The 57671-nt window shown below is 60.2% G+C and carries 46 protein-coding genes and 3 pseudogenes (2 of these 49 running past the window's edge); 35 read left to right on the top strand and 14 right to left on the bottom strand.

The genetic code is table 11. The annotated features are described in order from the left end of the window. The 7 genes from G3N95_RS01590 to G3N95_RS40460 all read left to right on the top strand — a co-directional run. Positions 1 to 2792 carry the 3' portion of an ImcF-related family protein gene (locus G3N95_RS01590; RefSeq protein WP_205968198.1) on the top strand. Its footprint begins 796 nt before the window's first position, so only the last 2792 of its 3588 coding nucleotides appear in the window; its start codon lies off the left edge, out of view; the stop codon is at positions 2790 to 2792. 2 nt (positions 2793 to 2794) lie between these two features. Continuing rightward, entirely contained in the window at positions 2795 to 4384 is a 1590-nt protein-coding gene (tssA, locus tag G3N95_RS01595) for a type VI secretion system protein TssA (RefSeq protein WP_205968724.1), read from the top strand. A 22-nt stretch (positions 4385 to 4406) separates the two neighbouring features. Then, positions 4407 to 6185, top strand: a complete 1779-nt coding sequence (gene tssF / locus G3N95_RS01600; protein WP_205968199.1) for a type VI secretion system baseplate subunit TssF — start codon at positions 4407 to 4409, stop codon at positions 6183 to 6185. Beyond that, positions 6182 to 7264 (top strand): type VI secretion system baseplate subunit TssG, encoded by a 1083-nt coding sequence (gene tssG / locus G3N95_RS01605; RefSeq protein ID WP_205968200.1) that lies wholly within the window; start codon positions 6182 to 6184, stop codon positions 7262 to 7264. Before tssF ends, tssG begins: the two co-directional genes overlap by 4 nt. Before the next feature lie 32 nt (positions 7265 to 7296). Beyond that, a complete protein-coding gene (gene tssJ, locus G3N95_RS01610; RefSeq protein ID WP_241018162.1) occupies positions 7297 to 7812 on the top strand; it encodes a type VI secretion system lipoprotein TssJ in 516 nt (171 codons plus the stop codon). A 194-nt stretch (positions 7813 to 8006) separates the two neighbouring features. Then, entirely contained in the window at positions 8007 to 8405 is a 399-nt protein-coding gene (locus tag G3N95_RS01615; protein WP_241018206.1) for a transposase DNA-binding-containing protein, read from the top strand. A gap of 70 nt (positions 8406 to 8475) precedes the next feature. Beyond that, positions 8476 to 8922, top strand: a complete 447-nt coding sequence (locus G3N95_RS40460; RefSeq protein WP_241018163.1) for a hypothetical protein — start codon at positions 8476 to 8478, stop codon at positions 8920 to 8922. Positions 8923 to 9080: 158 nt separating this feature from the next. On the opposite strand, the gene G3N95_RS01630 is transcribed toward G3N95_RS40460, so the two are convergent. Beyond that, complete coding sequence (locus tag G3N95_RS01630) at positions 9081 to 9488, bottom strand: YggL family protein (protein WP_205968204.1); 408 nt, start codon at positions 9486 to 9488, stop codon at positions 9081 to 9083. After that, complete coding sequence (locus G3N95_RS01635) at positions 9463 to 9810, bottom strand: hypothetical protein (protein ID WP_205968205.1); 348 nt, start codon at positions 9808 to 9810, stop codon at positions 9463 to 9465. The genes G3N95_RS01630 and G3N95_RS01635 overlap by 26 nt, the downstream gene beginning before the upstream one ends. A 322-nt stretch (positions 9811 to 10132) precedes the next feature. On the opposite strand from G3N95_RS01635, the gene G3N95_RS01640 reads away from it, so the two are divergent. From G3N95_RS01640 to G3N95_RS01650, 3 genes are all read left to right on the top strand, one after another. After that, on the top strand, positions 10133 to 11407 hold the full coding sequence (locus G3N95_RS01640; RefSeq protein ID WP_205968206.1) for a hypothetical protein: 1275 nt from the start codon (positions 10133 to 10135) through the stop codon (positions 11405 to 11407). A gap of 288 nt (positions 11408 to 11695) precedes the next feature. Continuing rightward, positions 11696 to 11992, top strand: a complete 297-nt coding sequence (locus G3N95_RS01645) for a TrfB-related DNA-binding protein (RefSeq protein WP_205968207.1) — start codon at positions 11696 to 11698, stop codon at positions 11990 to 11992. A 907-nt stretch (positions 11993 to 12899) separates the two neighbouring features. Further along, positions 12900 to 13778, top strand: a complete 879-nt coding sequence (locus tag G3N95_RS01650; protein ID WP_205968208.1) for a lysophospholipid acyltransferase family protein — start codon at positions 12900 to 12902, stop codon at positions 13776 to 13778. 41 nt (positions 13779 to 13819) lie between these two features. Here the strand turns inward: G3N95_RS01650 and G3N95_RS01655 are convergent, their stop codons facing one another. Further along, positions 13820 to 15214: a cytochrome P450 gene (locus tag G3N95_RS01655; RefSeq protein ID WP_205968209.1), complete on the bottom strand. Its 1395-nt coding sequence runs from the start codon at positions 15212 to 15214 to the stop codon at positions 13820 to 13822. Positions 15215 to 15232: 18 nt separating this feature from the next. Further along, entirely contained in the window at positions 15233 to 16357 is a 1125-nt protein-coding gene (locus tag G3N95_RS01660) for a sterol desaturase family protein (RefSeq protein ID WP_205968210.1), read from the bottom strand. 952 nt (positions 16358 to 17309) lie between these two features. On the opposite strand from G3N95_RS01660, the gene G3N95_RS01665 reads away from it, so the two are divergent. The 8 genes from G3N95_RS01665 to G3N95_RS01700 are packed head-to-tail and all read left to right on the top strand — an operon-like array spanning position 17310 to position 24920. Then, on the top strand, positions 17310 to 18203 hold the full coding sequence (locus G3N95_RS01665) for a fatty acid desaturase (protein ID WP_241018207.1): 894 nt from the start codon (positions 17310 to 17312) through the stop codon (positions 18201 to 18203). Then, complete coding sequence (locus tag G3N95_RS01670; RefSeq protein WP_205968212.1) at positions 18196 to 19197, top strand: 3-oxoacyl-[acyl-carrier-protein] synthase III C-terminal domain-containing protein; 1002 nt, start codon at positions 18196 to 18198, stop codon at positions 19195 to 19197. The genes G3N95_RS01665 and G3N95_RS01670 overlap by 8 nt, the downstream gene beginning before the upstream one ends. Continuing rightward, positions 19194 to 20207 (top strand): NAD(P)-dependent oxidoreductase, encoded by a 1014-nt coding sequence (locus tag G3N95_RS01675; RefSeq protein ID WP_205968213.1) that lies wholly within the window; start codon positions 19194 to 19196, stop codon positions 20205 to 20207. Before G3N95_RS01670 ends, G3N95_RS01675 begins: the two co-directional genes overlap by 4 nt. Further along, positions 20185 to 20991 (top strand): MBL fold metallo-hydrolase, encoded by an 807-nt coding sequence (locus G3N95_RS01680; RefSeq protein ID WP_205968214.1) that lies wholly within the window; start codon positions 20185 to 20187, stop codon positions 20989 to 20991. The genes G3N95_RS01675 and G3N95_RS01680 overlap by 23 nt, the downstream gene beginning before the upstream one ends. Beyond that, complete coding sequence (locus tag G3N95_RS01685) at positions 20988 to 22277, top strand: F390 synthetase-related protein (protein ID WP_346778338.1); 1290 nt, start codon at positions 20988 to 20990, stop codon at positions 22275 to 22277. Before G3N95_RS01680 ends, G3N95_RS01685 begins: the two co-directional genes overlap by 4 nt. Further along, a complete protein-coding gene (locus tag G3N95_RS01690) occupies positions 22274 to 22927 on the top strand; it encodes a phosphatase PAP2 family protein (RefSeq protein WP_241018164.1) in 654 nt (217 codons plus the stop codon). Before G3N95_RS01685 ends, G3N95_RS01690 begins: the two co-directional genes overlap by 4 nt. Positions 22928 to 22932: 5 nt before the next feature. Next, positions 22933 to 24060, top strand: coding sequence for a sterol desaturase family protein (locus G3N95_RS01695; RefSeq protein WP_241018209.1), 1128 nt, complete (start codon positions 22933 to 22935; stop codon positions 24058 to 24060). Further along, positions 24060 to 24920 carry a metal-dependent hydrolase gene (locus G3N95_RS01700; RefSeq protein WP_241018210.1) on the top strand — a complete coding sequence of 287 codons (861 nt, stop codon included), beginning with the start codon at positions 24060 to 24062 and terminating at the stop codon, positions 24918 to 24920. Before G3N95_RS01695 ends, G3N95_RS01700 begins: the two co-directional genes overlap by 1 nt. 637 nt (positions 24921 to 25557) lie before the next feature. On the opposite strand, the pseudogene G3N95_RS01705 reads toward G3N95_RS01700, so the two are convergent. Continuing rightward, positions 25558 to 26044 (bottom strand): annotated as a pseudogene (locus G3N95_RS01705) (DDE-type integrase/transposase/recombinase); the annotation flags it as partial. 310 nt (positions 26045 to 26354) lie between these two features. On the opposite strand from G3N95_RS01705, the gene G3N95_RS01710 reads away from it, so the two are divergent. From G3N95_RS01710 to G3N95_RS01750, 10 genes and pseudogenes are all read left to right on the top strand, one after another. Continuing rightward, positions 26355 to 26546, top strand: a complete 192-nt coding sequence (locus G3N95_RS01710) for a hypothetical protein (protein WP_205968217.1) — start codon at positions 26355 to 26357, stop codon at positions 26544 to 26546. Positions 26547 to 26682: 136 nt separating this feature from the next. Continuing rightward, a pseudogene (locus tag G3N95_RS40465) lies at positions 26683 to 26868 on the top strand (hypothetical protein); the annotation flags it as partial. 330 nt (positions 26869 to 27198) lie between these two features. After that, a complete protein-coding gene (locus tag G3N95_RS01715; protein WP_205968218.1) occupies positions 27199 to 28239 on the top strand; it encodes a lipopolysaccharide biosynthesis protein in 1041 nt (346 codons plus the stop codon). Positions 28240 to 28364: 125 nt separating this feature from the next. Next, positions 28365 to 29366, top strand: coding sequence for a polysaccharide biosynthesis/export family protein (locus G3N95_RS01720; protein ID WP_346778339.1), 1002 nt, complete (start codon positions 28365 to 28367; stop codon positions 29364 to 29366). 1 nt (position 29367) lies between these two features. Beyond that, positions 29368 to 31689 (top strand): glucans biosynthesis glucosyltransferase MdoH, encoded by a 2322-nt coding sequence (gene mdoH / locus G3N95_RS01725; RefSeq protein WP_205968220.1) that lies wholly within the window; start codon positions 29368 to 29370, stop codon positions 31687 to 31689. Continuing rightward, positions 31686 to 32945, top strand: a complete 1260-nt coding sequence (gene hpnI / locus G3N95_RS01730) for a bacteriohopanetetrol glucosamine biosynthesis glycosyltransferase HpnI (RefSeq protein WP_346778340.1) — start codon at positions 31686 to 31688, stop codon at positions 32943 to 32945. The genes mdoH and hpnI overlap by 4 nt, the downstream gene beginning before the upstream one ends. An 810-nt stretch (positions 32946 to 33755) precedes the next feature. Further along, entirely contained in the window at positions 33756 to 36578 is a 2823-nt protein-coding gene (locus G3N95_RS01735) for a molybdopterin cofactor-binding domain-containing protein (protein WP_205968221.1), read from the top strand. Then, on the top strand, positions 36575 to 37216 hold the full coding sequence (locus G3N95_RS01740; RefSeq protein ID WP_205968222.1) for a (2Fe-2S)-binding protein: 642 nt from the start codon (positions 36575 to 36577) through the stop codon (positions 37214 to 37216). The genes G3N95_RS01735 and G3N95_RS01740 overlap by 4 nt, the downstream gene beginning before the upstream one ends. A gap of 158 nt (positions 37217 to 37374) precedes the next feature. Continuing rightward, positions 37375 to 38496, top strand: coding sequence for a c-type cytochrome (locus tag G3N95_RS01745; RefSeq protein ID WP_241018165.1), 1122 nt, complete (start codon positions 37375 to 37377; stop codon positions 38494 to 38496). Between the two features lie 63 nt (positions 38497 to 38559). Continuing rightward, positions 38560 to 38898 (top strand): annotated as a pseudogene (locus G3N95_RS01750) (XdhC family protein); the annotation flags it as partial. Between the two features lie 234 nt (positions 38899 to 39132). Here the strand turns inward: G3N95_RS01750 and G3N95_RS01755 are convergent. From G3N95_RS01755 to G3N95_RS01765, 3 genes are all read right to left on the bottom strand, one after another. Continuing rightward, complete coding sequence (locus tag G3N95_RS01755; protein WP_205968224.1) at positions 39133 to 39282, bottom strand: hypothetical protein; 150 nt, start codon at positions 39280 to 39282, stop codon at positions 39133 to 39135. Positions 39283 to 39412: 130 nt separating this feature from the next. Next, positions 39413 to 40240, bottom strand: coding sequence for an FkbM family methyltransferase (locus tag G3N95_RS01760; protein ID WP_205968225.1), 828 nt, complete (start codon positions 40238 to 40240; stop codon positions 39413 to 39415). Positions 40241 to 40358: 118 nt separating this feature from the next. Next, on the bottom strand, positions 40359 to 40634 hold the full coding sequence (locus tag G3N95_RS01765) for a hypothetical protein (protein ID WP_205968226.1): 276 nt from the start codon (positions 40632 to 40634) through the stop codon (positions 40359 to 40361). A 636-nt stretch (positions 40635 to 41270) separates the two neighbouring features. Here G3N95_RS01765 and G3N95_RS01770 point away from each other — a divergent pair. Both G3N95_RS01770 and G3N95_RS01775 read left to right on the top strand, forming a co-directional pair. Continuing rightward, a complete protein-coding gene (locus tag G3N95_RS01770) occupies positions 41271 to 42089 on the top strand; it encodes a prohibitin family protein (protein ID WP_205968227.1) in 819 nt (272 codons plus the stop codon). Positions 42090 to 42389: 300 nt separating this feature from the next. Then, positions 42390 to 43211: an AraC family transcriptional regulator gene (locus tag G3N95_RS01775; RefSeq protein ID WP_205968228.1), complete on the top strand. Its 822-nt coding sequence runs from the start codon at positions 42390 to 42392 to the stop codon at positions 43209 to 43211. Positions 43212 to 43571: 360 nt separating this feature from the next. On the opposite strand, the gene G3N95_RS01780 is transcribed toward G3N95_RS01775, so the two are convergent. The 4 genes from G3N95_RS01780 to G3N95_RS01795 all read right to left on the bottom strand — a co-directional run bounded on the left by G3N95_RS01780 (position 43572) and on the right by G3N95_RS01795 (position 49646). Next, the gene (locus G3N95_RS01780; protein WP_205968229.1) at positions 43572 to 44483 is read right to left on the bottom strand and encodes a hypothetical protein; all 912 of its coding nucleotides are present in this window, start codon (positions 44481 to 44483) and stop codon (positions 43572 to 43574) included. 161 nt (positions 44484 to 44644) lie between these two features. Continuing rightward, a complete protein-coding gene (locus G3N95_RS01785) occupies positions 44645 to 46099 on the bottom strand; it encodes a TolC family protein (protein ID WP_346778341.1) in 1455 nt (484 codons plus the stop codon). Beyond that, a complete protein-coding gene (locus G3N95_RS01790) occupies positions 46089 to 47510 on the bottom strand; it encodes an HlyD family type I secretion periplasmic adaptor subunit (protein WP_205968230.1) in 1422 nt (473 codons plus the stop codon). The genes G3N95_RS01785 and G3N95_RS01790 overlap by 11 nt, the downstream gene beginning before the upstream one ends. A 3-nt stretch (positions 47511 to 47513) precedes the next feature. After that, entirely contained in the window at positions 47514 to 49646 is a 2133-nt protein-coding gene (locus tag G3N95_RS01795; protein ID WP_205968231.1) for a type I secretion system permease/ATPase, read from the bottom strand. Positions 49647 to 50303: 657 nt separating this feature from the next. Between G3N95_RS01795 and G3N95_RS40470 the strand changes: the two genes are divergently transcribed. The 5 genes from G3N95_RS40470 (at position 50304) to G3N95_RS01815 (ending at position 54986) form a co-directional block, all read left to right on the top strand. Then, on the top strand, positions 50304 to 50525 hold the full coding sequence (locus tag G3N95_RS40470; RefSeq protein WP_241018211.1) for a hypothetical protein: 222 nt from the start codon (positions 50304 to 50306) through the stop codon (positions 50523 to 50525). Positions 50526 to 50944: 419 nt separating this feature from the next. Further along, the gene (locus G3N95_RS01800; protein WP_205968232.1) at positions 50945 to 51631 is read left to right on the top strand and encodes a YdcF family protein; all 687 of its coding nucleotides are present in this window, start codon (positions 50945 to 50947) and stop codon (positions 51629 to 51631) included. 23 nt (positions 51632 to 51654) lie between these two features. After that, positions 51655 to 53043: a saccharopine dehydrogenase C-terminal domain-containing protein gene (locus G3N95_RS01805; protein ID WP_205968233.1), complete on the top strand. Its 1389-nt coding sequence runs from the start codon at positions 51655 to 51657 to the stop codon at positions 53041 to 53043. Between the two features lie 21 nt (positions 53044 to 53064). After that, entirely contained in the window at positions 53065 to 54249 is a 1185-nt protein-coding gene (locus G3N95_RS01810) for a glutathionylspermidine synthase family protein (RefSeq protein ID WP_205968234.1), read from the top strand. A gap of 17 nt (positions 54250 to 54266) precedes the next feature. Next, positions 54267 to 54986, top strand: coding sequence for a hypothetical protein (locus G3N95_RS01815; RefSeq protein ID WP_205968235.1), 720 nt, complete (start codon positions 54267 to 54269; stop codon positions 54984 to 54986). Positions 54987 to 55061: 75 nt separating this feature from the next. On the opposite strand, the gene G3N95_RS01820 is transcribed toward G3N95_RS01815, so the two are convergent. Further along, positions 55062 to 56291, bottom strand: coding sequence for an Nramp family divalent metal transporter (locus G3N95_RS01820; protein ID WP_205968236.1), 1230 nt, complete (start codon positions 56289 to 56291; stop codon positions 55062 to 55064). 255 nt (positions 56292 to 56546) lie between these two features. After that, on the bottom strand, positions 56547 to 57671 hold the final stretch of the coding sequence (locus G3N95_RS01825) for an FdhF/YdeP family oxidoreductase (RefSeq protein WP_241018166.1). It continues 1167 nt past the right edge of the window; the window shows 1125 of its 2292 coding nt (coding positions 1168-2292); the start codon falls outside the window, past its right edge; its stop codon occupies positions 56547 to 56549.

Genomic DNA, 57671 nt, shown 5'->3' on the forward strand with positions numbered 1-57671 from the left:
CCAAAGCCCTGGGCGAGAACAAGCGAAACAAGTATTTCGCAGAGCTTTCCAGGAATCTGGAGACATGGTCTGCGCCGCTCGCGCGGTTCGTCTTGGGTCTCGCGTCGACGCATCGACTGCCACTCGAAGTCAGAGGCACGTGGTTTGTACCGGCGGATCCTGCGCGTAAAGCTGCACAGTCCTACGATAATGTCCCATCTGCATTGTGGCAACACGTCGGTGCATCCAGTCGACGAGCTACAGGCCGTCGGGTCGGCTTTCACCCTGGTACCGTCGGCGCGTCGATAGTCATCGCGTGCGCGTGCATCTGGATTGCGGGCATGTTCGTTTCTGGCGGATCCAACACGCGTGAACTCGTCTATGCAAACCAGTTGGCTCGACAGCAGACGTCGGCGGCCGACAGTCGCTCAGGCCTGCATGCACTACTTGATCTCCAGCACGATATCGAGCGTTTCGAATATCGTGCGTCGGCAGGCGCGCCCTGGTATTCACGCTTCGGCCTGAACCGTGACAAGGCGATTCTTGCGGGGCTTTGGCAGGCCTACACGCCCGCCAGTCGACGTCTGCTCGTCTCACCGACGCAGCAGGGACTCGAATCGTCGTTGACCCATGTAGCCGCGATGCGTACGGATGTTTCGGACGAGGCAACGAGCAAGCAGGCGCTCGCTGGGCACAAGACCCTACTCACTTACCTGATGCTGGCAGAACCGAAGCGCGCCGATGCGAAGGTGATGGTCCCTGAGCTCACGTGGAACTGGATCACGAACGCCAGCCTGACCGTCGGCGAGCGGCAGGACCTCGCTCACCAGTTTTTCCCGTTCTTTGCGCAACATCTCGCGGCTCACCCGGAATGGGCGATCCAGCCCAGAACTGATCTCGTGAACAACACGCGACAGGTGCTGCTCGCGCTGATTGGCACCAGCAATTCGACGGATACGATCTATCACTCGATCCTGGACGCAGCGACCGGAAAGTATGGAGATCAGTCACTGGCCACGCTCCTGGCCGAGACCGACGCCCGGGGCCTGTTCCGCACGGGCGCAAGAGTGCCGGGCATCTACACACGACAGGCGTGGGATGGTCAGATCTCGCAGGCAATCGATGACGCAGCCAAACGCCAGAACGTGACGACCGACTGGGTGTTGAACGTTTCCGCGTCTGCCCAACCCACGCAATCAGTCGATGCGCTTCGCAAGGCGTTGCGCGACATGTACTTCGACGAATACGCTCGCCAGTGGCAGGCGTTCGCCAACTCGATCGGGTGGGTGAGTGCGCCGACGTTGCCCGTGATCGCTGAGCAGCTTCGTCTCTTTGCCGACTCACGCCAGTCGCCCATACTCGCGCTGATGAAGGCGCTCGAGTATCAGGGCCGCGCCGGGGAAAACATCGCTTCGCTTTCCGATAACCTCGTCGCCAAGGCGCAGAGCCTGATCGGCAACCACGCGAACGCCGGCGTCGTCGAAGGTGCGGCACAGGGCGTCATTCCGCCGGCGCCACTGGATGCATCCTTCGGACCGGTACTGCGGCTCGTGAGCGCTGCCCAGCCGCAAGGCAAAGTTGCTGACTCGAACATCAGCCTGCAGCGCTATCTCGATGCCATTACGTCGCTACGCCTGAAGATCGAGGCGATGACCAACAGCGGCGGTATGGATGACCAGGCCCGGCAGGTCGCGCAGGCGCAGTTTCAGGGCAAGCGCTCCGAGTTGTCCGATACGCGCACGTACGCAAGCCTCGTCGCCGCGAGCCTTGGTGAGCAGTGGTCCGGACTCGGGGAATCCCTCTTCCTGCGTCCCGTCGATCAGGCCATGCAGGCAGTGATGCAACCGGCGCAGGCAAGCCTGAACGATGCATGGCGGCAGACCATCGTCGAGCCATGGACGCGTGCGTTCCAGGGCCGTTATCCGTTCGCATCAAGCGACGACGACGCCTCCTTCCCGGAGCTTGTGCGTTTCCTGCGCGATCAAACCGGCCTCGTTCCGGCGTTTATCAACCAGCAGCTCGCCGGCGCGCTCGAACTGCATGGCGATCGCTGGGTGCCTGGTAGTGCTGGCGCGGGGCTGCGCTTCGATCCGTCCTTCCTGAAGGCGATCGATGTGCTGCAGGGCATCGCGTCACACATGCTCGCTTCGGGCGCTGCGCAGTACCGCTTCGACCTGATGCCGCAACCGAGTGCTGATGTGACGGAATCACAGTTGACTGTCGACGGACAGACGCTGAAATACCTGAACACGGCCGATCGCTGGCAGCCGTTCGTCTGGCCGGGCAATGACCTCCTCGTCACCGGCACCCGCCTGGAGTGGCAGACCGTGCAGTCGGGACTGAACAAGGGCTTCGAGCGGCACGGACGCTGGGCTTTTGTGCGCATGCTGGCGTCGGCCAACGTCGAACCGCTCTCGGATACGCGATACAAGCTGACGTGGATCGCCACACCGGGCCCTCTGCCAACTGCTCCGGCGGCCGCCGCCGTTACGTCCACGCCGGCCTCGGCTGCGGCATCCACAATGGCGAGCGACCCGACGACGCTGACAGCGAAAACGCCTGAGACGGCGGTGCCGAAGAACGTGACACATCCGCTCACCTGGGTGATGCGCACCGACGCGGGCAGGGGCCCGCTGGAACTGCTCGCCCTGCGTGGTTTTGTGATGCCGACGAGAATATTCGCGCCGGCGGCAGCACCGGGTGCAGGCGGGACGCAGAACGCGGGCCCGCCGCCTCTGCCAGCATCGGCAGTCGCCGCAGCCCGCCATGCCGCAATTTCACTTCCCCATGGCGCTCTGCGGGATACCGAATGAACATGTTTGCCAATTTCATCAAGCAACGCTTCGGCACGCGCAACCCGGATGATCTCGCACGCGAGCGGTTCAGTGCATGGGAAGACTGGCTCAAGCCCCTGTCGTCTGCGGAGGGTAAGGGCGTGGGCCGCGACCCCGCATACGACGACGCCTTCATCACGGTCAAGGAGGAGATCGGCAAGCTCTCCGGTATTGACGACGCCCTGATCGTCCAGTCCTGCAAGCAGATCCTCTGCGAAGTCGGCAAGGATTTGCGCCTCGCGGGTTATTACGCGTTCGCGCGGGTTCGTCAAGATGGTGCGGCAGGTCTTGCCGACGGTCTCGAACTTCTTGCTGCGCTCGTCGATCGTTTTGGACATGCGCTGCTGCCTGGCCGCGACGAAGCAAAGCGCTCGGCGATCGAATGGGTGGCCACGGCACGCGTACTGGAACAGCTTGATCGCCACGGCGAGTTTGCGCCTACGGAGCTCGAGCGGGCCATGGCGGCATTGAACCTGCTGATCGGTAAAACCGCAGACTGGCCGGAGGCGGCCCACCCGAACCTCCAGGCGCTGGTTTCCCGTTTCGAAGGCGGCGAAGACGTCGTGCGACCGGTAACGGAAAGCTCAACGGCAATGCCGGGCGGATCGGCCTTGCTCTCCACTGGCGTCACGACAATCGCCTCGACCCGTGACGCGCTCGAGTACACCCGCGTGCTGGCGAAATATCTGCGCGATGAGGAGCATGGCTATCTGCCCGCTGCGCGTCTTGTGCGCTGCATGCGCTGGGATACCGTTCATGAGGTGCCACCGGCCGATCCGAAGGGGTACACGCGTCTCGCGCCACCGCGCACCGAGCTGCGCCAGCAGTTCAAACGGCTCGTGCTGCAGAAGCAGTGGCCAGAACTGCTCGAGCGCGTCGAAGGCGCATACATGGAAGGTGTCAACCACCTGTGGCTCGACCTGCAGTACTACCAGCACGTCGCGCTCGATCACGCCGGCTCGCCATACACGGAATGGCGGGACATCCTGAAGACCGATTTCGCACTCTTCCTCGACCGCATGCCAGGCATCCAGCGGCTCGCCTTCCATGACGGCACCCCGTTCGCTGACGATGCGACGCTCGAATGGATCGCAAGCAATGCGGTCGTGCGCAATCTTGACCAGGGCGAAGCGCTCGCAGCGTTGCCGGTATCCACCGACGATGAAGATGGCGCCGTCGCAAACTGGCAGGAAATGGAAGCACAGGCGCGCGAGCTTGCACAGTCACAGGGCATCGAAGCGGCCTTTGCGTGGATTGACGGGCTGCCCGGAATCCGCACGGATCGCCAGCGCTACCTGCAGCGTTGGGTCATGGCGCGCGTGGCAGACAATGCCGGCCGACCGGACATCTGCCTTCGCCTGCTGGCCGAGCTGGACGCCGGCGGCCCGCAGTTCCGCCTCGCCGGATGGGAGCCATCGCTGACGTTCGAGGTCAAGCACCACCTGCTCAAGACGCTCAAGGCATCCATGAACCGCAAGGATGCCGACAGACCGGCCATCACCCGCCAGATCGAAAAGCTCGGCCATGAAATGACCGTCCTCGATCCTGCCCGGGCCGTCGCCGTTCTGTAAAAAGATACCCAGGAATAATTGCATGGACGACGATCCAACGCTGCGCTATTACGAATCCGAGATGCGCTATCTGACCGAAGCCGGTCGGGAGTTCGCGAAAGCCAATCCGGATCGTGCACGGATGCTCAATCTCGATCGCGTGGGCGAACGCGACCCTTACGTCGAACGGCTGTTCGAAGGCTTCGCATTTTTGATCGGGCGCCTGCGCCAGAAACTCGATGACGAACTGCCGGAGATCACCGAGGCACTGGTGAGCCTGCTCTGGCCACACTATCTGCGCACGCTCCCGTCGCTCTCGATCCTTGAGCTCGTCCCCGACTTTGGCACGCTGCAGAAGCGCGAGACGATTCCGGCAGACATCGAGGTGCGTTCCGATCCGATCGGCCCGGAAGGCACCCGGTGCACCTACCGCACGACGTGGCCAGTGGACCTGCTGCCGCTGCACCTGAAGTCGGCCAGTGCCGGCATGCGGGAAGACGGGCGCTCGACCATTCGCCTGACGTTCCAGATCGAAGCCCAGTCGCGCCAGAACACGCTCAGTGTTCCTCACCTGAGACTCTATCTGAATGCCGACCGGCCGGTGGCCACGGCCCTGCATCTCGCGCTGACCCGTCATGTCGACGACATCCTGTTGCGCCTGCCTTCCGTGCGTGATGGCGAACCGCGTTCGCTGCCTGACGCGCACTTCGCGACGGCCGGATTCGCGGCTGACGAGCGCCTGTGGCCCAAGGCGGATAATTCCTTTGGCGGCTATCAGCTGCTTCTCGAATATTTCAGCTTTCCCGAGAAGTTCCTTTTCATTGACCTCCACGGCATTGATCTCGCTGCGCTTGCGCCGAGCGTGACCGAGTTCGAAGTCGAAGTGGTGCTGAACCAGACCTATCCGTCCGATCTGCGTTTCTCGGAAAAGAACATCCGGTTGTTCTGCACGCCGATCATCAACCTGTTCCGCATGGACGCCGAGCCGATCCGCGTCGACCATCACGCGACGTCCTATGTCGTGCGGCCACGGCTGCGTCACGGCGAACACGTGGAAACGTACTCGGTCGATGCGGTGGATGCGCACGATCACGCAACGGGTGACCGCGTCGAATACGTGCCGTTCTCCAGCTTCAAGCACCGCGGCGGCATGCTCCGGCACGAAGCGCCTGAGCGCTATTACCATACGCGTGTCCTGCAGGGCGTGAAAGGGCTCTACGAAACGTGGCTGGTGCTGGGCGGCCAGGCTTGGGAAAACGCCGAGACGCTGCCGCGCGAAACGCTGTCGCTGCGCGTCACCGGCACGAACGGCATGCTGCCTCGAAAGGGCCTGCGTGAAGCCGGCATCAACGAGATGGGCAAGGGGATCTCGAACGTCGCACGCGTTCGCAATCTCGTTTCGCCCACGCTGCCACTGCATCCGCCAAAGGGCGATCGCTATCAATGGCGCATTCTTTCCCATCTCGCCCCGAACTACCTGTCGCAGCTCGACGCGGAAATCCTGCGCGGCACACTCGCGCTGTATGACTGGACGAACGGCGAGATGAACCGTCGGCGCCTCGACGGCATTCAGAAGGTCACCCGCAAGGGCCTTCGCAAGGTCATGCAGGGCGCCGTGGAGCGGGGCACGTTGATCGAGGTGACGCTCGACAGCCATGCGTTTGCCGGTGAGGGTGACATGATGCTCTTCGGCGAAATGCTGCACCGCTTTTTCGAACTCTATGCCGACGTGAATCACTTCACGCAACTCGTGATCGTCAGCCTCCCCACCCAGGAGCGCATTGAGTGGCCGGCGAGCAAGTCACAGAGGTCGCCGCTATGAGTGAGATGGATGCCATGCGGATCCGTCGGCCAGGACTCGCGCCGTTTGTCCGCGCGCTGCTGTCCGCGGCACCGCAGATGAATGTGTTCCAGCTGCTGCGCCTGCTAGAACTGCGCACGCCCGATAAGCCCGGCTTCGGTACTCAGGACACACCGGAGCATGAGCCGGTGCGCTTCCAGCCGCGCGCGAGGGTAGGGTTCCCAGGGTCCGAAGTCGCCGGCGTAGCGTTCGATGAGGAGGATGAGGACGCACCTCCGTCGGTGCAGACCACTTTTCTTGGCCTCTATGGCGTGGATGCGGCGATGCCACCGCACCTGATCGACGACATCGTGCTGCGCAAGGAAGGGCACGAGAAGGTGACGGCCTTTCTCGACATCTTCAACCATCGGATCGTCACTCTGCTCTACCGCGCGTGGCTCAAGTATCACTATCCGGTCAACTTCCGCCCGGGCGGTACCGACGAAATCTCGAAGTACCTCCTGTCTCTCGCGGGTCTGGGTATTGGGGATCCCGCCGGCAAATCCAGCCTGGCACCATCACGGCTTCTGGCGCTGGTGGGGCTCTTCATGCAGCGCACGCGCCCAGCAGAGGGCGTGAAGGGCGTCGTCACTCATCTTCTTGATGGGGCAGGCGTCACGGTGCGAGAGTTCTACGCGCAGTGGACGCCTGTCGGGCACCAGCAGGGACTGGTCGCGAGGCCGCGGGCCCGTGGGACTAGCGGGCCCGCCTTGAGCGGTCTGGGTGATGGCCATGTAGTGGGCTCCCGCGTGCTCGACCGCTCGCAGGCGATCCTCGTGACCATCCGGCCGCTCGATACCGCGCAAGCGCACGCGCTGCTACCGGGCGAGGTGCTCCATGAGGATCTGATTCGTCTGGTGGGCCTCTATCTCGGCAACAAGGCCGACGCGGTGTTGCGCATGGAGATTCCCGCATCCGCAGCGCCCACGCTTTCCCTGACGTCGGGTGCCGCGCCGAAGGGCGCGCACCGGCCACGCCTTGCCTGGACCACACTGCTCACGCCTGCGGCCAACCAGACAGTCACGATCAATCTGGGTCGCTACGACTCATCGAATGCATGAATCACGGAGGAACCGTGCGAATATTTTCTGTAATGGCCACAGCAGGCTTGTGTCTCGCGCTGTCGGCATGTGGTGCGTGGCAATCCGTGTCGGACGGCACCGCGAGCGCGTACAACGCGGTGTTCCACAAGACGGTCAAAACGCTCAATGTGGACCTGAGCGCACACTCATCCCTGAACAGTACCTCCGGTACCCAACCGTTCTCGGTTGCGGTGCGGATCTACCAGCTCAGGGACTATAAGGGCCTGGATGCAGCGTCCTACTACGATCTGCTGGACAACGATCGTACGGTGCTCGGCGCAGACCTGCAGGATATGGCCAGCGTCATTGTTTCCCCAGGCGGGGCGATAAATGTCACGCAGCCGATGAAGGCCGACACGCAGTACGTCGCTATAGTGGCGTTTTTCCGGGATCCGACGGGCGGTACGACCTGGCGCCGTGTGTTTCCGAAAAAGGCGCTGTCGGCCGACGATCCACTGAAGCTTGAGCTTGTGGGGAATGACCTCGTTACTGCCGGCGACACGCAGAAAACGCGGCCCGCTCCGTAAGCGTCACGCGGCTCTTGCAATTACCCACATCTCCAGCGCGAAACCTGGTAACCGTGCATACGTCACGTTCCATACGCACGCGGGATGGCCGGTAAGCGACACGCGGATGATCGTTCGTGGCTTGATCTGGAAGTCCAGGAAGCGAATTCCAGGACACCAGGCTGCGTCGCCGCTTCGCAAGCCTGCTCGAGAAGCTGTGGGACGGCATGGGGCAGACGATCCCGTTCGCCTGTCAGGACTGGGCTTCGACCAAGGCTGCGTACCGGTTTCTGTCCAATCACCGCGTCAGCGAACACGATATCCTGAGCGGACATTTCCAGGCGAGCGCCGAGCGTGTGAGGGCCACCGATGGGCCAGTGCTTATGCTGCAGGACACGACCGCATTCTCGTACCAGCGCGAGCGTCCTGACCTCATCGGCTACACGGGCAAGACGACCCTGCGCACGGGGAAGAACGGCATGAGACCGCGACGACCGCTCACGCAATGCGGCATCCTGATGCATTCGAGTCTTGCTGTTACTGCCGATGGATTGCCACTTGGCCTCGCTGCTGTGAAATTCTGGATAAGAAAGCGGTTCAAGGGGGGCTTCTGAACTCAAGCGTCATATCAATCCCACGCGCGTACCGATTGAGGAAAAGGAAAGCTGGCACTGGCTGGAAAATATGCGCCAGTCGACTGAGCTTCTCGACGATCCTGTGCGTTGCATTCACATCGGTGACTGGGAAAGCGACATCTACGCGCTGTTTTGCACCGCATATGATCTTTCCACCTACTTCCTCGTGCGTACCTGTGTCGACAGGCTCGCGGGAGAGGGTCAGCACACGATCTCCAAAGCCATGTGGCAGGTTCAAGTAAAGGGACTCCATCGCGTCGAGCTTCGCGATGCGAAGGGCCGTCCGATGACCGCGACGCTCGAACTGCGCTATGCGCCAATGACTGTTCTGCCGCCCATCGGCAAGCAGAGCCGCTACCCCGCGGATTGTTGTGAGCCTGAATCGTCACCATGCGTCCAGACGCGAACGCTTCGTACGCTACGCACTCGATCCGGCCGTTTGGCTTGTGCTCCGACGGCCGTCATGTTGCTTCACCATGCCGTTCCCGACATATAAGCTGTGATGCGTATACGCCAAACGATGCGCCATCAAATAGTCGCCCTGGACCATGCTTTTCCCGCTTGATTATCAGGTCAGGGAAAGTAAGCAATCGCGGTAATTTGCAAGTGGGCTTCGCAGTTCGAGCGCGCATGCGATGACAGGCACAATGCGCTTCAGGTGATCGCTCGCGGATACCACGCGTCGGTCAGCGGGGCAACGTCGACCACAGAAAACTCAGACCGTCCGTCGAGCCATAAACGCACCGTCTCGCGCTGCTCGTCTGTCGCTGATCCACGCTTCTGCATCGACACGGCAAAGCCGCTCAAGTCATCGTTCAATCCACCACCAAAGCCCAGGTCGCTCGGCTCGATACACTGCTCGATAAACAGATCGAGCAACTTGTCGCGTTCTTCGCTCGACAGAGGTGACGCGAGCCGCGCGACGACTTCGAAGCCGAATTCCTGAAACTCTCCGATGTGCAGCTTTTTGCGCAGCCGCCTGGTGCGATTTCTTGCCATTGTTCTCTTCTTAAATGTAAGAGTTATGCCCGTGAAGTCAGCCGGACCGATCGGCCGACCCATCCGGGGCGGCCGGAATCTCTGAACGCTGAGTCCACAGCCGGGATCGCTCAGTTTCCATGATGATGCGAAGCTTTTCCAGCGCAACGAGCTGCCCGCGCGCTTCTTCACGCCAGCACTGTTCAACCACGACCCGGTATGCCTCGATCTCCACGAACAAGCGGCGTATCCGCTCTATCCCAAGCATCAGCCGGCGCAGCGCAGGATCCGGGTGTTGGCGCCAAAGACGCGGCAGCTCGGCGGTCGTCGGCGTCTCGAATTCTGGAAAGGATTTGTGCCCCATGATCTGATAAATACTGTGTGCATATGCAGTATCCCGGTTCATTGGGTGCAGGCAAGCCTTCTATCGTGCGGACACCCGTTGCCGGCGCTCGCCGACGTTCAAGTTTCAGCATTGACATCGCGGGTGCTCTGACAAAACTGACGAAAGGAAGCGGCTCAGGCGGAATGAAATCCGCCGTCGGCGAGAAACTCGTCGCCAGGCATCAATATTTCGCGCCTCGATGGCCCCTTTCCGTTGCAGTCCCTGCTGGGTGCTGCCGCCTCGAATCGTGCGGTACGCCACATTCGAGCGTCGCAGATGCTAGAAGAACGAATTCGCGCTGTCTATCGTGTTTCGAAGCGCTCGACTACCCGCCGTCATCGCCATGTGGACGATTCTTCATTATGCGATTCTGCTTGCTGTCGGAGTGATCCTGGCCGTTCCAGCTATGGTAATAGTCATTCCGCTTGGCAAGCTGCTGTCCTTTGCCATGAACACGTTGGCTGACAGGCTTGGCGTTGTTCTCTCGCTTCTGCTGACACCCCTGTTCCATGTTCCATCCTTGATCCGTGGCGCTGGCGTTTTCATCTTGGTGCCTTGGATTCTCTGGCGCTATCCACTTTCTATCTTCGCCTATGTATACGGCGGATCGATATTAGTTACCTGTTTTATGTTCTATGCGCACCTTGCGCACCGCTATCATTCGATGCAGGGATGGGCTCTGTTGATACTCGGCTCGACTTTCCTGGCGGACCTTTTCTTCGAATTATCGGGGCGCCTCACGGGTGTCATATTTTTTCGGGTCATCATTACCTTGATGATTGCTCCCGTGCCCACCTACCTGCTGACGTCCATGTATCGGGCGTTCGTCACAAAGACACACCAGCAGGCTCAGTCGCGCAGACACGCGTACGCTCGCAAGATTTATCGCCTCATCTACCAAGGCAAGGGGGCACCATCGTATTGCCTGTACTTAAGAGCATTCGTCCTGGATCGCGAGTTCGGCCCTCCATTGGCGAATTGGGACGTTAATGGATGGGGATTGGGTCCAAGTCTTGACGTTAGGTGGGGGGCGAATTACGACTCGCGGGAGGGACGACGCAAGGGAGGTGATATCTCTCTCAATTTTCTGGAGGACGTACTGATCCGATCGATTCGAAGAAAGTTGGGCGCACTCGTCGCGGTCGGGCAACCGGACAAATCATTTGGAGCCGGAAGAGTAGAGGCTACCGATGAAAATTGGAGGACCGTGGTAGCCGATCTGATGGAGCATGCAAACATCATCTTCGTTGCCCCTGCGGACAGACGCGGCACGATCTGGGAGATCGTGCACCTGGTAAGAAGTGGCTACCTGAATAAGACCGTCTTCATTTTTGACACTGATGCCGGCTCTGGTGTTTCCCATCGCTCATGGGAATCCGCTCGACAAATACTCAACGGAATAATCGAACTCCCTGAAGCACAAGACAAGGCAGGCTTCTTTATGCAAAAGCCAACGGGAGAGTTCGCGTTCGCAGAAGCATGCTGGACGGATGGTGGAGTACTCGCTTCGGTATTCACGCGCAAAAGCCTGCTCGGCTTATTCGAGACTTGCCACACTCCTATTGATAGGAGGCTTCGCCCGTTGGACGGCGAAGAGGTATCGCGCATTGAGGCGTGAGCCAAACTCAAACCGACAGAACTCGTGCGCTACGCCTTTGGACCGGCTCGTATGCCACGGGAAAACGTACGGAACACAAAACTAAACGATGAACAACAGTTGAGAGATACTCTATTGATTTTCCGCGTTGACATGTAAGGAAGAGACGCACGGTGGACAATCGGCGCGTCTGCACAATGCTGATCCGTCACGACCAGTCGTTGATCCTTGATGAACCCACAGAGATAATGGACCACCCGTCCGAGACGAAGCGATCCCGACATGCCACGAAGACCAGCAGGAAAGTTAATGAGCGCGAGAGAGTTCAAGACGCTGTCTCCACGCCTGAAGCGGATGACGCTGGGCAACGTGGAGATTGCGCGCCGGGTCCTGGTGGATGGGGTAGCGCAGAACGAGGCCGCACTCGAGTGCGGCCTGACAGCACAGCGCGTGAACTTTATCGTGAAGACCGTACTGGCCACCGCACGGGATATCCCGCAGGGTTGGCAGCAGGTCGAGGTCTGGTTACCGCCGGAGTTGGCTGCGCGGGTGCGTGAAATGGAACGCAAGGCGCGCGCGAAGGCTGATCGGGAGAATAACGTGTGACACCGAAGTACGCGCAAAGCATGCCCGCGATGGGAATACCGAAGATCATGCGGCAGACCCGGCCTCATTCACTTGTCGCAGCCTTTGCTCTCGGCGCGCTTGTGAGCAAGTTGATCGGATCCCGTCTATATGCTCGTTCAGATTTGCGGGGATGTGCCACCTTGCAGTATTTTTGCAGGTGAGGTGAAGGCGTTCCCGGTGCGGGCGGAACATACGACCGAATCCGAAGAGGCACCGTGCTTCGTCGGCCGTGAGATCAGCTGGCTCGACGAGGAGCGTTTCACGTACGGCATGGGCCGAAATTGCCCCTCTAGGCGCCGCACGAACTTCCGGGCTGGAGTCGGATTACAAAACCGGCTCTCCTTGCCTAAGACAAGGCAGAACCTACGTCGCCGCCGCCGCCGTGCCGCATATACTCGGCTAGTCGAGCCACACATGCCCGTTCGACAATGGGCCGTCAATACGCGAACGGAAACGGTTCAACATAGCAGACGACCATCCTGCAGCGATTACCGAGAAGTACGAGCGCGACAGCTTTCGAATAATTTTCCATATTAAAAATAGAATCGCATTCCGAACTATGCTAATAAGCCAACTGGTCAGTCGTTAGCTAACCCGCAGGAACACTGATCTTGGTTTGGTTACGACCCGAAGGCATGAGGTTCCGCCTGGCGTGACCGCGCCAGTGCGCACGGAAATGTGATCCTCGGCGGGAGAGTGACTCCGCGTTCGACGACAGCGGCCGCGAGACCGGGTGACCCTTGAGGCGCGCTAGCGCGAAACGAGCCGCAGACAGCGCCCGCTTACCTATGATCGTCCGAACAAACGTGCCGAACCTGTTACGGAAAGAAAAGGTTGCGGCGTTACGATATTTAGCTGGGGTTCATTTTTAAGGATTCGCCAAAACTTGGGCACTCTGGACACATTTGACGAACGTGCCTACGATCCACAGCACGTTCAGTTCTCTTATGCGGGGCAAGTCACCACGCCGTTCAGGCGCTTCGTGATCGGAACCGTCGAGCGTTTGACTGCCCGATCGAAGCTCGAACAGCTGTACGGGCAAAATCGTATGCATCCGGTCGCAGGCGAGAGTTTCTGGTCCGCCGCCGTTCGTTTGCTCGAACTGGATATCCGGTTCGATGCCGCCGCGCTCGCGAACGCACCTGCGCAAGGTCCACTTGTGGTGGTCGCCAACCACCCGTATGGCGTGCTGGATGGCGTCACACTTTGCTGGCTCGTTGAGCGTTTGCGCTCCGATTTCCGGTTGTTGGCGAGTTCGGTGCTCACACAGGCGCCTGAGTTGCAGCCCTGGCTGCTTCCGGTCGACCTTTCGACTCGCGAGTCTGCACGCGACATGAACGTCGCCACACGGCGCAAGGCGCTCGATCACGTGCGCGAAGGCGGAGCGCTAATTGTCTTTCCCGCCGGGCTGATCTCCGTCTCGCCCGATCGCGCCGGACGGCGGCGCGCGATCGATCCCCCGTGGGGTACCTTTGCCGCCCAGATTGCGCGCCGTACGGACGCTACGGTATTGCCTGTCTATTTCCATGGACAGAATAGCCGGCTCTTTCAGATCGCCAGTCACATCGACAGAACGCTCAAACTCGCACTCATTTTTCGTGAGGTGGGCGCGCGCATCGGTTCGTCCGTCACTGCAAGCATCGGTGCACCTGTGCCTTTCGAGCACCTTGCCAATGGTCGGGGCGATCGCGCACTGACCGACGACTTGCGTGAGCGCACTTACTCGCTGCGCGAAGACGGTGCAAAAAAAAGCGCGTGCACCTGATGGCGAGTGCGAGAGAACTGGAACGAACGTAGGTTTTGCCCCTACGGATGGCCTGCCTCGCGTTGGCTGACGCGCATCATCATGCCGTACTGCGGACGGATGGCCACGCGGACCTGGGGCACGACGCGATGACCTGGAACCAGATCGAAGCGAAACCGGCCGAGCAGGCAGCGCAGGACCATCAGCATCTCGGTCATCGCAAAGCTCATGCCGATGCATACGCGCGCGCCCGCGCCAAACGGAATATACGCATGGCGTTCGATCCTTTCGCGCGCGGCGCCCAGGAATCGCTCGGGGTCGAAGGCATGTGGGTCGCTCCAGAGCGTCTGATGCCGATGCAGCACATACGGTGCCACGGTGACAATCGTGCCTGCCGTAATCGCAACGCCAGACAACACGTCGTCGTTGCGCGCGACCCGGCTCATCATGGGAATGGGCGGATACAGGCGCAGGGTCTCCTCGATCACTGCACGCGTCACGGGCAGATCGGTGAACTCCGGGCCCTCGTGAGCGTGTGCGTCGATTTCGGTCTCCACGCGCCTGCGCCAGGCGGGTGATCGTGCGAGCAGATAGAGTATCCATGTCAGCGCATTGGCACTCGTTTCGTGGCCAGCGCCGATGAACGTGACGATATTGTCGTGCAGTTCGCGCTCGCTCAGCGCTTGCCCCTCCGTGTCGCGTGCCGTTAGCAGTAGTGTGATCAGATCCTGGGGCGCGGGTGTGGCATGCTCGAGCAGCGCACGACGCTGCCTGATCATCTCGGTGACGACGCACGCCGCATGCTGCAGGGATTTGCGTCCCGTGAGGCGATTGAAGCGTGGCAGCCAGTCCGGCAAGCCGACAAGGTCGAAGTAGTCGAGCCGACCGAACGTTTCGAGGTAATGTGCGATGGCATGCTGGAACGCCGAGGGCTCGCATGCGAGTCCCTGGCCGAACAGTGTGTGTTCGAGAATTTCGAGCGTGAGGCGGCCCATCTCCTTCGCGACGTCGAGCGTGTGACCGCTAATGTTGCGAGCGACATGATCGATGCGTTCCGCGCATTGCTGCGCCGCCGCGGCCTGTGGGACTGCGAACGCCTTGACCCGCTGCGGCGTAAAGAGCGGAGCTATCATCTGGCGCTGTCTGCGCCACGCCGTGCCGTTCGACGTAACAATGCCAACACCTAGTGCCGGGCGCAGCAGACGCAGCTGCAACTCGTTTTTCTCGTAGTTGCGCGCGTTGTCAACGAAGATACGGCGGACCGCGCCAGGGTCATTGACTAACGCACGTCGATCGACGATGGTCTTGCGCAACTGCATAGGCAGGCGGAAATCGTCTTCGCACCAGATCTCCAGAGGGTTGCGACGAAGCGTCAGCAGCAGCGCCAGTGGGCCGAGCGGAGATCTGTGCGGCGTGGGTGCGGGAGGGGAGAGACGAGTGGGCGAGGACAGGTTCATCTACGAAGGCGAAAGCATTCAGCGCTGAGGCAGTCGGGAGGGTGATGCCACGCTGCGCGCGAACTGGATTATGCCGAAGACACCATGAATGGCGAACAGCACAAGCACCGCGGCGGGCACCGCATCACTCACGGTGCGATCGCCGTGCAGCACCACGGGTACTGCGAACGCCAGCGAGCACCAGGTGGGCAGCGCCCAGCGCTTGCCGTCGCAATGGGCGCCGAGCGCGATCGTTCCGGCCAGCGTACAGCCCATCAGCATCCAGCGCGGGTCGGGGTGGGCGCCGTGCTGCGTGTTGAGCCAGCAAATGAGCAGGCCGTAAAGGAGGAGGGCACCGGTGGTCACGAAGGCTGCGCTCGCTCGTGCTGACGGGCAACGCTCAACGTCGGGCCACCTCACGCCCACGAGTCGCAGCAGCGGTTCGTGAGTCGCGCGCAGCGGATTGCGGCTGTTCTCAATGCCATCGACCCCGTAACGGGCATGGACGTGACCGTCGTCGGGCGGAGTGAAGGTGCGGAAGAACTTGTCCCACAGAAGAAAAGTCCCGCCGAAGTTGCGGTTGAAAAACTGCGGCTCGGCGCGATGATGCACGCGGTGATATCGCGGTGTTACCAGAAAGCGGTCCAGTACGCCAGGCGACCGCACCAGGCCACTATGGTTGAAAAACTGGACAGCATAGTGGAAAGATGAAACGGCGACGTAGATATCGAGCGGCAACCCCAGAACGGCGAGCACGCCGATGAACGGGAGGTCGGTGAGCGACGCATACCAGGAATTGCGGTTGCACAGCGAGAGATTGAAGTGCTCGCCCTGATGATGAACGATATGCACGGCCCAGAGCAGACCGAATCTGTGATGCGTGCGATGCCGCCAATAGAAGCAGAGATCCCATGCGAACAGCGCGAATATCCACTGTGCCATGCGCGGCAGACGGTCGACCCAGTGCAGGTTGAGATGCGCGAAGACGGCGGCGTAGACCGCGATTTCGACACCGCGGAACGCCCACATGAGGATATGGCCGGAATTGAGGTTAAAGACGAGTTCAGGCCAGACCGTGCGTTCGCGGCGCACCATTCTCAGAAGGAGCGCTTCCGCGAGGATCAGGCCGCCGCCCACGGCGCAGGCTATGGCGGATGGAGTCATTCTGGACAACTCTTCAGTGGTTGGAAACGTTCTGGCTTGACGAAATGCCGCAGTGATGGCGCTTGACGGGCATGGTGCGATGTATGTTTACGAGGCGTCGGGGCCTGCATTAGTGGACCGCGATCATATGCAACCAGGCTTTGGAAACGGCAGGACTTCATGATTGCCGCGCTGGAATCGCCCCCCACGACTTTGTTGCAGAAATCTGCTGCTGCGTCTGAAGTCCGGCCTCGATGGCGTAGTCCAACACTTTAGCGTAGTCCGCTCTGTTTTCGGAATATCCTTACGTATAACTAACCAGTACATGAATAAACTTCGATCGGCTGCTTGCAGAATTGTTGCAAACGACGAAGGTTGAGTTGGGCATCAGCCCCGCGGCGCCGTCAGCTGTTCGAACCGTGAAGAGTCTCCGTTGCTCCAGGCAACGGATAGCCGGAGGACCGGCTCCGGCGCCCTGGGCGACCGGAATAGTTGTTCTGTGCCGGTCGCTCTTGCCCCCGCAGTGGCGCGCCACTTCAGGCGCTTGTGTGAATGATTGTCAATCTTTGACCGGTTCGATTGTGTGGGCGGACAACATATGTTGTTATGACATCCCTCGATATTGTCCGGGTTTTACCCCATACGCTCGCCACTAATGACTTCGCGCAGACACCGCTCCGTCGCCTTGCGTTGCTCCCGGCGGCCGGGCTGTGGTGGTGAGCCGCCGCATTCGCGAAGTATCGCGAACCCTTGATCCATGAAGAATGATTTCTGCGAAATCCGTCCCGCGTTTCTGACGAGCCGGCATTCCCCGTTCGCCAGGGAACTTCGCGCGGCTGCCGAGGCGTACCTCAAAGACCACGAAGATCATCGTTACGGCAATGCTGCCACTGCGTTCAAAGTTGTGACGCTTGCCATCCTGACCTGTGCGCTTTTCGCCGCGTCTCTGAATTCGACCGGCGAGATCTCCTTCATGTGCCTGTACATAGCGTTTCTCGCTTCGGCCGTACTGCTGTCAGCAAATGTCTCCCACGATGCCTCTCACGGCGCGCTATTTCGGTCTCGCTTGCTCAACGCGATTGCGATGCGCGCCGTCACCGTGCCGCTTGGCGTCGAGCCGGTCTACTGGCAAGTGCGCCATGTGCGCTATCACCATCCCAATGCGAACATCGAGCATCACGACCTCGACACCGCCGCGAACCGGTTTCTGCGTCAGACGCCGTTCCAGCCCTGGTTCCCACAGTTCCGGTTCCAGCAGTACTACTGGCCAGTCGTCGCGGGGTTGTCGATGCCGTATATCGCGTGGATCTATGACTGGTCAGATCGGCTCGGGCTGACGCCGCTCGCGCGAGATCGACTGCTGCCGGGACCGGCGGGCTGGTTGTGCTTCGTGGGCTCGAAGCTGGCACATCTGGGTTTATGTCTGGTCGTCCCGCTCGCCGTGGTCGGCCATGGCACGGGATACGGACCGGTCATCGCCGCGTATGCATTGGGTCAGATGGTCGCGTCCTGTCTGCTGCTCACGCTGATCCTGGGCACGCATTGGGCCGATACCGAATTCTATGACGTGAGCGACGGAGCACCGTTACCGCATACGCGGGAAGAACACGCGTTTCTGACCTGTTGCGACTGGGTTCCGCGTCCGCGCCTGCTAAACGGCTTGCTGGGCGGCCTGAATCATCATCTGACGCATCACCTCTTCCCGTACTACAACCACCGGCACTATCCCGCACTTGCGTCGATCGTAGAGCAACTCGCCCTACGCCACGGCCTGCCTTATCGCTGCCTGCACTACCGGGAACTGTTGCGCGCGCAACGTCGTTTTCTCGAATCAATGGGCAAGCGGCCCAATTCTTCCGATGTCTGATACAACGAAACCTGCCATCCTGCCCGTCAGGATCCTGTCTTCTGGCAAGGCCCTGCCGGGCCGCAAGGTTACCTCCCACGAACTCGATGTCCGGCTGTCGAAACCTTCGGGCTGGGTTCAGAAGCGCTCTGGCATTGCGTATCGCTTTCATGCGCACGACTGTGAGAGCCAGTCCGACATCGCCGCGCAGGCGCTGCATGACGCGTTCGCAAATGGCGGCATCGATCCCGGTTCGATCGATTTGCTGATTTCCGCCTCGGGCGTGATGGAACAGTCGCTGCCGTCGACAGCGTCGCTGATTCTCCATCATGCGGGGTTGCGCCCTGGTACGCCGGGCTTCGACGTCAACGCAAGCTGTTTCAGCTTTCCCGTCGCGCTCCATGTCGCGGCAAGCCTGCTCAACACATCAGCGTATCGACGCATTGCAATCGTGGCTTCGGATCTTGCGTCGCGCGGCATCGACTGGGACAGTGCCGAAACTTCGCTGATCTTCGGCGACGGGGCGGCGGCTATCATCGTCGAACGCGGCGATGGTACATGCGGCATCGAAGGTTACAGGCTCCGAACCTATCCCGAAGGCAAGGCCTACTGCGAAATCCGCGCAGGCACGTTGCGCAATCCGCGCCTTGGGGCGTGCCCGTCGGACTTTCTGTTCCAGATGGACGGCAAACGTGTTTTCAGGCTCGCGGCGAGCGAAATGGACGGCCTGCTCACTGACGTGCTCGATGACGCACACCTGTCGCTCGATCATATCGACACTGTCGTTCCACACCAGGCAAGTCACCTGGGCATGCGTCACGTTGCCGAGCGGCTGCGCGTGCCAACAGGGAAGATCGTCGATATCTACAAGACGCACGGCAACCAGGTCGCGGCATCCATCCCTACTGCGTTGCACGAGGCTTTCGTCACGGGACGCGCGCAGCCCGGCCGACGTGTGATGTTAATCGGCACGGCGGCGGGCGTGAGCGTGGGCGGATTGATTCTCAAGTTATGAAGACTCTCGTGACGGGTGCCACCAGCGGACTCGGCAGAAACGCTGCAGCTTTCCTCGCCGCGGAAGGGCAGGCGGTACGTGGTACGGGACGAGACTTGCGCGCGGGCGATTCGCTGCGCGCGCACGGCATCGAATTTATTCCTGCTGATCTCACGACTGCGGACGCACGCGAACTCGACCGCCTGTTCGACGGCATCGACACCGTCTGGCATTGCGCCGCGCTCTCGTCTCCCTGGGGGCGGTATCACGACTTCCATGCGGCGAATGTGATTGCAACGAGGCGGCTCGCAGAGGCGGCTGCACGGCACGGCGTGCGCCGGTTCGTCCACATCTCCACGCCGTCCCTCTATTTCGACTACCGGCATCGCACGGACATTCCTGAAACGTTTCGCCCTGTGCGCTACGTTAACCACTACGCAAGCACCAAGGCTCAGGCTGAAGAGTCGATCCGCGCCATCGCCGCGCATCATCCTGCGACGATCTTTGTCGTGCTGCGGCCACGCGGGATATTCGGCCCGCACGATCGCGTGCTGTTGCCGCGCATCCTTCGGATCGTGCGCGAGCGGCATGGCCGGCTACCTTTACCGCGAGGGGGCGTTGCACGATTCGATCTGACGTATGTGGAAAACGTCGTACACGCGATGCAACTGGCAACGACCCGTGAAAGTCTTCCCAGTGGCGAGGCCTTCAACATCACAAACGGTGAACCTGTCGTCCTGCGGGACCTGCTCGAAGCGATGTTCGCAGCCGTGAAGGTTTCCTGCCGCATCGTCGGAGTTCCATATGCCGTCCTCGATGCCGCTGCGCGCGTGATGGAGGCCGGCGCTACCGTCAGCGGCAGGGAACCTGCACTCACACGCTACAGCATCGGCGCACTGCATTACGACATGACACTGGATATCACACAGGCCCACCGCGTGCTCGGCTATCGGCCGATCGTATCGCTCGCGGACGGCATCGATTCGACTGTTCAATGGATCCAGTCACGTGGCCACGATTACGGTCTTTGAGGCTGGGTACTGCACGCACGCAGCGTGCATGGCGTTGCGCGGCGCCGGCATTAGAGTCTGCCGCTTTCCCGCGCGCGCGTACCTGATCGAAACGGCGCACGGCCGCTGGCTGTGGGATACGGGTTACGCGTCGCATTTCATCGACAGCACACGCAGCGGCATATTCGCATGGTACCGGCGCGTGACGCCCGTGCATTTCAATGAGAGTGAAGCGGTCGTGCAGCAGTTGCGCGACCGTGGGATCCGCGCAACCGATCTCAACGCCGTGATCCTGTCGCACTTCCACGGTGATCACATCGCGGGGCTGCGGGATCTGCGGGAAACGCCAACCTGGTTATCGGGAACGGGCTGGGCAGTCACGCGCTCGCTGCGCGGGATCGGGGCGCTACGCCAGGGATTCGTGCCTGGCCTGATTCCACCCGATTTCGAATCGTCGGTGACCGCAGTCGAGAGCTTCGATCGGGTCGAACTGCCTGCCGAACTCGCACCGTTCACACACGCATACGCAGCGCCCGGCGCGGACGGCGAACTGTTGATCGTCAATCTGCCCGGACATGCCGCCGGACATCTGGGTGCGTTCGTGGCAACAGGGCAGGGCTGGGTCCTGCTGGCCTCCGACGCCGCCTGGTCGCCCACGAGCTATCGCGAACTGGTCGGCCCGTCGCGGATTGCGCACGCCGTCATGGACGCCCCGTCCCGATACTACGAGACGCTAGGCAAGCTGAACAGGCTTTATCAGGGGGGACGTGTGCGCATTCACCTCACTCATGAGGGCTCCCTGTGACGCGTCTTATGAACGTGCTCTGGTCGTACTGGCAGGCAAAGCGGCTCCGGTTCGACAGCCGTGGGGCACTCGAACATCATCAGCGGCGCAGGCTGCGCGAGTTTGCTACGAGGACCCTCACGCGCAGTCCGTATTTCGCGCCCTATGTGAACCAGCCGCTTCACACCTGGCCGACGATGAACAAGGCAGTGATGATGGCGCACTTCGACCGGATCAACACCGCGCAACTCAAGCTCGCCGAAGTCCTCGCATGTGCATTGGATGCCGAACGATCCCGCGATTTCTCGCAGACAGTGAAGGGCTACAGCGTCGGACTCTCATCGGGCACATCCGGCTCGCGCGGCGTGTTCGTGGTGAGCCCTGCAGAGCAGGCCGTCTGGGCCGGGATCATGCTTGCGAGGCTGCTCCCGGGTCGACTCTTTGCTGGGGAACGCGTGGCGTTGTTCCTGCGCGCGAACAACAACCTTTACGCGGCCGTGCGTAGTCCGTGGCTTTCATTCGAATATTTCGATCTGATGACGCCGCTGACGGAGCAATTCGGGCGCCTCGAACGATATGCGCCGACCACCGTGGTCGGTCCTGCGCAGGCCTTGCGGGCGCTTGCCGGGGCGACCCTGGAAAATCGACTTGCGATCCGGCCACGCAAGGTCATTTCAGGCGCGGAAGTCCTGGAGCCGTTCGATCGCGAGTTCCTTGCCCAGTCACTCGCACCTGTTGGCGAGGTCTATCAGGCGACGGAAGGCTTTCTTGCTTCGACGTGCACGCACGGAACGCTGCATCTGAACGAGGCGCACATTCATGTCGAACCGCAGTGGCTCGATGAACATCGCTTTGTGCCCCTGATCACCGATTTCACGCGTACGACACAGCCTGTCGTGCGATATCGGCTCGACGATATTCTCGTGAAACGCGTCGCCCCTTGCCCGTGTGGCAGCCACGAAATGGCGATCGAGCGCATCGAAGGTCGCTGCGACGATCTGCTCCAGCTACCTGGGCGTGACGGCGGAACGATTGAGATTTTTGCCGACGCACTCTCGCGTGCAATCGCGCAGGTGCTGCCGATCACGGCCGACTACCGCATCGTGCAGACGGGTAAAACGCAGCTCGCACTTTACGTCGAGGGCGCAAGCGATGCACTGGATGCCGGCCGGGCGCATATCGAGCGCTTCCTCGCGCATCAGGGCGTGAAGACATCGTCACTCGCGTGGACGCTGGGGCACGCATTGCCTGATGTCGATCTCGGCGCCAAACGGCGCCGCATCATCCGGCGCGAGGCACCCCAATGAAGCCCGATTACCCGCGGGCCCGCCTGCACACGCGAATCGGCCTGATGCTGGCAGGCTGGGGAACCGTCGGGCTATGCTACTCGGTCGGTCGCCTGACACCGCACGTGGCACATGTGCTGAATGAAGGCATCCTCGACACGCTCGTGCCGTTCGACGCATCGGCAGTCTGGCTGTATCTCTCGTTCTTCCTGCTTGTTCCCGCCGCCTATCTGTTCGCTGCGCCGGATCGGCTCACACCGCTCACACGATCGATGCAGCTTTCGGCCGCTGTTGCGGGCGCCGTCTTCCTCGCGTGGCCGACGACGATTGTGTATCCAGCGATTCCGCCCGCAACGATAGGCGGCACCGTGCTGACTGCGCTCGCCGGCGCGGATTCTCCACGCAACTGCCTGCCGTCGCTGCATGGCGCACTCACGTTGCTATGCGTCGTTGCGCTATGGGAGCGAAAGCGGCCCTGGCGCAACGCCGCCGTGCTCGTGTGGGGACTCGCGGTCATGTGGTCGGTGGTCGCAGCACGGCGACATTTGTCCATCGATCTTGGTGCGGGCGTGATGCTCGGCGCGGTTTGCTCATGGTTCGCCACGAGGCAGCGCGCCGTCGAGGTGCCGACCGAAATCGAATTCAACTCAAGTCCGGAGAATCATCCGTGAACGCAATGGCATTACCGCTGCTCGGCATGCTCGCCTGCATGCTCGCAGAACTGCTTGTCGTCCAGAGGTGGCGTGGCCGTCGGGCTCCGTGGCGCGACCTCGTGCTGAACCTCGATTCAGGTCACATACTCATGTGGCTTTTTCGCGGCGTCGAAATTTCCGTCTATGCGTGGGTGGTTGAGCATGCCAATCTTCACTGGGCCGACCATTGGTCGCCACTCTTGCTCTGGGGGAGTGCGCTGCTTGCGTGGGATCTCGGGTTTTACTGGATGCATCGGCTGCATCACGTGCTCCCCGCGTTGTGGAGCGTACATGTCGTCCATCACGAAGGCGAGCACTTCAATCTTTCTCTGGGAGTCCGCAACGCCTGGCTATCGTCGCTGACAACACTCCCATTCACGTCAATTCCGCTCGCACTCGTCGGTGTGCCAGTGCCGGTATTCGTCGCGGTGTCGACCTTGCATTACACGGTACAGTTCTACAATCACAATAGCATCGTTGGTCGATCCGGTTGGCTCGAACGCTTCTTCGTCACGCCGTCGCATCACCGTGTGCATCACGGACAGAACCGCGAGTATCGCGATCGAAACTACGGCGGCACGTTTCTCATCTGGGACAAGCTGTTCGGCTCATTCCAGCGGGAGCTGCCGGATGTGCCGGTTCGTTACGGGGTAGCCCGACCGACAGCATCGACGAATCCGTTTTGGGCCAACATCGTTCCGCTGCTGCGCTACGCTGGTGCGCGTGTGCCGGGCTTCAGGCACGACGAGCGCCGCAAAACCAGGTCGGACATTACGATCGGCACCGGCGGAGCGCTCCTCTTCTGCGTCGCCGCCTATTACATTCATCGTGACGGGACGTGGCCCGCGTGGGGGCAACCCCTGTTCTTCATGCTGATCTTCGCCTTGACGCTTGCGCTAGGCGGAATGTCAGATGGACGGCCGTGGGGACTACCGTGCTGGCTTTTCCTTGGATGCACAGGGATCGTGATCTTGCCACTGCTATTTGGCCTCAATGATCCGATTGGCCTGGTCGCGCTTGCACTTTTGCCGCTTCATGGAGTGATGACCTCGCTGTTCGATCGTGCCGATTCGGTGGCCGCCTCGAGCAGTTCGGATGGCGCCGGTCCGTGATGACGATGCTTCCGATGACCTCGCCACCTTCCACGCCTCTGCATCGCCGCGACATCGATTTCAATATGGGCGCGCCGATTCCCGCACACTGGCTTGCTGGCCATTGCCATCTCACGCGCTTCTATGACGCGATGTCCATCATGTTTCCAGAGGGCGAACGGGCGTTTATCGAAACCGTACGTCACTATCGCGACCGGATTGGTAGCGACGCCGACCTCGCGCACGCAGTGAAAGAGTTCATCGCTCAGGAAGCACTGCACAGCCGCGAGCACGTACGATACAACCGTCGGATGCAGGAGCAGGGTGCGCCGGTGGAGCGACTTGAACGCATTGTCGCCTCGCAACAGGCGTTTGCACGCCGCTATCTGCCTCCAGTTGCGCGTCTCGCCATAACCGTGTGCCTCGAACATTTCACGGCCATGTTCGCAGACCAGATCCTGCGCGACCCGCGCTGCCTGGAAGGCGCCCATCCGGCAATGGCCGATATCTGGCACTGGCATGCCCTGGAAGAGACCGAACACAAGGCCGTTGCCTTCGACGTGTTCACCGCAGCGATACGTGCTCCGCTGCGCCGGTACGTGCTGCGTTGTGTGACGATGCCGTTCGTCAGCATCATCTTCTCGACGCTTCTGTGGCGTTTTACGTGCCACCTGGTTCGGCACGACGGGCGCGGCACCGACGTACGAGGCTGGCTGCATTTGCTGCGTGTTCAGTTCATGCGTCCGGGGCCGCTTATGCGGATGTTGCCATACTGGTTAGCATGGTTCCGGCCATGCTTTCATCCGTGGCAGCACGACAACCATGGGGTGATGGAGCGTTTCAGGCAGCGCTTTGACCGTGAGAGCAGTGGGGGCGGTTGAACGCAAACCGGACTGCACACTCTATCGAGGCCGCGCGTGGGCGACGGGCGACTGCGCGGGCCATTGAGCAATGCGGCTGGTGCCTCTGCAAACTGCATATGTCAGCGGTATGCCGCTATCAGAACATGCGAATTCCCATGCTGTGCACTCCGTGGTCGATAACGTTCCGACCTCGGTGCTTGACACCGAGTGGTCCAGCTTCGATGACCGTGCTTATGCCGCGCGAGTGCAATTTACGGTTTTCTTCTGAGTATCTAATTTTACATAATACAAATTATCAACCTTTTGTTTGTAGGTCCCAAATAGAAATGTCGGGTTTCCGCTAAATAGAAATGTCGTGTTTTAGGTAGTTTGAGCGCCGGACAGCCATCAGGGAGCGCCGGCGATGAACGCGACTGGGACGATCACGATGAGTCAGTTCGATGCGTGTTGCTGGTGAGCGGCGAGCCGCGCATTGAGGATGCTGTTGTAGTTCCGTAACGCCTGCGAGTCGCCGTGACGGGATGCGTCGCAGACGGCTTGTGCCGGGGTCACAACAGCGAAAAAGCCGCTGATCCGACCCATGCTGACGCAGCAGTTGCAAATACCTCAAGCCATGCATTCGAAGCCCGCGTCCACCAGAAGCCCTACGGCCGCCGTTGCGGGGATGCGATTCGTTGTAGTGGTCAAACGCGATGGCCAGGTATTGCAGTGCGGTTCTGACGTCAGGCTTGGGCATTCCATGAAACGTAGTCTCGCGTTATCGTTTTGACGAAACTTTCGTCCATCCCATTGCTCTGCGGACTTCTTGCCGGGGTCGTGACGGGCTTCAAACCGATTGTCCGCGAGAACGTCAGCGGTTCCTCGGCAATGTAGAAGGAACCGTTATCGCTGAGCCACTCGATTTCGCTGTCGGCCTTAAGCGCGCCGTTGAAACGGTTCTCCACCGCCTGAAGCATCACGTCGCGTACCATGTCCCCGGTGTAACCCCCCGTCGTCGCCGCCCAGCTTATGGCTTCCCGGTCGCAGCAGTCGAGCGCAAAGACGACGCACAACGGCGCGCCATCATCGCAACGGAATTCGAAGCCGTCCAAACACCAGCGGGCATTGCTCCTGCCCACCGCGACCTTGCCGTCGTGTCGCCGCGAAGACGGCTCTACCCGTTTCCGCCATCGTCAGCAAACATCCAGTCCCGGCGCGACTTGCAGACAAATTCGATCACCCTCGAATACCCGCAACAAGTTGCTCGCGACGGAACAGTGAAGACATCGAAGAACGCCTATTGCCGAACGTAGCTCCCATCGGCACGCCTTCTTGAAAGCACCCCTAACAGTCAATTTTTGCAAATTCGACTTATCCCAATTTTGGAGCGTCAACGTCAGACCAGATAAGACGTTTCTAGGAGGTCCGGTGAATGCCGCTAAATGACAGTTGTCTCTAAGGACCCAAGGAACCATGAAGAAAACAATCCTCGCCGTACTGACCGGCTTGCTCTCAATCAGTGCGTTCGCGCAGATGTCAGCGCCTATGGCTGCACCCGCTGATAACGCAGCACCGATGATGCACCACCGCCACCACCAGCATATGCACAAGCATCATCACCGTCATACCGTCACCGCCCAACGTGCCGAGGTCGTCAAGCCGTAATCTCGATACAGGGCGGGTGAAATGCAGTGCATAGCGACAGTGCGCTGCGTTCCACCGAACACCCTTCTACTGGAATGGTGCAGTGAGTATGCAACGACCCGGCCGAAACATCCCGGCGAAATGGCTTCTTCTCCCGCTGCGGGCATGTTCACTCGGACTTGGCGCATGCGTCTATAAGCCGAGTTCACCAGACATCTATCAGGCACGGCAGGCACAGCGAGAGGCAACGGTGCGTGTCGCGACGGTAGAAAGTGTACGAACGGTAGAAACCCGTGCCAACAACGGTAAGCCCAGCGGACTGGGGGCAGTCGGCGGTGCGGCGTGCAGCTGCTTTCGGCCAACGGGGCCACGCGGGTGACGCCCCTCGTCGCGAGGGGTACGCGTTACCAGACTTCGATGAGCAGTTCAGATCAGGTGCGCAACCTACTCATGACCGTCCATTCCGTCGGGTAAATCTGCGCATATTGTGCGCGTCGCGCGCATACCATCTCGCGTCTTCTTTCGCCTCGTGGTCGCAGCCGGTACCGCACCCAGTGTGTGCAGCAAATGCTGAGGCCCCGATGCGCTGATCAATTAAACAATTTCTCGATTAAACGTATTGGGACATAGAGCTGGCCCAGTACGAGCAAATCCTTACGCGTTACCGGGCAATATGAAAACGTTTCGCCAGCCACTTTTTTGGTCCATTGTCGGGGTCCCCAACCTCGTTTGCTTCATTTACTTTCTTCTGATCGCGTCTCCGATCTATGTCTCAACGGCTTCCCTCATCGTATACAAGCCTGTTCAAGCCTCGGAAAGCCTCACGTCGATGCTTTCCGGTGCAGGCGGCGGTGGCTCGACTGAGGGTGCGTACATTGTTAAAGACTATGTCGGTTCCTGGGATGAGTACCGAAACGTGACAAGGTCGCTAGACTTTCCCGGACACTATGGCCAGGGCGATATCGTCAGCCGCTTTGGTGGATTCTCGACACTCTTTGGAAAAAGCGACGTTGCCCTGTGGCACTACTACCAGAATCGCGTGAGTGCCGCGATTGACCAGAACAGTGGGATCGTCTCCTTGTCGGTTGAGGGATATTCCCCCGCCCTTGCCGCAACGATTGCGGGAAAGGTTCTGAACGATGCGGTTCATCATATCGACGAAATGAACCTGCAACAGGAAACCGACTACATCAAGAATGCGGTTGATCGGCGAACCTCGATCGAGGCCAGGTTGAAAAGCGACGAAGCTGCACTCGCCGCATACCGCACTTCGACGGGCATGCACGACCCGTCCGAGTTGTACAACTCCAAGCTGGCGCTTCTGAACTCGCTGAACGAGCAAACGACGCGTATGTCTGCGCAGTACGACGCAATCTCCGCGGCAACACCCAACAATCCCGTCGCCAAGAATTTGCTTTTTGCAAAGGGCGCTTTCCAGGCCGAGATCGCTAGCACGGAGAAAGATGGGAAGACGCTTTCTCGCCAGGCTGCGCGCTATGAAGAACTGACGGTGGCGCGCGACAGCGACATATCCCTATTGCACGACGTTGAAGCTGCTGTCCAGCAGGCACAACTGAACGCGATGAAGAACAAGTATTACCTGAATATCATCAGCGCTCCCTCCAGCCCGCACTCGCCCGAGCTACCGCGGCGTCTGGAATGGACCGCTGGTGTACTGCTTGCCACTCTCGTTCTGTGGGGACTTCTCCGATGAAGCACTTTTCTCGAGCCACTCGCCTCGGGCTCGTAAGTACTGCCCTGGCGCTGTCCGCGTGCGGCACGCTACCGTCTTCGGGTCCCTCGGTATCCTCGGTTAAATCGAGCCCCGACGTCGACATCGTGAACGTCACCCCCGTCATTGCCCAACAACGAGCGGCGACGGAAGCGTTACGCCATCAAACTGCGCTTCAGCAGTCGCTGGCGTCCCTATCGGAGGAGGAACACCGTGCAGGGTTCACCTTTGCGCCTGGCGATGCGTTGCACCTTCAGGTATGGACGATTTCTCCCTGGTCTGGCTCGGATTCGCAGCAGGGCGCATCGAACGTCCCATCCCCGATTGATCTCGGCGATTACACGGTCTCGGAGAGTGGGACGATCGAACTTCCCTACCTCGGCTCGACATCGATTCGAGGCCTAACGCTTGATGCCGCGCAGACCACGATTGCGCGTCGGTATGCAGCCCTCGGCATTCTGCAGAGTCCCTCGGTAAAAATCTCCGTCACCTCGTCGTCTCAGGGCAGCATCCTCGTCACGGGGGCCATCGGCGCACCCAAGATTCTCCCGTGGACACCGGCCGGGCACTCCCTCGCGTCTGCCTTGACCCAGTCCCTGGGAAATGGCTCCGACCTCATCGGATCAACGAATGGCCAAAGCGATAACAGCGTCGCGACGCAGGTGACAGTCCTTCGGAAAGACGAATCCATAACATTGCCTCTTGATGAAGCCTTAGCTCAGCAGATTGCCTTGGCGCCAGGCGACCGGGTCCTGGTCAAACGGGCTCCGGTCGTGCGGGTAACGGTGGTTGGTGGGGGGGTTCACAAGAACAGCGAGCTTGACTTCGCGCACGTGCCCACGTTGGCTGAGGTATTGGCGTCGGCGTCCGGCCTGGATGCCAACGCCGCGGACGATCACGCAGTGTTTGTGCTCGAAGAAACCCCGCAGGATAAGCGTCCCGTTCTCTACAATTTCGCGTGGAACAAACTCGATGGACTTGTCGCGTCGCATCGTTTCCCGATCAAGGACGGGGACATGATATACGTGGCTGAAGCTCCGATCGTCCCTGTTGAGCGCGCGGTCAACATTCTGTTCCAGCTTGCGGTCCCCATCCAAGCCATCAAGTGATATGACATTTGATGCCTACATTGATCGGTTGGGCCTCCCAGGCGAGGAGGCCGATCGACTTCGCACTTCAGTTCGCACATGGGACGACCTCCATGCGTGGCTTGAGGCCAACCAGGAGTCGGTCATCCAGCCCAAGCCGGAGCGGATCACCGTCGCCCCTCCCACGCTGAATGTCTCGTGGAAACACAACGTGTGGCGCCGCTTCCGGCGCTCACATGACCTGCACGCGCCAATCGGCCAGCCGCCGGGGTGGGAAACTGTCGTCGAGTATCGGCGTAAGGTTACGCTTGCCCTGACCTTGGTCACCACAGTCATGATTCTGCTGCTGTCGGATTACACGCTGCGGGCACAGCAGATGCCCGAAATCACGACCAAGATCTACCTCGTGATCTACGGGATCATGACTTGGTTCCTGGCGTCTAATTTTTTCAAGCTGCTGCTTGGGACCTGGCACACGCTTCGAGGGCCAGGCAACAACCCATGGCACCCGTCGAAGTCAGCTTGCGAGCCGCGAAAGGAAGCGAAGGTCGCCATCGTCTATCCGGTCTATCACGAGGACGTCCCTCGGGTTGCGGCTGGAATAGCGGCGACATGGGAATCGATCGCCCGGGAGTTTCCGGAATACGCTCACCATTTTGACAATTTCCTCCTGTCTGACAGTCGCAAGCTTGAGTACAACATCGTTGAACAGAGCGCCGTGCATACACTGCGGGAACGATTTCCACAAGGTCGTTTTTTCTACCGCCGTCGCCCTGTTAATCTGAATGCCAAGCTCGGCAACGTCACTGATTTTTGCCGTCGATGGGGAAAAAAGTACGACTACATGCTGGTCATGGATGCAGACAGCATCATGGACGGCAAGGCGATCCTTGAACTCCTCCGCATGATGGAGGGCAACCAGCGGATCGGTATCCTGCAGACCAATCCCAAGCCGGTGCTGCGGCGCAGTCTGTTCGGTCGGATGCAGCAATTTGCCGCCCGACTTTACGGCTCTGTCTTCTCGTACAGTCTGCAAGCCATGTTCATGGGGCACGCGTCCTACATTGGACACAACGCGATGATCCGGATGAAGCCGTTCATCAAGCATTGCATTCTCCCTGAACTACCTGGCAAAGCCCCGTGGGGCGGTAAGCCGCTCAGTCACGACATCATCGAATCCGCGATGATGGCGCGCGCCGGCTATGAGGTCTGGTTCCTCCCCGAGCTTGAAGGAAGTTACGAAGAGATCCCAGCCAATCTTTTGGGATTCCTGATCCGTGAACGCCGGTGGATGCAGGGCAATATGCAGCACCTGCGCTTCCTGTTTATCGACGGACTTCGGTCCGTTCACCGCGAGACTTTTCTCAACGGGTCGGTGGGCTACCTTGCCGCCCCGCTCTGGGCAACGTTCCTTGTCGTATCGGCGTACGGCATGGTGCATTTTTTGAGCAACGGAGTCCTCTTGATCGGTTCCATCCGGCTTTTGGAAGTGCCGATGATGATGCTCCTGATCTCGTCGCTGGTCTTCCTGTTCATGCCGCGCATTCTGGCGTTCATCGTGCACATCAAGAGCGATCGTGCTCGCGGGTTCGGCGGAAAGGATAAGCTCGCCTGGTCGTTGCTGCTTGAAACGGTTTTCTCCTTCTTTTTCTCGCCAATCATGATGATCTACGTCACTCGGTTCGTGTGGCTATGGTTAATGCGGAAAAGTATCTCGTGGGGTACCCAGCAGCGTGACGATGAACCCCTCCCTTGGTCTGACTGTTTCCGACACTTCGGCTGGGTCAGCGTGACTGGAATCATCTGCTGGGTGTCCATGGCCTATGCAGTGGATGGGATCTCGAATGGTCGCGCTCTCGTGATCGAAGCCCTCTCGAAAAAATGGGTGACGCCAAGCGACATCATGCTCTGGTTCTTTCCGATCCTGGCCGGATTCACGGGAAGCGTCTGGATTGCCCGCTTTACCAGCCTTTCCATTGACGCGATACAGGCTCGCAAACTTTTCACCATTCCGGAAGAGACGTACAAGCCCCAGGTCATTGAAGACACGGTCCGCTGGGAGCGAGACCTTCGTCACACCCTGCCCGACACCGAAGATCCAGAGGCTGTCATGGAGTATGCGACGCAAGACATCGGTTTCTACATCAAGCATCGACCTGAGACCCGCGTTAGACCTCATGTTGCCCATCGCCTTCTTCCAATGATCATGGACGGCAAGCAACTGACCGGCAAGAACATGCTGCTCGCGCTGAGCGAACGGGGCTGTTTCGATGCGCTCCACATAAAGGCGAACGGGGGACTCTGTCCGGCGGAAGCCCCTGCCCCACAGGAGGCGACCCAGTGACCATCGATGTGCTTCGGACCTCGGGCATCTGGCTGATGGCAGCCCTGAGCTGCGTGGCATCTTTGTATGTACTTGTCGCAGCCTTAGCGATGCCCTCTCTCGGTTCCCGGGCGAAGGTCCGGGCAACAACTTACGCTAACTCACCATCGCCGGTCAGCGTACTGAAGCCGTTGTGTGGCGCGGAGCCGCAGCTCTTCGAGAATCTTGCAACATTCTGCGAACAGGACCATCCACGTTTCCAGCTCATCTTCGGCGTCGCATCGCCAGTTGATGCTGCCATCAAGGTGGTCGATCGCCTGCAGCGTATCTACCCGAGCCATCAAATCGATTTGATTGTCGATCCGCGCATCCACGGTGCCAACCGGAAGGTCAGCAATCTGATTAACATGGTCTCTCGCGCGCGTTACGACATCCTGGTTCTGGCCGACAGTGACATCGCAGTATCTCGGGACTACCTTCGTGTGGTGACCGCGCCTATGAACGATTGCGCTCGCTACGTCGGCGTCGTCACATGCCTGTACCGTGCCCGGGGCATCGCTGGCTTGTGGTCCCGGATTGGGGCGATGTTCATCAATGCGTGGTTCGTACCGTCCGTGCGTGTTGCCCACACGGTCGGCTCCCGTTCGTTCGGGTTCGGCTCGACCCTTGCTTTCCACAAGCTTACCCTCGCACGGATTGGTGGTTTCGAGGCTCTGAAAGATTGCCTTGCGGACGATTTTATGCTGGCGAAGTACGCACGTGACCACGGTCTCAACACTGTACTGTCTCCGCTCCTCGTAACGACGGATGTTATTGAGTGGTCATTTGAGGATCTTTGGAATCGGGAGATCCGTTGGCTGCGCACCATTCGATCCGTCAATCCGGCGGGCTTTGCATCGCTGTTCGTGACGTTCACTTCACCTTGGCTGATCCTGAGCCTTCTGTTCCTGGAAGGCTCGCGTCTGCACATCGCAATGATGCTGTCGCCTTCTCACGCCGCCTTGGTCGCATTTACCATCAGCACGGTGGTTGGCGCAATGGCGCGTTTGCTTCTGCACGCGCGGGGTTGCTGGGGATTAAAGGATTTCATCTCTGATCTCCCGTTGATCCCGCTGCGGGACATGCTCCTGGCTTTGCAATGGCTCGGTGCTTCCGTCGGCTCTCAAGTCCATTGGCGAGGTAGACGCGTACCCGTTGCAAATCCATATCCTGCAGAAAGCCCGCGCGACCGTTCACGGTGCAATGCTAGCCACGCGCCTACACTCGACGATGCATGATGCATGCACGGCATAGTGCGCTTTCTTCGCGCGAGCTTTCGAGCCGGGCCGTGTCCTGAAAGTGAATTCTTTCAAGTATCAAATCCTCACGTGCGCAACTGAATCAGACGCGCCTCAAAATCAGACGCGCCTCAAAATCTGACGCGCCTCAAAATCTGACGGGCTTCTGCATGCCCGGACCATCGGTCCTGGTCAGTCATGGACCCATGTCGCGCGCCCGATCAGAAGCTGGCTGCCTGCGAGGTGTTGCGCGGTGTCGGCCTGGTCCTTCGTGACGGGACGGGCTGCGCCGATCGCGTCACGATACGGTCCTCGGCACATACACGTTACAGGGATTTTTCCATGTCGCTCTCCACTGTCGAGGTTTCGAGCCGTCCTTGACGTAGTTTGATGCGTTGGCAACCGTCGCCCGGGGTCGGCGCACCTTCTTCAAAAGCAGTCCGATTGCTTTAAGGACAGGCAGCATTCACCAATACCATTCTTGACAAATATCGTTTTTAAGCGATGTCTCGCGGTGTCATAATGCCGCCCTTCAAATGCTGCCGGCATTTCAGTCAGGTAGCTTTAAAGCCAATCCATTGGCAGCGCCAGCAAATTCGCGCCATCGCTGAAGTTCTCCACTCGCCTCGGGCAGTAGTGAGTCCGTCCCGCATAGGCATCAGCCGTCGCCACGTTGTCGACTCGCGCAATCGGATGATCGAATGATCGTGATTGCAGCGGACCCACGTGAACGCCTGATATTTCATCGACATCGCTTGTCGGCGCCGCAACAAGATTGGCCTCCTTGTCGTCCCGTTCGTGGAGAAGCAGATGGCCGGCCTTTCACGCCGAAGCTTTCTTAAGACCAGCGTTATCGCCGGTATATCGGTTTACCTTGCCCCCGTCGGCACGCGTGCCTTCGCGGCCTTATTCGAAGAGAAGATCCTGACGCCGCTGAACTGGGACGCGGCGACGGGTTTTCCAAAGTTTCGTATCGACGGCATCGCGAAAGTCTGTGGCGCGAAAGTATTCGCGCGCGACATGCGTGCGTCGGATATGCCGCACTGGCCACAGCAGCAATCGCACGCGTTCATCTTGCGCGCTACGCGTGCCGATCATGTCTATGAAGGCTTCGACCTGAGCCGGCTGGGAGATGCGCTCAAGCCAGACCGCATCGTGACAGCCGACGAGCTCCTGCACGATAACCTGAAGTTTCCCGCGTTCTATGGCGACGACATGCTGCTGCCCACGGGTAAAACGCCGGCTTATCTCGGGCATGCCGTCGCGATTCTGGTCTATCACGACTTCGCGCGCTTTCGCCTTGCCAAAGACCGTCTGAAGTTTCATGACGACGTAATCCGTTACGGCCAGCAGACGGGGCCCCTCGAACGCGACCCGTGGGGCACCTTCCGCTTCGTACGCGTGGGCGGCAAAACTCCGTATGACGACGATGTCTTCTCGAGCCTGAAGAACGCCCCCGTGTTTCCCGGCTCGATGCGCAAACATCAACCCGTGTGGCCCGACGGAAAGGAACACGGCAAGCTCGGCGAGGAAGGCATCTTCCACGCGCAGAGCATCGCCGCGCAACTCGATCACCCTCCTGCCGGGTGGCTGGTGATAGAGCGCGACTACAGCACGCAGTCCGTCGACACAGCGGCGCTCGAACCGGACAACGCGAACTGCTGGTACGACGAAGCGACGCAATCGTTGCACATGATCGTGCCGACGCAGGGTCCTGCGGAAGTAGCACAAAGCGTGGTTGAGATGACCGCCCGAAGCCGGCAGCCGGTCAAGAACCTGTTTCTTCATCCGTGTTACACCGTCGGGTACGGATCGAAGGATCACTACAACATGCCGTTCTACGGTCTTGTCGCCGCGATATATGGCGATGGCCGGCCCGTGCGGCTGGCAAACGACCGCTTCGAGCAGTTCCAGAGTGCACTCAAGCGTCACGCGTTCCAGATGAAGTACCGCATTGGCGTCGACAGGGCGACGGGGTTGCTTCAATCGTTCCAGGCTTCTTTTGAAGCGAACGGCGGCGGGCGGATGAACTTTTCGCCGTCCGTGGCGATGGTCGGCGCGACGGCCGCACAATCGATCTATTACCTCCCGAAGAACGATTTCACGGCTATCGCAATTGCATCGAGAGCAGTCGACGCCGGTTCGGCGCGCGGCTACGGTACGCTGCAAAGCATGGCCGCGACGGAAATGATGATCGATGAAATCGCCGAACAGCTGCAGCGCGATCCCATCGACTTCCGCCTCGCCAACGCACTGCGCTCGGGCATGAAGAACACGCAAGGTGCGATACCGGCGGGTGCCGTGCGTGTCGATGAAGTACTCGAAAAAGCGAAGGCGCATCCGCTGTGGACAAACCGGGCGACGAAGAAAGCCCAGTTCGAGGCGGCGCATCCGGGCCGTCGCTATGGCGTCGGCTTCGCATGCGTGCAAAAGGATTTCGGAACGGGCGCCGAGGCTTCGTTCGCCAAGGTCGAACTGAGCGAGGACGGCAAGATCTCGCTGCATCATTCCGGCGCGGAAATCGGCACGGGCATGACAACTTCGCAGGCAGCCGCCGTTGCGAAATGGCTTGGTCTGCCTGCATCGGATGTGCGTGTCGCGTTGAACGCGTGGCCCGATCTGCCCGTCGTCACGAGTGGCGATCCGTATCTGATGTCGCAGTCCGAACAGGACCGGCTTTCTTCCAATCCACGCTGGTCTCCGGCCTTCATGTCGCCGTCGAGTGCAACCAACTCCGCTTACTACTTCACGCACTCCACACGCGAAGCCGCGCGCGTGCTCTTCACGCACGGCCTGTGGCCTGCGGCGATGTCGATCTGGACGCAGGGCGCAGGTGGCGGCCAGGCCGCATCGCTCGTCGTGCGTATCGAGGACGCGCGCTGGGTGAACGGCAAGCTGTCCGCAGACGGTCTCGAACCGTTGACGCTCGAAAGAATCGCAAGGAAAGCATATGAACTCGGATTCGTGACAGGTGCTGTCGTCCACGTTTTCAATCGATGGCAATGGACAGAAGCCGAGTTCGACATCGACGGCACCTTAGCGCGCCTGCCAGTCGACGGCCTGTCGGTTCGTTACGGCAACGCCACCGTGCCATCCGGAAAGCGGACGTCGCTCACGCCAAATGGATACCGCGTACTCGACCGCAAGCGCGTATGCATTCCACCCGTGCAGCGTAACAACGCGACGGTCACCTACTACAGCGCGGTCGGCACGCTTGTCGAACTCTGCGTTCATGAGGCGACGGGTGAAGTTGAACTGCTCCGGCACCATTCGATTCTCGAATGCGGTAACCAGCTCTCACCGCAACTGGTGTCGGGCCAACTGCAAGGCGGGCTGGCGATGGGCATCGGTCACGCGCTCCTTGAATATCTGCCGCTCTACGAAGACGGTCCCGGCAATGGAACGTGGAATTTCAACCGCTACCGCCTGCCGCGCGCAAAAGATGTCGCTGTCTGGAGTCAGACGGCTGAAGTACTGCCGCCGCTGACGCAAACCGATCCGCCCAAGGGTATCGCCGAAGTCGTGATGATTCCCGTGGTCGGCGCAATCGTGAACGGCATCGCACATGCCATCGGACATCGATTCCGTGATCTTCCCATTACCCCAGAAAAGATTCAGGAGGTGCTCGCATGAAAGCGTCCGGTTTCGGGCTCAATGAAGCCATCGCCGTCGCGCAATCATCCGGACAATCGGCCGCTATCGCACCTGCGCAAACGCTGCCAGCGGTCGAAATGAAGCCGGTTTCGATGACCGTCAACGGTCGCTCTATCGGCCCTGTCACAGTGCCTGAGCAGATCATGCTGATTGACTTCCTTCACGAGTACCTGGGCCTGACGGGCTCGCGGCTCGGTTGCGGTCAGGGCGTGTGTCATGCGTGCGTGGTCATTCTCGACAATGCCGATGGCACGAGCGAGGAAGTGCGATCCTGCATCACGTCTGCACAGTTTTTCGACGGCAGGAAGATCCGCACGATAGAAGGTCATGCCACCCGCGACGCGCACAGCGGGAATGCGACGCTATCGCCCATCCAGCAGAAGTTCCTGGAGCACTTCAGCTTCCAGTGCGGATACTGCACGCCGGGCTTCGTCAACTCGACGACCGTGCTGATCGAGCGACTCAAGCGGCACCCCATTGAGCGGTCTGCGCTCGAAGAGACCATCAGCCAGGCGCTCGATGCCCATCTGTGCCGTTGCACAGGCTACGTGCGGTACTACGAGGCGGTGAAAGAACTGGTGCTCGATACGCCCGGCCTTGTGAAAGGTAGCGAATGATGACGCGGACAATTGGGCGTTGGTCGATTTTGTCCGTCGCGACGCTCGCGCTTTGCGCAGCGCTGCTTGGGGGATGTGGCAAATCGGGTAATGCAGAGGGCACGGACAAGCCGACGAATGCTACTACCCTCCCCAACCTCAGCCGATACGATGTAGCGTTGATCGCACGCGGCCGCTATCTCGCCAGAGCAGCCGACTGCGCTGCGTGCCATACGTCGTCGGACGGTGCGCCGTTTGCAGGCGGTGTCAGGCTGGAATCACCGTTCGGCACGTTCTATGGAACGAACATTACACCGGACAGGAAGCATGGCATTGGCAGCTGGAGCGCCGACGAGTTCTATCGGGCGTTGCACGACGGCGTCGCCCCTCACGGCCAGCTCTATCCCGCGATGCCTTACACATCGTATCGGCAGATGTCGCGAGCCGACAGCGACGCCATCTATGCCTACCTGATGTCGCTGAAGCCGGCGGCCGTTGTCAATCGCGAAGCCAGTCTGCCGTTTCCGTTCAACATGCGGTTCGCCGTGCGGTTCTGGAAGCTCCTGTTCCTTCAGGACGCGTTGCCGGATACGTCTCGAGGCGCGTCCGCGGACTGGAAGCGCGGCCGCTATCTTGCGAATGCAATCGGGCATTGTGCCGAATGCCACACGCCGCGAGGCCGTTTCGGCCAGATCGACGGCGCGAACCCGTTCGCGGGCGGCACGCTTGGCCGAATTCACGCGCCCGCCCTCACCCCGCAACGGCTCGCTGCACGGGGTTGGTCGGCGGTCGATCTTCAGACGTTCTTCACGACGGGCATCGCGCCGCAAGGTTCGGCGTTCGGCGAGATGTATCCGGTTGTGCATCTGAGCAGCCAGTACATGACGCGCGACGATCTGCATGCACTGTCGACGTATCTCGTCGGTGATCGCCCGGCGGCTCCGTTGCCGGTCAAAGCGCCGTCGGCCGATACCGCGCAGCTCGCGGAAGGCCGTCGCCTTTATCTCGCCACATGTTCGGGTTGCCACGGCGCCGACGGCGAAGGCAAGCCTCATGTCGCTGTGCCGATGCGTGCCAATTCGACCGTGCGCGAGAGCGACCCGCACAATCTGATCGTGTCGATGCTCGACGGCATCGGCGAACAGAATTTCCCGGGGCTCGAACGGATGCAGGAGATGCCCGGCTTCGCCGGCACGCTGACTGATGAGCAACTCGCGCAACTCGCGAACTACCTGCGCACGAACTGGGGCGGACAGCCGGCCCATGTCAGCGCGCACGATGTCCAGTCGCAACGAAGGTAGCGTGTTGTCGATGGCAGAAATCGCCTCAGGCGCTTCCGGCGGGCGGTGCCGCAAAAAGACGTTATGAACAGCGTGGATCTTGAAGTCCTCACGTCGTGCGCGCGTTGGCTCGAAGGCGGACATCGCGCGCTGCTCGTGACGATGGTGACGACATGGGGCTCTTCTCCGCGACCGGAAGGCGCGATGCTTGCCGTGCGCGACGACGGCGTGGTGGTCGGATCGGTGTCGGGCGGGTGTATCGAAGACGACCTGATCGAGCGCGTGCGCCAGCGAGGCATCGCGCAGACGAAGCCCGAACAGATCAAATACGGTGTCAGCGCCGAAGAAGCGCATCGCTTCGGGCTGCCCTGCGGCGGCACTATTCAACTCGTGCTCGGGCCGTTGACAAAAACGAGCGGCATCGCCGCGTTTCATGCGCCATCGACGACCGACTGGCTGGACTGCGAGTGACACACTACCGCAGCCGTGTGTGATTGCGTACCGATTTACCGGCCAAACCGTCGCGGTCTCCTCGGCATATATTGCGACGGCGTGGTTACGCGTCCGACTTTCGGTCGGGGCTGGATGGCTAAACCGGATCACGATCGGGGCAAGCGCCGCGCATGCCCCAAGCTGGATCTGCGCCGGAGCGCTCGCTCAGGAACAGGTCACCACGATGTTCTGGATGTTGCTGTTCGCGATGCCGCTGTAGTTAGCATTCGCGTTGCACGTCTGTGGTGGCACGACGGGCTGTGCCTGTATCGCGATGGCGTATGGCTTGCCCTTGTCGAGCTTCGTGCTGAACATATATGTCTGTGCCGTTGCTGCGGCATGTTCTGTTGCGACACAGCAGCTACCTTCATCGTCGGCTGGAGCGTTCAGGACCAGAGATTCCTATCTGGCCCGCAGAAACCCGCCTATTCCGCGACGTCACAGCTCAGTAAATTCTAACCTGACCATTTTCGACTTCTGAAAAACTAACGGCTTCTGACAAATCCGGGCGCACAGCACTCCCATCGGGTATGCAAATTATGTTGCTATCGATGCCATCGATATGCCAGGTAGCCTGATTGAAATTATTCTCCCGGCACCGGGTCGACACAAACCAATAAGGCTTATATCCCAAATTCCGCACGGCGCCAAGCAGGTCCGCCGATCCTGTTTCTTTATTGTTCTCAATGAACAGGATCGGGCGATGTTCTTTTATCGTTTTACCCGCTCCTCTCAACACATTCTTTTCATACCCTTCGGCGTCGATTTTTATAAAATCAACGCGCCGAAAGTCGTATTCTTCCAGGTAGTGATCCAGAGTGAAAACGTTCACCTTTTCGGTGTGGACTTCTTCTCCGAAGGGGTTTTCCGTGCTGAAACCTTTGTCTACGGAGAACGCGCCATAATTCCATGCTGCATCATAGCGAGAGGACTGTATATCGATCAATCCGCAAGCGTCTCCCACTGCAGCCCGGACAGCGTGGGCGTTGGTCAGACTGTTCATTGCCAGATTGGCGCATAGTATCTGAAATATATTCCTCTGCGGCTCAAAAGATATTAACGTGCCTTGCGAGCATATGCGTGCTATCGGAACGGCATGCATGCCTATATTCGAACCGACCTCGATAACCACACCGTCAGGCGGAATGATTTGTTGAAACAATTCAACTTCGCCCTCACACCACTCACCGTAAAGGTTGACAAACTCCGAGATCATATCTCCATGGATCAATAAAAATTTCCCATGGCGGCATTCCTTTGTGTAAGTACGCATATACTGTCCTCCTTATATGCAACGTTGCTGCTGCTCGCGTATGTGGTTTCGCACATCGCGTCGCTTGCCACAGGTCACGGAACCAGCTTGATGCTTTTAGAGTAGTGCCTTTCAACGTTTAAAGAAAGTCGCGCCAAGCATCATGGCTGAGGCGAGCAATTGCGTGGCGCCCCGGACCTGATCGGCACCACGGCTGGAGGGGCTGGCAGACGCCTTCCCGATAATTTGCGTTCCGATCCGGCAGAGTCGGCTGCGTGTCCCCGATCGCCTTGCCCGGATCATACGGCTTGAACGTCGTCGCCGTGTTGTGCACGTTCGTCACCTTGTTGGGCACCGTCAGCCCCTGCGCCGCTTTCAGCGTGTCCGTGCCCTGCAGACCGTTCGCGTCTGCCATGATGTACCGCAGCGTCGCGTCTCCCCGCAGCGCCGACGCATCGCGTGACCCCGGGAAGACTGTTTGCCGGTTCGCGCGCGCGAAAAATACTCAACTGACGGGGCTTCGCCGTCACGCAATGCGGTCGACGAAATCAAAGGAGCCGGCAGGATGACCGACCAGGTCGAACATGAACCGATCTGTTAGCCGTATCGCATGTATCTGCGCAGTGCGCCGAGCATGTGGACTACCTATGCCGTGCACGTTGATGTGCAAGCACCGGACGAAAACGAAGCATTTCGGCGCGCCGTGCGCGTACTCCCGCGAACCTCACTACCGGATCGACCGGGCCTGCACGAATGGATTCTGGAGCATGTCGATCGGATTTAACGAATCCTGCTAGTGCAATCTTTGAAAGGACGCGCCCACGGTACCTACTCCGTGAGTTGCAGCGCACAAGGCGCAGTGCCCGACGAGACAGTGAACGAACAGGAACATAACGCAAAAGGGGCAAGTGACAAAAACCCACATCCCTGACAGTTACAGCGGATAGCCTACCCGAACCTCTGCACTGTGCGTCCCGCAGTATCAATAGCACTTTCGCGGCAGATGCCGACCAGGATCGGCGCCCCACGTTAATCGCGAAGTATCGAATCTATGGAAATCACCAACATCAAGAGAATTTCAAGCCGCAAGTCTGCAGCGATCGCAGCCGGCCTCGTCGTGGCCGGTATCGCATTCGCGGCCGTACACGTTGTTCCCGCGGGGCATCGCGGAGTGGTAAAGGTCTTTGGAGATGTCCAGGATGCCCCCCTTTCCGAGGGGCTTCATTTCCTGAATCCGTTCGCTCGGGTGATTGACTTCAATGTCCGATTTCAGAGTGCGACAGCCGAGAAGGCGGAGGGAGGTACCGCAGACCTTCAGGAGGTGTTCGAAGATATCACCGTGAACTATGAATACGATCCCGCCCACGCGCCCTATGTGTATAACAACTTCGGGGACGACTCAGACATCGAAGCGAGATTTATCGTTCCAGCACTCTACGAATCGTTCAAGGCCGTCACGTCCCAATACACTGCTGAACAACTGGTCACGCAGCGCGCGAAGGTGTCACAGGATATCGTTCAAACCTTGCAGGGAAAGTTGACCAAGTATCGGATCATCGTATCCGATATCAACGTTCAAAACTTCCACTTTGACGAGCAGTTTTCGGCAGCAGTCCGGCAAAAGGTTGTTGCCGGACAAAACCGGCTGACGGCAGAGCAGAACCTGGAGACGGCAAAGGTGACGGCTCAACAAAAGATTGTTGAAGCCGAAGGCCAGGCCAAGGCGATCGCAATTCAATCACAAGCGATCCAGCAGCAAGGGGGGACTGAGTACGTTGCCCTCGAAGCCGTCAAGAAATGGGATGGGCACCTTCCCCAACAGTGGTCGGGCGCAGCAGTTCCCTTCATCAATTTTCCGGCCCAAAGGTAATTTTTCGCTTCCGCGAAAAGACGTGCGTGTCCCGCCGCACTCGGGCACGCGGCAGACACACTGGCAGCCAGACCCGATTACCCGACGCCTGATGTTGAACAGGGAGTGGTCACGCAATGCATGAGCACAAAGATCAATGGATTTCCGCAGCCGGAAAGTCGCGAGCGGTGCCAGGAAAACGGAAAATCCCCTGATCAAGCAAAAGCGAACACGGGACGAAACACCCAGGAACAGGAACAAGGGTGATACTGACGCGTAGTGGTAACCCGAATTAACGCTGCCCCCCGCACTGGATCTTATATGTCGCGAACTGACCCACCCTCCGATTGGATACAGCACGCCACATCTGTCGCAGGCGTAGAACGCATCGAAGCATGCTTTCACGGCAACGCGTATGAGATGCATCGTCACGACACGTATGCGATCGGCCGTACTTTAGCGGGGGTTCACTGCTTTCACTACAGGAATGCCCGTCGCGACAGTTTGCCCGGCAACACCATAGTCATTCACCCCGACGAACTTCACGACGGACATGCCGGTACGGACGAGGGCTTTCGCTATCGCATGGTTTATATCGAGCCGTCATTGATTCAGGACATCCTTGGCGGATACTCGCTGCCTTTTCTCGAAGGCGGTGTAACCACGGACCCGCGGCTAGCCGCCGCTAGCGAGAGTTTGCTTCAGCTGGTCGATCACACGCTTGAGCCCTTGGAGCAAAGCGACGGCCTGGCCGAACTCGCTGATGCTCTCGCTCTATCTGTTGCCGCTCCCGTGCGTTTAGATGGAGGCGACTACACCGCGGCCCGGCGCGCACTCGAATATCTGAGAGAAAACAGCATACGTATCGTTGCCGTTGACGAACTCGAAGCTATCACAGGCCGCGATCGCTGGAGTTTGTCGCGCGATTTCCGCTTGTACTATGGCACGAGCCCGCACCGCTATCAAATCATGCGGCGGCTGGATATGGTGCGCCGTTTCCTGCGTGCGGAGTTGCCACTCGCCCATGCGGCAGTCGCCGCAGGTTTCGTCGACCAGAGCCACATGACGCATCATTTCCGTAGGACCTTCGGACTCACACCAGGGCGCTGGCGCCAGATCGCACGTGGTTCCGCCAGTCGCTGAGCGGTCTCCAGGTCTGGCACCAGACACAGGCCCGCCTGGGAGGGCCGCGAATGTATGGTCAGAATGGCTAGCGTTTTGCAATTTCACGCTGCCGTATACAAGGCCCGACTCCGAGACCACCGCATGTTTCGCCTTTAGCACGAGGCCCGTCTTTCCCGCATACTCGAACACGTGAGTAACACGGGACAGACTGAGTGGTGCGTAAAGCAACCGCTGGCATTGCGAGCGCTCCAGGGCGGAATCAATGCCGTAAAGTACTGATCCCGCCCTCTTCACCAGGCGCTCAGTTGTCTATTTTCTTCGAACTGAGATGCCTGCCGTGCTCCGTTTGCCGTGAGGAATGCACGGCGAATTTGCCGACTAGTGTTGCACAGAAGACGCAGCAGACAATTGCAGCGTCGGCGAGTCACTGTTGGTCGGCGTGAACCCCGTGCCGGGCGCATCGGGCTGATACACAGCCATCGCGGCGACAAGCTTCTGCGCCCCCGAATCCTGCAACACGTACCAGTTGGCTTTTCCCGATGCGTCGATATACTCGAGAGACGTACCCGAAGCGACGTTGTTGAGCGACGCCACGTTGCCATTACCCAGTTGCACGGTCGCGACGCCGCTGTTCAGCGTCACCGAAGTGGGGTCGATAGCGCCAGTCAGCACGATACCGTTGAGGCTCTCCGTCACCGATACGGTACTGGTCTGCACACTCTCGACCTGATAAGCGAACGCCGGTGCGTCGACGCTAATCGCGTTGTTGGAGCCAGTGACGGTGAGAGTTCCATTTCCGGTTAGCATATGAACCTGATTGTTGCTGCCGTTAACCGATGAACTGGATGCCGGAGAACTATTGTCACTGTTCGTAATCCAGATAGCATCATTGCTTCCGTTTACGACATTGCTCATCCAGGTATAGATTGAATCACCACCTTGTTTGGCATTGATCGTTGTGCCCACTCCATACACAGAGACCACGCTGTTGGCGCCGACGGTGATGGAATCACTGGTGCCGTAGTCCCAAACAGAGCTATTGGAACCGAGCACCACGGAATTGCCAGTGGATGTGTAATTGTTGATCGTCACCTGCGCGTGGCTGACATTAGATCCCATGACAGTGTTGTTGCTGCCGACCATCGTGGCGCCCAGCGCACCGCTCTCGAGAACGAGCATGTCGGAGGAGCCCGTCAGGTTCAGTGACGCGCCGCTCTGAATGTCGAATGTTGAGTTGTCGTACTTCGCGCTGACGTTAGGCTGCGATATGTTATAGATGGGATTACTCATGATGTACTCCTAAGTACATAACGGACTAAAAAACCACACCGAACCTCCGGCGTGGGTGAAACGGGACCGTGTCGTATAGTCGCGGCCCCAAAATAAACTTTTTTCTCGAATACCGACGCGTGTACTGCCTTGTCAAACCGCGTGGCGGCTCCCCGTAACCGTCAAGGTGAAACGTCCAATCGCCCCAGCGTGCCGAGCTTCGCCGCCATGTCCACCCGCGCGTTATCCCAGTCCGCGAGCGCCTGAATCCTGCGTTGCCTCGCATTCGCCAGCGCCGCCTGGGTGTTCAACAGTTCAAGGATGTTTCCCACTCCCGCGTCGTACCGGTGCTTCGCCGCGTCCCACGAGCGCTGCGCGATGTCGAGCAGGTTCGCGCTGTTCTGCGCGTTCCTCGTCGCACCCGTGAGCGACTGGTAGCTGCTCCAGACGTCCAGCGCCACCTGCCGCTGCGCGTCCTCGACGGCATCCTCCTGCCGCTCGGCCTGTGCCTTCGCCTGATCGATCTGGTACTTGCGCCCGAACCCCTCAAAGAGCGGAATGCTCACCTGCACACCGATATACGCGTCATGCCCCGTCGACGAATACGTCGCGAGCCCCAGCCCCAAGCTCTGCGGCTGGTTGTTGCGGCTGTACTTCGCCACCAGGCTGATGCTGGGCAACCCCTGCGCGCGCGTCTGCGAGACCTTCGCCAGCGCCGCGTCGTACTGCGCCTGTGCCGCGCGCACCGACGGATGCGCCGCCTGCACGGCGCGGATCATTTCCGCCACCGTTTCGTTGAAGTTGTGATCGACGCGTGCTTCATCCGTCACCGCCGGCACCTCCAGCGGCACATCAGGTGTCAGGTTCATGTCAGCCGCGAGCGTGCCCAGCGCCGTCTGCGCGTCGCTTTCGGCCTTCGTCAGGCTGAACACCGCCTGCTCGTGCTGCGTCTGCGCCTGCAACGCATCGGTGACCGGTGCCACGCCTTTATCGGCGCGTGCCTGCGCGGCCGCCATGCTCTGCCGTGTCATCGCCTCCACGTCCTGCGCGGCATTCAGTTCGCCGATCGCCGTTTGCGTCGCGTAGTAGTCTTTAGCCGCCTGCGCAAAAAAACTTTGCAACGTTGCATCCTGGGTAGCGCGCGCCGCTTCGAGCAGCGCGTTTGCGTTCCTCAGCACCGCCTCGCGCCCGCCGAAGTCGTACAGCAGCCAGTTCAGGCTCACGCCTGCCGTGCGCGTGAACGCGTTGATGTCCTCGCTGAGCGCCGGATGGTTCTCGATGTCGATCACAGAACTCTCCCGCACGCCCTGCCAGTTTGCAGAAATCGTCGGCAGATACGCGGCACGCGCCGCGCCCACGCCGGCCGCCTGCGCCTTCACCACCGCCCACGCCGCGCGCGTCCTCGGGTTGTTGCACAGCGTGCGTTCGACGGCTTCGGCCAGGCGCAGCGGACGCGACGGCGCCCCGCTGAAGGCGCACACCGGCACGATAGCGCCGCCTGCCGTGGCGGAAATGTCCCGTTCCACGCGCAGTGGATCGAACGCGTGCGCGCCCGTGCTGGTCGCGGCCAGCATCAGGAACGTCATGAATCGGCGGCCAGCGGGTTTGCGGCTAATGGGTTTGCGGTTAGCGTTCACGCATCCCCTCCGTGGCCGTGCGCATCAGCGGATCGAGGAAGTAGCCGATCACGCTGCGTGTGCCCGTGCGGATATCGGCCGTCACGGCCATGCCCGGCGTGAGCATGATCCAGCGGTTGTCGATATGGATGCGGTTCGTCGCGAGCCGGATGCGCACCGGAAACGTCAGCCCCAGCTTTTTGTCCTGCGTGGCGTCGTTGGAGACTTCGGTGATCGTGCCGTCCAGATAGCCGTAGCGCGTATACGGAAACGCCTCGATCTTCACCGCCGCGCGCTGTCCGACCTGCACGAAGCCGATGTCGCGGTTCTGCAGCCTCGCCTCGACCTCCAGCGCATCGTTGGGGACGATCTCCATGAGTGCCTGCGCCGTCGTCACCACGCCGCCGAGCGTGTGCACCGAAAGCTGCTGCACCGTACCCGAAACCGGCGCCGTGAGGCTCATGAGCGCCTGGCGCGTCTGCGCCTTGGTTTCGTCGTCGCGGTTCTGCGTGGCCTGCTGCGTGGCCTTCTCGAGTTCGTCGAGCTGGTCGCGACGGAACTTCGACGCCGTGGCATCGATCTGCGCGCGCTGTTGGGCGATGCCCGCTGCCAGTTCGTTCGCGTGCGCGCGCTGCGCGGCGAGTTCGTGCTCCCTGTCGATCGCGGACTGCTCCTTGTCGAGGTAGTCGTTACGCGCCACGTATTTATCGTTCACCAGCGCGCGATACGCATCGGCCTGCTGGCGCGCGAGCGGCGCCGTCTGCGCGAGCTTCGCGATCTGCGCGCGCGTGCTCTCCAGTTCCGCCTGACGCTTCGCCAGTTCCGCCTTTTCGCCGTCGTAGTGATCGCGGTATTCGAACCACGCGCCTTCGGCCTGGCGCTGCGCGTCCCGCATGCGCGAGTCGGGCGCGTCGTCGACCTTCGCCACGAGCGGCGCCCGGTTCGCCTGCTGCGAGGCCAGCAGCGCATTGGCGCGCGCCGCCGCAAGCTCGGCATCGAGCCGTGACATGTGCGCCTTGTCGGCATCGGCGGCGGCCTGTGTTGTGTCGAGCTTCATGAGCAGGTCGCCGGATTTCACGTGTTGTCCGTCCTTCACGCCGATCTCGCGCACCACGCCCGTGATGGCCGGCTGGATCGTCTTGACCCGAGCATTCGGAATGAACTTGCCGCTCGCTGTCACGACGATATCCAGCCGCCCCAGCAGGCCGATCAGCAACGCGAGAACCGTGAGCAGTGCGAGAATACGCATCGTCCAGCGCGGCGCGGGATGCACGGGCGTCTCGACCAGTTCGAGTTCGGCGGGCAGGAACGCGAGCTGGTCAGCGTCGCGCGCCGGGCGTTCGAGCTGCGAGCGGATCTGCCAGACCTCGCGCCACACGGCCGCATAGCGGCGCACGAGCCCGGCGAACGCCTGTAGTTTCATCGATGGCATGGTTCAGGCATCCTGAAGGGAGACGAGATGCGCGTAGTAGCCGCCGCGCCGCAGCAGCGTGTCGTGATCGCCTTCCTCGACGATCTTCCCGTGATCCATCGCGAGGATGCGGTTCGCGTGACGCACGGCCGTGAGCCGGTGCGCGATGATGATGACGGTGCGCCCCGCGCAGATCGCCTTCATGTTCTCGCGGATGATGCGCTCGGTCTCGAAGTCGAGCGCGCTCGTCGCCTCGTCGAAGATGAGGATGCGCGGATTCGTCAGCAGCGCGCGTGCGATGGCAAGCCGCTGGCGCTGGCCGCCCGACAGGTTGCCGCCCTGCTCGCCCACCACCGTGTCGTAACCCTCGGGCAGCTCGCAGATGAAACTGTGCGCGCCCGCGAGCTTCGCGGCGTGGGTCACCGCTTCGAGCGGCACACCCGGGTCGCTCAACGCGATGTTCTCGCGCACGCTGCGGTTGAAGAGGAGGTTCTCCTGCAGCACGACGCCGACCTGGCGGCGCAGCCACGCGGGATCGGCGAGCGCAAGATCCTGGCCGTCGATGCGCACCGTGCCGCCCTCGGGAATGTAAAGCCGTTGCAGCAGCTTCGTGAGCGTGCTCTTGCCCGAGCCCGAGCGCCCGACGATGCCGATCACCTGACCCGCGCGGACATTGCACGACACGCCGTCGATGACGAGCGGGCCGTCAGGACGGTAGCGGAAGCGGATGTTCTCGAACGAAACGTCGCCGCGAATGGGCGGGAGCGCCTGACGCGTCTGCGCAATCTCGGTGCGCGCGTTGAGGATGTCGCCCAGCCGCAGCATCGAGATGCCCACCTGCTGGAAGTCCTGCCACAATTGCGCGAGCCGCAGTACGGGCGCGCTCACGCGCTGCGACATCATGTTGAACGCGACGAGTTCGCCCACGCTCAGACGACCGTCGATCACGAGCCGCGCACCGACGAAGAGCGTGCCCAGCGTGACGAGCTTGCCCACGAGCTGGATCAGTTGCTGCCCGACGTTGCCGAGCTGGTTCACGCGGAAACCCGCGCTCACGTAGGCTGCGAGCTGCGATTCCCAACGACGGATGAACTGCGGCTCGACGGCCATGGCCTTGACGGTCTCGACCCCTGAGACGGCTTCAACGAGAAACGACTGGTTGTCCGCGCCGCGCGCGAACTTCTCGTTCAGGCGTACACGGAACGCCGGCACGAGCAGCGCGGAGACGATGCCGTACACCGGCAACGAGGCCACGACGAGCAGCGTGAGCCAGCCGCTGTAAAGACACATCACGCCGATGAACACGAACGAGAACGCGATGTCGATGATCGCAGTGAGCGCCTGGCCGGTGAGGAAGTTACGGATGTTCTCCAGTTCGCGCACGCGCGCAACGGTATCGCCCACACGCCGCGCGCCGAAGTAACCCAGCGGCAGCGCGACGAGATGCCGGAACAGGCGAGCCCCCAGCTCGACGTCGATCCGGTTCGTGGTGTGCGAGAACACGTAATTGCGAAGGCCCGTAAGCAGTACCTCGAATACCGAAGCAATGAGCAACGTCGTGCAGACGACGTTCAGTGTGGAGTACGTGCGATTGACTAGCACCTTGTCCATCACGACCTGGAACATCAGCGGCGAGACGAGGCCGAAGAGTTGAAGCACCAGCGACACACCGAGCACTTCGAGCAACAGCTTCCGGTAACGCACGATCGCGGGGATGAACCATGAGAAGTCGAAGCGCGCGAGTTCTCCGGCAAGCGACGCGCGCGAGGCGAACAAAATGATTTCGCCGGTGCTGCGCGCAAGAATCTCTTCCACTGGTCGCACGGTCGGCGCAGCCGCCCCCCGCTCAAGAAGCAGCGCGGTCTTGCCGTCACTTTTTGCGAGGATGAAGTGCTGGCCGTCGCGATCGAGCACGAGCGCGGGCAGTGGCGCAGTCGGCAACGCGTGTGCGCGCAGCGTAACAATGCGGGCCTTCAGGCCGATGCTTTTCGCCGCGAGAACGAGATCTTTGCCGCTGAATTGCGTCGTGGCGAGGGCGGCAGCGTGCTTCAGTTGTGCCGCGTCGGCGGCGATGTTGTGAAAACGTGCGATGGTGACGAGGGACCAAAGTCCCGGGTCATTCTTCTCTCCGATGGCAGAGTCAATGGAGGGATTCATTATTTCTTTGTGTTGACGTTTTGATCCGTGGCGGGTGACTTTTCAGTCACTCAATCTTCTTAAGCCTGCACTGACATTCGATTAGTCATACTAACAGGTACATTCACCTAAACACATTACTTAATATTGGGATTTGCCAACCACAGAATTAGATGGATTTAGAATTTGCGACACGTCAAAACACAATTACATCTACACACGAACGTACAAGACATATCGATGACTTTCTAGTACCGGATCTCTCGGAACACACTCTTCTCAAAACGTAATAGCATTTGTATGACAGTGAATTATCACAAGCGCAGTGCGCTGAGTGACGAGTGCGAAAATTAAAATTAAATACGAAGGGTCATTCGAAGCCAATCCTGATAACTTATGGATATCTACATAACGAATCTGGCGTCGAGCGCGTCGAGCGCTTTGGGTCGAGACATCGCGTCGCTTGCCACAGGTCGCGCAGCCAGTGGAAGAGTAGTGCCTTCGAGCATTTGAAGAAGGTCGCACCAGGCGTCTCGTGACTCAGGCGAACCATTGCGTGGCGACCTGATCGGAAGCACGGTTGGAGACGCTGGTAGACTTCTTCACAATACGTTTTCTTTCAATCCTAAGGTTTCTATGCGTCAGTGCTTACTTGCCATCTCGCTTATCGCATCCGCTATGATTTGCCCGCTTGGGGGATGCGTTTCATCAGCGTCTGACACACCGACCGATGTCGTCGGAGCGGATCGCGATGCACATGGCTGTATCGGCTCTGCCGGTTATTCGTGGTGTGAGCACACGCAGCGTTGCGAACGCCCTTGGGAACTCGCGAAAGCGAAAGGCTTCACGCCTTCTGAAGAACACCTCGCGCACTACTGCTCAACCGGATCGGTCGAGTAGCACATGTGTTGATATCGAGTGCGGTCGGCTAAAGCGCACCCTGTCGTCGCCAGAACAGTTCGTCCAGGCATTGCACGTTCGCGATCCAATGGAACTCGCATGCTTACAAGCTGGGTCGAAGGCAGACCGTCGATTGATTTCATCGACCGGAGCACGCCGGTTGCCGCGGATGCTGCCACGGAAGTGACCGGATCTCACGGAGGTTTGCAGGAACCTGCCCGGGTCGGCTCACGATCTGCGCAACCAGATGGAAGGCACGTTGCTGAAGAGTCGACATCCATGATGATCGTCTCTCGGATGATTATCGTTAATAGTTGTCAAGAACGGGGCGCATCGCCTCGCCTACGTGCACAATATATGTCGCCATGTGAGCATTGAACCTGCCGATTTTGTGGAGTCGACGATAGACCTGCGGTCGGATGAGCGAAGTAAAGTCATTGCATACTGCTAACACTAACGTTATCCGCCGTCGACGGCGCCTGCTTACCACCGGCATCATCATCGCAGTCGCATGGACGGCTGCCGCGGCCTGTCTCTGCGTCAGCGGTTTAACCATGCCTGACGGCCGGGCGGACCTTGCCGTAGTCTTCGGCAACGCGCTGACCATTGATGGCTTGCCCGAGCCTATCCTGCTTTCCCGCCTTGAGGTTGCCATCCAATGTTATCGATCGGGCGCGTGCCCCCGACTCTTTGTCAGCGGCAGTATCGACGGCCCCGGACGTGACGAAGCTGCTGCCATGCGCCACTATCTTCTGACGCATGGCGTGCCCGACAGTTGCATCACCGTCGATCGCGCGGGCGACAATACCCTTGCCACGGCGCGTAACGCCCTCGCTTATATGCGAGCGCACAACCTGTCGCGGGTACTGCTGGTCACGCAGTACTATCATCTGGCGCGCGCCCGGTACGCCTTCGAACGCGCAGGAGCACCAACGGTGTATGGCGACTGGCCGCACGCTTTCCGCCTGACCGATCTCTATGCGAGCTGGCGCGAGGTCCCTGCTTTTGCGATCTATCGCATTCGTCTTGGACTGAATCCGGATGCCCGCCCTGTTTCCGTGCGCCCCATGTTGTTTCTGTTCAGGCTGGTTGTCCCGCAAACGTGAAGTATCCCAAGCATGCACATGACGTGGATCAGGTAGTACTGGTCGGCTTCGGCAATATCGGGCAGGCCGTGGTTCCCTTGTTACGCAGGCACTTTCCCGGGTGTCGCATCGTTGCCATCGATCAGTTCGCGGACGAGGTGCGGCAAGCGCGTTCTCGCGAACTGGGGGTCGATCTCATCCATTGTCGGATCAACAAGGCAAACTACCAAACCGCCCTCTCACCCTATCTCCAGCCCGGCGTCTTCCTGCTCAATCTTGCGCCGGCCGTGAGCAGCAGCGAGCTGCTTCTGTTCGCCCAGTCCGTCGGCGCGTTCTATCTCGATACGGGAATTGAACCCTGGGCCTATACGCTCACCGGCGACAGCATCGCGGCAACCTCCAATCACGCGCTTCGCGAGCAAATCCTCGAGCTCGCCCTGCAACGGACATGGAAAATAACGGCGCTCGTCGCTCATGGGGCCAATCCAGGTTTCGTATCGATCCTGGTCAAGCGAGCGCTCCTCGTTCTGGCGCAGGCGCTCGAACCGGGAAAGCACGCGACGCCGCGCACACGCGAACAGTGGGCAGATCTGGCTGATGCCCTCGACGTCCGCGTGATCCAGATATCGGAATGCGACACCCAGCACGCCCGCGTGCCGCGCAACGAGGGCGAATTCGTCAATACGTGGTCGGTGGAAGGCTTCGTTACCGAATGTCTTCAGCCAGTCGAACTGGGCTGGGGCAGTCACGAACGCCGGATCCCGGCGCAGGCGTGCCAACTGAGCGGCAAGCCGTCAGCCGCCATCCAGCTGGAGCAGCGCGGCCATGAAATCGCCGTGCAGACCTGGACGCCCATGCGCGGCTCGATGACAGCCTGCATCCTGACGCACAACGAATCGCTTTCCATTGCCGACTATTTCACGACGCGCAAGAGCACGCGCCCAACCGTCTATTACGCGTACCGACCATGTGAAGACGCCATCGCCTCACTGGACATGCTCGATTTGCCGCACGCGGAATGCGACTGGCACGAACGGGTGCTCAAGGAAGAACTCGTCGAAGGTATCGACGAACTGGGCGTGTTTGTGATGAGCGGACGCGGCCGTTCCGTCTGGCTCGGCTCCGCACTATCGATTGACCAGGCGCGCGAGCTTGCCGCGCACAACAATGCGACGAGCCTACAGGTCGTGTCGAGCATCATTGCCGGCATGCAATGGATGCTTGACCATCCCGATGAAGGCATCGTCGAGTCCGAACGTCTCGATCACGAAGCCACGTATGAACGCGCAAGGCCATACTGGGAGCCCATTCAGTGCGTCATCACGTCATGGCAACCTGAAGGTTCCGCAGGCGCGTTGACGTTCGACGAATTCCTCCTGCCCGGCCTCACGCTCGCCGGCTCGCACGCGCGCAAAACCGTTCCTCAAAGTTGACGCCTCGCTTCGCACATCCCGATGCAACGCACTTTCCAGATTCCCCGGCGAGGCTGGCCCGCCCGCCTCGAAGCCATCGGCTTCCACTTCCACTCCCTCGACGAGCACGACGTGCCGCAGCACGTGGACGACAACACCTTCGTCTACTGGCGCGAGGACGTCGCGTATCGCTTCACATCGGAAGAGATCGAACGAATCTACGCGGCGGCGCTTGAACTGAACCAGCGGTGCCTCGACGCCGTCGAGTACGTGATCGCGAGGCGCGATTTTGCCCGTCTCGGCATTTCGCCGCAGATGGGCGAGTGGATCGCCCGTTCGTGGGAGCGGGACGATCCCACGCTGTACGGCCGCTTCGATTTCACGCTGGATCCCCAAGGCGTGCCGAAGCTCTACGAATACAACGCCGATACGCCGACGTCGATTATCGAGGCAAGCCTCGCGCAATGGTTCTGGAAGGAAGACGTGCGGCCGGAAGCGGATCAGTTCAACAGCTTGCACGAGGCGCTGATCGCGCGCTGGCGTCTGCTGCGCGCCCATTACACGGATGTCGGGCTCTTGCACTTCGCCTGCCAGTTCGAAAGTCAGGAGGATGTCTGCAACGTCGAGTACCTTATGGACACAGCCGTCCAGGCAGGCTGGTCGGTCAAGCTGATCGACATGAAGGACATCGGCAGTGACGGCCGCGGCCAGTTCATCGATCTGGAAGGCCGCACGATAGAACTGATGTTCAAGCTGTATCCGTGGGAATGGATGGCGGATTCCGCTTACGCGAGTGACCTGCTGCTCGATCGCTGCCGCTGGGTCGAGCCGCCCTGGAAGATGGTTCTCTCCAACAAGGGCATCCTGCCCATTCTTTGGGAATGCTTCCCTGATCATCCCAATCTGCTCGAAGCGTCGTTCGACGCCAATCGTTTCGCGGGCCGGCCACACGCAAGGAAGCCTCTCTTTTCACGCGAAGGCGCGAACGTCACGTTGACGACACCGAACGGCGTAGTTTCCCGTGGCGGCGAATACGGCCGGGAAGGCTACGTGTACCAGGCATACATGCCTTGCCCGCGCTTCGCGACACCCGATGGCGAACGGTTCGTCACCCTTGGTGCATGGATCGTCGACGACGCGCCCGCTGGGCTATGTATGCGCGAACAGTCGGCGTTGATCGCGACGAATACGTCGTGGTGCGTACCGCACTTCTTCACCGTTGATTGATCTTTCACGATTTCACCATGAGCAAAGCACGTAGGAAACGATCCTCGGCCGGTTCCCCTTCGAAGAAGCCGGTTGCCAGTCCGAAACTGATGCTGATCGGCGTAGGCAGCCTCATCGCGGTAAGCACCCTGCTGTATTACGTCAACGAGAGCGCGGATACGGGCGACGATACGGCGGTCGAGGTCAAGCGCGTGCGTTACGATTCGCTGGCCGAGTGTCTCGCAGACTGGAACCAGCCTTCGGATTGCGGCTACGTCTGCGAGGACAACGACGCTGATATTGCTGGCGCCACGTTAGCATCCACGGTCGTGGCTAGCGCCACCGCGGAGGCAGCGAGCGCTGCAGTCGAAGCTGATTCAATCGATACGGGCAAGGCAACGCAACAAGCGAAGGACTGCTCTGCGACCAGCTCACACGAAGCTACCAGCATTGGTTCGTCGGGCAGGCTCTTTCACTCCGGCCATTGGTACGGTCCTTACTACACCCGCACCGGAACCGTTTATCACCCCAACGGCATACAGACCGAAGACGCTCCGCTAACGCAGACGATGCACGGCACCGAAGCTTCTCTCACTGTGCGAGAAAGTGTGCTCCACGCGGGCGGTTCGGCATTCGTGCGTTCGCCTCATGCCGTATCGGTCAGCGAAAGTCACGCGATTTCACGGGGCGGCTTTACGTCGGGACGTGGTGGCGGCGGACACGGTTTCGGTGGCGGACATGGCTCAGGCGGCGGGTGAACCTGCGGCTACTACCCGTAGCCCGCCCCTTGCGCGCACGCCGCGTAGCAGGACTGCCGTTCGAATGCCCTGGCGTCACCCCGGCCAGAACATACCGATCGCCGCCATGCCCATCACGGCCGTCGCCAGCCAACCGACCCAAAGCAGGATGCCTTGCAGTGCGAATGCCCCCATCACTGAGCGGTCGCTCGCCATCAGCATCACGAGAGCCATGATCGGTACGGCAGCGATCCCGTTGACGACCGCACTCCAGTAGAGCGCCTTGATAGGATCGAGGTGTGCGAATGTGAGTACTACACCGCCGAGTAGCGCAACTGCAATGACGGCGTAGAACTGTTTGGCCAGATTGACCTGCAACGCGAGGCTGTTGCGCCATTTCATCGCGCCTGCCGCTGCGTAGGCGGCCGACCCCGCCAGAACCGGTAACGCAAGCAGGCCGGTGCCGACAATCCCGAGACTGAACAAGGCGAACGCCATCTCGCCGGCGATGGGTTTCAATGCACTTGCCGCATCGGCTGTCGTTTTCACCTCGACGTGATGGACATGCAACGTCGCAGCAGCGGACAACATGATGAAAAACGCAACGGCATTCGATATGGCCATGCCGACCCACGTGTCGAAATTGATCCGCTTGAGTTGCGTGCCTGCCTGCAACGGGGCACGCAAAAGAGGTTGCTGCGCCGGCTGAGACCTGATCTCCTCGACCTCCTGCGATGCCTGCCAGAAAAACAGATACGGGCTGATCGTCGTGCCTAGTACAGCAACGACTGTCGTCAGATAATCGGATGAAAACCTGACAGGCGGCTTCACCATGCCGAGCGCCACGGCTTTCCAGTCGATAGGGATGACGAACGCCAAAGCCACGTAGGAAAACAATGCAAGCGTGAGCCATTTCAGGATTCGTGCATAACGCTCATAAGGAACGAAAACCTGCAGCAATAGGGATGCTGTACCCAGAATGACGACGTATAGCTGGACAGGTCCGCCGAGCACGAGTTGGGTGGCGGCGCCCATTGCAGCGAGGTCGGCCGCTATGTTGATCGTGTTCGTAACCAGAAGGACTGCCACGGCAGCATAGAGGACCGGGGCCGGATAGCGACGCCGCAGATTCGTCGCAAGCCCCCGCCCTGTGACGCGCCCCAATCGCGCGCTCACCGACTGGATGGCAACCATCAGCGGATAGGACAGCAACATCGTCCAGAGCAGACCGAAGCCGAATTGCGCGCCCGCCTGCGTATAGGTGGCGATCCCGCTAGGATCGTCGTCCGCGGCGCCTGTTATGAGCCCTGGGCCGAGACGCTTCATCCATGATCGCTCTGCCTCGTCCTCGACGACGAGCTCCGGATCGATCTGTTTGTTCTCGTATGTTTTCATGGTCATCCCCAGCGAATCACCGGCCGCGCATAGGTTGCCGTTTCTGGAAACCAGTACTTTCTATGCCGAATGAGGTGACCGTCACGCGTTTGCGTTCCCGCAACGGACAGCCGGGGGCAGCCCAGGCGATAGCGCGCCGTCCAATCAGCGAGTCGGCGCCCTGCTCCCTTTCCCGCCCCGAAAACCTTAAACCTGCTCGCGGACGATCCGCACCGGAATCGACTTCGCTGCCGGCACCTTGCTCTCCTTTGCATGATGCGAGAGCGGAATCAACGGATTGCATTCCGGGTAATAGCCCGCAGCACAGCCATCGGGCAGGTCGAAACTGACCACCCGGAATCCATCTACCCGGCGTTTGACGCCATCGGGCGAAACGGCCTCGAGCGATACCGTCATCCCTGCCTCGAGTCCTTGACGGGCGATATCCGCCGGGTTCATCAGCACTACCATCCGCGTGCCGCTGATGCCGCGAAAGCGGTCGTCGAGCCGATATATTGTCGTGTTGAACTGGCTGTCGCTGCGCAGCGTGAACAGACGCAGATCGACGGGGCTGCGTTCCGGCATGTCGGGGTCTTCGTGCAACGTCTCGGGCAGGCCAAACTCCGCTTTGCCGCTCTTCGTTTTCCATTTCCGTTCGCGCGCGGCGAGCGGCCGATGAAAACCGCCCGGCGTCCACAGGCGCGCATTGAAGTCGTGAAAGATGTCCGGATAGGTTTCGGCGATCGCGTCGCGGACCATCGCGTAGTCGTTGCTCCACGCTTCCCAGTCGACGGAGGAGTGGTCGAGCGTCGCCATCGCAATGCCCGCGACGATGGCCGGCTCTGACAGAAGCCGGTCGCTGGCGGGCAACGCGACGCCACGCGAGCCGTGCATGCAGCCCGTGCTGTCCTCCATCGCGACCGCCTGCGGCTTGCCTTCACGCAGGTCGATCTCGATGCGGCTCAGGCACGGCAGCAAATACGACACCTCGCCATGCACGAGATGACTGCGATTGAGCTTGGTCGCCACGTTCACGGTCAGACGCAGCTTGCGCCACGCGGGTTCGATCGCGTAGCGGTCCGGCACCGACCTGACGAGGTTGCCGCCCAACTGCATGACGGCGCGCACACGCCCGTCGATGACGCCCTTGCAGGCGTCGACCGTCGACATGCCCTCTTCGCGCGGCGGTTCGAAACGATATTGCTCCGCCAGCTTGTCCAGTGGCGCCAGCCTGGGCTTTTCCGTGATGCCGACGGTGCGCTGGCCTTGCACGTTCGAATGCCCGCGAATCGGCGACGGTCCCGCGCCGGGCTTGCCGATATTGCCGCGCAG

It is taken from the genome of Paraburkholderia sp. Tr-20389, from assembly GCF_017104565.1.
Lineage (GTDB): Bacteria > Pseudomonadota > Gammaproteobacteria > Burkholderiales > Burkholderiaceae > Paraburkholderia.

What these genes read in the sequence shown, in the direction of transcription:
- G3N95_RS01800 (WP_205968232.1), top strand. Translation starts at nt 50,945, where the DNA reads ATGAGCGAAGTAAAGTCATTGCATACTGCTAACACTAACGTTATCCGC.
- G3N95_RS01675 (WP_205968213.1), top strand. Translation starts at nt 19,194, where the DNA reads ATGAAGACTCTCGTGACGGGTGCCACCAGCGGACTCGGCAGAAACGCT.
- G3N95_RS01640 (WP_205968206.1), top strand. Translation starts at nt 10,133, where the DNA reads ATGTGGACGATTCTTCATTATGCGATTCTGCTTGCTGTCGGAGTGATC.
- G3N95_RS01760 (WP_205968225.1), bottom strand. Translation starts at nt 40,240, where the DNA reads ATGCGTACTTACACAAAGGAATGCCGCCATGGGAAATTTTTATTGATC.
- G3N95_RS40460 (WP_241018163.1), top strand. Translation starts at nt 8,476, where the DNA reads ATGCGCCAGTCGACTGAGCTTCTCGACGATCCTGTGCGTTGCATTCAC.
- tssG (WP_205968200.1), top strand. Translation starts at nt 6,182, where the DNA reads ATGAGTGAGATGGATGCCATGCGGATCCGTCGGCCAGGACTCGCGCCG.
- G3N95_RS01765 (WP_205968226.1), bottom strand. Translation starts at nt 40,634, where the DNA reads ATGGCAGACGCGAACGGTCTGCAGGGCACGGACACGCTGAAAGCGGCG.
- G3N95_RS01790 (WP_205968230.1), bottom strand. Translation starts at nt 47,510, where the DNA reads ATGCCATCGATGAAACTACAGGCGTTCGCCGGGCTCGTGCGCCGCTAT.
- G3N95_RS01690 (WP_241018164.1), top strand. Translation starts at nt 22,274, where the DNA reads ATGAAGCCCGATTACCCGCGGGCCCGCCTGCACACGCGAATCGGCCTG.
- tssF (WP_205968199.1), top strand. Translation starts at nt 4,407, where the DNA reads ATGGACGACGATCCAACGCTGCGCTATTACGAATCCGAGATGCGCTAT.
- G3N95_RS40470 (WP_241018211.1), top strand. Translation starts at nt 50,304, where the DNA reads ATGATTTGCCCGCTTGGGGGATGCGTTTCATCAGCGTCTGACACACCG.
- G3N95_RS01665 (WP_241018207.1), top strand. Translation starts at nt 17,310, where the DNA reads ATGTGCCTGTACATAGCGTTTCTCGCTTCGGCCGTACTGCTGTCAGCA.
- tssA (WP_205968724.1), top strand. Translation starts at nt 2,795, where the DNA reads ATGTTTGCCAATTTCATCAAGCAACGCTTCGGCACGCGCAACCCGGAT.
- G3N95_RS01695 (WP_241018209.1), top strand. Translation starts at nt 22,933, where the DNA reads ATGGCATTACCGCTGCTCGGCATGCTCGCCTGCATGCTCGCAGAACTG.
- tssJ (WP_241018162.1), top strand. Translation starts at nt 7,297, where the DNA reads ATGGCCACAGCAGGCTTGTGTCTCGCGCTGTCGGCATGTGGTGCGTGG.
- G3N95_RS01655 (WP_205968209.1), bottom strand. Translation starts at nt 15,214, where the DNA reads ATGAACCTGTCCTCGCCCACTCGTCTCTCCCCTCCCGCACCCACGCCG.
- G3N95_RS01755 (WP_205968224.1), bottom strand. Translation starts at nt 39,282, where the DNA reads ATGTTCAGCACGAAGCTCGACAAGGGCAAGCCATACGCCATCGCGATA.
- G3N95_RS01795 (WP_205968231.1), bottom strand. Translation starts at nt 49,646, where the DNA reads ATGAATCCCTCCATTGACTCTGCCATCGGAGAGAAGAATGACCCGGGA.
- G3N95_RS01770 (WP_205968227.1), top strand. Translation starts at nt 41,271, where the DNA reads ATGGAAATCACCAACATCAAGAGAATTTCAAGCCGCAAGTCTGCAGCG.
- G3N95_RS01670 (WP_205968212.1), top strand. Translation starts at nt 18,196, where the DNA reads ATGTCTGATACAACGAAACCTGCCATCCTGCCCGTCAGGATCCTGTCT.
- G3N95_RS01715 (WP_205968218.1), top strand. Translation starts at nt 27,199, where the DNA reads ATGAAAACGTTTCGCCAGCCACTTTTTTGGTCCATTGTCGGGGTCCCC.
- G3N95_RS01740 (WP_205968222.1), top strand. Translation starts at nt 36,575, where the DNA reads ATGAAAGCGTCCGGTTTCGGGCTCAATGAAGCCATCGCCGTCGCGCAA.
- G3N95_RS01780 (WP_205968229.1), bottom strand. Translation starts at nt 44,483, where the DNA reads ATGAGTAATCCCATCTATAACATATCGCAGCCTAACGTCAGCGCGAAG.
- G3N95_RS01775 (WP_205968228.1), top strand. Translation starts at nt 42,390, where the DNA reads ATGTCGCGAACTGACCCACCCTCCGATTGGATACAGCACGCCACATCT.
- G3N95_RS01735 (WP_205968221.1), top strand. Translation starts at nt 33,756, where the DNA reads ATGGCCGGCCTTTCACGCCGAAGCTTTCTTAAGACCAGCGTTATCGCC.
- G3N95_RS01660 (WP_205968210.1), bottom strand. Translation starts at nt 16,357, where the DNA reads ATGACTCCATCCGCCATAGCCTGCGCCGTGGGCGGCGGCCTGATCCTC.
- G3N95_RS01700 (WP_241018210.1), top strand. Translation starts at nt 24,060, where the DNA reads ATGACGATGCTTCCGATGACCTCGCCACCTTCCACGCCTCTGCATCGC.
- G3N95_RS01635 (WP_205968205.1), bottom strand. Translation starts at nt 9,810, where the DNA reads ATGAACCGGGATACTGCATATGCACACAGTATTTATCAGATCATGGGG.
- G3N95_RS01820 (WP_205968236.1), bottom strand. Translation starts at nt 56,291, where the DNA reads ATGAAGCGTCTCGGCCCAGGGCTCATAACAGGCGCCGCGGACGACGAT.
- G3N95_RS01815 (WP_205968235.1), top strand. Translation starts at nt 54,267, where the DNA reads ATGAGCAAAGCACGTAGGAAACGATCCTCGGCCGGTTCCCCTTCGAAG.
- G3N95_RS01645 (WP_205968207.1), top strand. Translation starts at nt 11,696, where the DNA reads ATGAGCGCGAGAGAGTTCAAGACGCTGTCTCCACGCCTGAAGCGGATG.
- G3N95_RS01630 (WP_205968204.1), bottom strand. Translation starts at nt 9,488, where the DNA reads ATGGGTCGGCCGATCGGTCCGGCTGACTTCACGGGCATAACTCTTACA.
- mdoH (WP_205968220.1), top strand. Translation starts at nt 29,368, where the DNA reads ATGACATTTGATGCCTACATTGATCGGTTGGGCCTCCCAGGCGAGGAG.
- G3N95_RS01710 (WP_205968217.1), top strand. Translation starts at nt 26,355, where the DNA reads ATGAAGAAAACAATCCTCGCCGTACTGACCGGCTTGCTCTCAATCAGT.
- G3N95_RS01810 (WP_205968234.1), top strand. Translation starts at nt 53,065, where the DNA reads ATGCAACGCACTTTCCAGATTCCCCGGCGAGGCTGGCCCGCCCGCCTC.